We start from the raw sequence: 57,671 nt of genomic DNA on the forward strand, positions 1-57,671 counted from the left end.
CTTATAAAAGCTAAGAACTTAAGTAAAACATCAATAAAGTGAGTGTTCACACAAATTGCATGATAACTAATTGTTAAAGAAGAAGATAAGAGTCGCATTCGCTCATTATCATCGCTACTGGTAAGTATCGTGCTTGTTGCCGTAGCCCCGAAGCAGGATGCGTATCATACGCCTCCGAGTTTTGATGTCAACCTTTAATTTAAAATAATTTTAAAATCATTTAAAAGTAAACGTTAAGTGGCTTGTTTATTCGATAATACGAGTAGATAAGCTATCAAAACAGTTCTTTCAGGCTTCTTTTTGGCTGAAGCCCTTGGAACTGGAGCGCATTATAGAGAGCTAACTTGAATGCGCAAGGGTTATTTTCATTTTAATGACTGTTCGACTATAAATACGGCTACATGGTTAAAAGTCGAGCTCAAGCCACAGTAATATCAATCGTTACCAACAACTCACTTTTACTATTAACGTCTCCCTCTCACCTGTATCTCTGCAAGTGTTTCTGTCAACTTATTTTACACCAACAAATAAACAGTAAAAACATACTAAACCACACAAAAACCAACAAAAAAAAACAAAAAAAAACAAAATAACAAATAAAAACTAAAATAAACCATAATTACCAAACAAAAAACATAAATGGCACTTTGAGTTTTAACAGCAACCAATTACAACTGTAAATTTTATTTACAGTTTATTTACATAAAGTTACATTCAAGATATATAAAGGTGAGATATAACAACAGTTTTAACATTTTAATAACAAAGGCACTATTATTGCTTTAAATATTAATCGCTAATAGCTTCAGCCTTAAGTTTAACTTTTATTTAAACTTAAGGTGGCAATACTCAACTCAATATTTAGCGAATAAATAATAATAATTGGAGAGATAGATGCAACTAAAAAGATCCATTTTAGGTAGTGTAATAACCTTAACCTTAGCGACTTCAAGCTATGCAAATGAAGTGTCAGTAGATAGAAACCAGTTAAAGCTGGCCGGAGACAGCTTATCTCATACAGCGCAAGCAACTGAAACAGCTAGTTATATTGTTCAGTTGAAAGGACAATCATCCATTGAAAAAGCTAAAGATATAGGCGAATTATTACCGAGTAACCAACAAGTAGCAGTTGCGGGTAATAATTATAATGCTAACACCCCTGCAATGAGAGCATATCATTTAGCTTTAGAAACAAAGCAAAAATCTGTTGCTCAAGATATTGGTTCTATTGATATCAACTACTCTTTTAAACATACCTTTAATGGCTTTAGTGCTATTTTATCGCCATCTCAAAAAGCATCTTTAGAAAATCATCCAGATGTTATTGGTGTTTGGGAAGATAAAGTTCAACATGTTTCAACCGCTAACACCCCTAAGTTTCTAGGGTTAACTTCTGAAACTGGACAACATACGTTAGATATTAAAGGCGAAGATATTGTTATTGGTATTATTGATACTGGTATATGGCCTGAAAACCCTAGCTTTTCGGACGATGGAAGTTATAGTGATCCTTCGACGCTAGGCTGGTTAGGTGCTTGTGACAGTGGTTTAGATGAAGCTTTTAGCTGTAATAACAAGTTAATAGGTGCTAGATACTTTAAAGACTCTTTTGAGAATGCCTATGATATTCAATATGACTTAGGAGAAATTGATTCTCCAAGAGATGCTTCTGGTCATGGTAGCCATACTGCAGGCACTGCAGCAGGTAACGAAGGTGTAGCCAGTACTGTCAATATTAATGGCTATGCGGCTAATACAGGTCAAATATCAGGTATGGCTCCAAGAGCACGTATCGCAGCATATAAAGCTTGTTGGAATGACTCTTACAAAGATCCGATTACTGGTGACAGCCAAGCAGGCTGTATGTACGGTGATACTATGGCTGCTATTGATCAAGCCGTAGCTGACGGTGTTGATGTAATTAACTACTCAATTGGTGGCAGCCGCACTGATCTTACAACACCGCCAACAGCAGCTATGCTCCGTGCTTCAGACGCAGGGGTTTTTGTTGCTGTATCTGCGGGTAATAGTGGTAGAGATGGCCCAGAAACAATTGGCACTCCAGCACCTTGGATAACGACTGTTGGGGCATCAACTTATGACGGAACAGCATTAACTCAAGGTTTAACTTACTCTTCACGCTCACCACAAGAAACTATTGTAGCTGTAGAGGGAGCTATTACAAAACCATTAGGGCAATCCGGTACTATTATCGAAAATGTAGTGATTGCAGAGCCTTTAGTTGCCTGTTTTGATGGTGGAGTTGCAAGCGAACTTGATAATGCAGCAAGCATTGCAGGTAATATTGCTTTAATTAGCCGAGGCGGTTGTCCTTTTTCAGAAAAAGTTGAAAGAGCGCAATTAGCTGGTGCCAAAGCAGTTATTGTATACAGCACTGATGATACGCCTATTATTATGGGCGGTGATGGTGCTTTCGATATTCCAGGAGTTATGATAAGTAAAACTAATGGTGATGCACTCAATATAGCAATTACAGGTGGTGAGGTAGTGGAAGTGACATTATCCCCTGAAACCTTTGCTTCAACTCCCGTTATTGGCAACATCATGGGAGATTTTTCTTCTCTTGGGCCTAATACTGCAAGTTACGATATTATAAAGCCAGATATTACAGCCCCAGGTGTTAAAATTTTAGCTGCTTATAGTGAAAACCCAGTCAGTAGTGCTTCAGGTGATTCATTTAGGTACTTACAAGGGACTTCAATGGCTGCACCTCATATAGCAGGTATTGCCGCGTTATTTAAAGAATCAAATAGCACTTGGTCACCTGCACAAATCAAATCAGCAATGATGACTAATGCATATCAGGATGTAATGAAGCCTGATGGCGTAACACCTGCTGACCCATTCAACTTTGGTGCGGGTCATGTGGCGCCAGTTGCCTCATTAAACCCTGGTTTATTATACGATACCAATACTGCCGATTATCTTGCCTTCTTGTGTGGTATTGGCAATGAATCTTATGTAGAAAGTATGGGAGTTACTTGTACATCATTAGAAGAGTCTGGTTTCAGTCTAGATCCTAGCCAATTAAATTTACCTTCTATCGGTATTGCGGAATTACAAGCACCAGAAACAATTACAAGAACCGTTTCAAATGCTAGCGCTAGCGCATCAAGCTATACTGCTACTATAGAAGCACCATTAGGTATTGATGTTCAATTACAAACATTTGATGCAAATGGTGTTATTAATCCAAGCAATACATTAGATGTTGCGGTTGATGGCACAGCAAGCTATGCATTAACTTTTACTAAAACAGAAGCAACTGAAACAGATGTTTGGAAGTTTGGTGCTATTACTTGGACTGATAATTCTGGTCATAGTGTACGTAGCCCTATTGCAGTAAAAGCAATTGCTGACATTAAGATTGAAGTACCTGTTCAAGTTTCAGGTTTATTGGAACGTGGACGTTATAGGTTCCCAGTGAAATATAACTACACGGGTGCCACTTCAATAAATTATACCGGCTTAGTTGCTCCATTTGGCTCAAGTAGAACGGTTACTCAAGATGATAATGCTACATTTAGCTTCAATGAGCCAGGCTTAGGCTTCCATGGTTTTACCATCCCTGAAGGCACGCAAGTAGCCCGCTTTAGCCTACGTTCTGGTTTAGTCGATGTTGCGGACGCTAATTTAGATTTTTACCTATATCACTGTGTAAATTGGAGTTGTAGCTCGGTAGATAGTGCGACATCAGGTGACTCAAATGAAGATATTATACTCACTAATCCAGTTGCAGCTAACGATAGTGCTACTGGTAACTTATATATCGCTTTTGTTCATGGTAAAGACTTAAAAGGCGCAGAAAGTACAGATTATACGATGATGGGTTGGGTTGCAGATCAAGCCTTTTCATCAACGCGTATTATATCAAGTAGTAGAGCAATAAAAGGTCGTTATAACTACACAACGATTACAACTCGCGATTTAACACCTGGTATGATTTATATGGGCGCAGTTACTTATTATAACGCTGACGGTGATGTCGAAGGCACAACAGTGCTTGAGTTAGGTAATTAACTATAACGCTATTTTTATTTAACTCCTTTCTTAGTTGCTAAATAAAAGTCTGTATTAATAAAAGCCCCGTTAAAGTGATTTAACGGGGCTTTTTATATAAAGACAATTAAGTAATTAAAACATATCTAACAAATACATTTTTCCTGCATAGTATTATTAACCTTAATTCTGCTCAAGATATTAGCACGTAATAAAAAACTAAAATAAAGTTAACAACCCCGCTAGGTAAAATACTTAACTTGAACTCAGAGTAAGAAATTTAATAGCCACTAAGATTAAAAACAATAGTTCAGGTTTCATTCTCTAGCTAACAATTTTCAATGCTAGCAAAGCAGGTTTATGCGTCAATAGGAAGTCTATTGCGAAGGAATCCAACCCGGTTTGAGATGAATTTATTATCCCGACCTCAGGTCACTTATTAAAAATACAGGAAGTTAATTAGATAAAATTAACCTAACCAATAAACTTAATATATACTTTAGCAGTAATTTTTTAAAAGTAGGTTTATTACCCTAAGGCTAAATCGAAGTATAACTATGATTCACTAATGAGTTATGTAAATACTCTAGTCACTGAACTTACATTATGGGCTAGTAGATTAAATGAGAACTTGAATAATTAAATACGTAACCTATTGTTATATAAAAACCAAACACTTAAACGAAAAAAGCCTTACAAAAGTAAGGCTTTTCTATTTAAGTATTTGTTATATAAAGTATATTTATAATATATATTAGCTATTTATACGACGAGCAACTAAACCGAAAACCGCCGTTAAAAATAAGACTAACGTTGCAGGGGTAGGAACCACATTCACTTTACCAAAAGATACGTTTGGTGAATAAAAAGCAATATTCTCAGGACCTGCAAAGACACTGATATAATCAAAACTAGGATCATTCCATATCGAACCATCCCACGCATAATTAAAGCCAAAATCATTTAAATCGAAATCTAAAGTAATTAAACCTGCAAAAAGATTTTCTGGATTAAAATGCGCTTCAAAAAAGTAATTTTCAATACCGTAATCATTAAAATCTAATAAGTTAAATCCTAAAAGATCAAATGCTACAAAGTCTTCAACATAAGAGTCTTCGAAATCCCATTCCTGTGCATTATCAACATTAATGGTAATGCTACCGATAACATTTCCACCGTTTAGAATCTCTTGACTCAATAATGTCGCATTACTAGCGCTAATAAAACTTATCATTAAAGATATTGACAAAAAAGCGCGTAAAATTAATTTATTTAACATGTTACTTCCTATTAATAGAGTGACTATTTATTATAATTATTCACATTGGCTAATGATGCTTATGCAACCATTAAACCAACAGTAACGCGTTAACTGCAAAAAACAGACCTAATTATCACCTTTCTAAATATTAAAAAAAAACAATTTAAAACCAATAAGATAACACCATAAAAACAATTACTTTACGCTTAATTAACAACAACAACCAAATATGTAAAAAATACTGACACTTATATTGAGCAGGCTAATATCGAACACTGGGCTGCTGATAAAGTATCAGCATGAAAGTAACATCATTAGTTATATTTAAGATAATAAATAAACCGTCACTCGAGCGTTAGATATGACGAGGACAATAGCTAGCACTATTATTTACCCTTAAATAATAGTGCTATAAAGATAAGAGCTTACAAAATAGGCTTTTATAGGTTAATTAAAAACAAGTGTTGTACCGGTAGTACTCAATTTAATTTGCGCACCTTTAGCATACTCACCCGACAAGATTTTCTGTGCTAATGGGTTTTCAACTTGCTGCTGAATAGCCCTTTTCAATGGTCTAGCACCAAAAATAGGATCAAAGCCTGCTTCTGCAATTAAAGAGAGTGCTTCTTCGCTAACCGACAACGTTAGCTCTTGTGTAAGTAAACGCTCAGATAAGCCTTTGAGCTGAATACCTGCAATCTGTTTTATTTGTTCAGCAAGTAACGGATGAAATACAACCGACTCATCAACACGGTTGATAAATTCAGGTTTAAAATGCTGACTTAACTCGGCCATCACTTGAGCCTTCATTTCCTGATAACGGCTATCATCACCAAAAGCTTGAATAATATCTGAGCCTATATTAGAGGTCATAATAATAACGGTATTTTTAAAATCAACGGTGCGACCTTGCCCGTCAGTTAAACGTCCATCATCAAGTACTTGTAATAAAATATTGAAAACATCAGGGTGTGCCTTTTCTACTTCATCGAGTAATATCACCGAGTATGGTTTTCTACGTACTGCCTCAGTTAAGTAACCACCTTCTTCATACCCAACATAACCTGGAGGAGCTCCCACTAAACGAGCAACAGAGTGCTTCTCCATAAATTCTGACATATCGATTCTAATCAACGCATCTTCAGTATCGAAAAGAAAACTGGCTAATGCTTTAGTTAGCTCGGTTTTACCAACACCCGTAGGTCCTAAAAATAAAAAAGATCCTATCGGTTGGTTAGGATCACTTAATCCTGCACGCGAACGTCTAATAGCATTAGCCACGGAAGTTACCGCTTCATGTTGTCCAATAACGCTTTTATGTAATGTAGTTTCCATTTCAAGCAATTTATCACGCTCTTGCTCAAGCATTTTCGATACGGGAATACCGGTAGCACGGCTCAATACATCAGCAATTTCAACATCTGTCACTTTATTCGCCAACAAACTCATTTCTTGCATTTCAGCTTGGCTTGCTAAATCGAGCTGCTTTTCCAGCTCAGGTAATTTCCCGTATTGCAATTCAGACATACGATTTAAATCACCACTACGTCTTGCAGCTTCAAGCTCTATACGGGCATGCTCTAACTCTTCTTTTATTGCTTGTGTACCATGCAATGCCGCTTTTTCAGTCGTCCAAATTTCATCTAACTCATCATAACGCTGTTGATGAGCATTAATTTGTTCAGATATGGTGGCTAACCTTTTAATTGAGGCTTCGTCTTCATCTTTTTCTAACGCCTTTTGCTCAAGCTTTAACTGTATAAGTTTACGCTCTAGTCGGTCTAAATCTTCAGGCTTTGAGTCCATCTGTAAACGAATACTTGAAGCAGCTTCATCAATTAAATCAATCGCTTTGTCTGGTAATTGACGATCACTGATATAACGATGAGATAAGCTCGCCGCGGCAACAATAGCAGGGTCGGTAATATTCACCGAATGATGCAACTCGTAACGTTCTTTTAAGCCACGTAAAATGGCAATAGTATCTTCAACCGAGGGCTCTTCCACTAAGACTTTTTGAAAGCGTCGTTCTAAAGCCGCATCTTTTTCAATATATTGGCGATATTCATCAAGTGTGGTTGCGCCAACACAATGAAGATCACCCCGTGCTAATGCGGGCTTTAACATGTTGCCCGCATCCATAGCACCATCGCCTTTACCAGCGCCAACCATAGTGTGCAGTTCATCTATAAATAAAATAACCTGCCCTTCTTCTTGCGATAGCTCATTTAACACCGCTTTTAAGCGCTCTTCAAACTCACCTCGATATTTAGCCCCTGCAATCAACGCCCCCATATCTAATGATAAAACCCGTTTATTTTTTAGCCCTTCGGGCACTTCGTGATCAACAATGCGTTGTGCTAGGCCTTCAACAATGGCGGTTTTACCAACACCTGGTTGCCCAATAAGTACAGGGTTGTTTTTAGTGCGTCGCTGAAGCACTTGCAAGGTTCGACGTATTTCATCATCTCGACCAATAACAGGATCTAATTTCCCTTGCTCAGCGCGTTCCGTTAAATCTACCGTGTATTTTTGTAATGCCTGTCGTACATCTTCTGCATTTTGATTATCGACTTTTTGCCCGCCACGAACATGCTCAATAGCCGCTTTAATGCGTTGCTCATTTGCACCTAACTCGAGTAGTATTTTTCCTAGTGCGCCTTTATCTTCTAACGCTGCTAAAATAAAAATTTCAGAAGAAATAAACTTGTCTGACATTTTTTGCGCATATTTATCACATAAATTAAATAAGCGTCCTGAGGCTGCAGATAACTGAACATCACCACTGTTGCCTTCAACTTGCGCTAACGACTGGAGCGCTTCTTCAATTTTTATGCGTAGCGTACGAACATCAACGCCAGCACTTTTTAATAAAGGAATGATTGAATTGCCATTTTGATTAAGCAAGGACATCATTAAATGAATAGGCTCAATAAACTGATGATCTTTACCCAAAGCTAATGATTGTGCATCGGCAATAGATTCTTGAAACGATTGTGTGAAACGATCTAAACGCATAAATATTCTCCTACTCTGTATACCCAGAGCGATACCCAAAGGTAATCAAGCTTATTAAATCACTGAGGATTTATCTGATAACGATATTAATACTAAATATTAGGTCTGTTTGAAACGTTTTCAATAGCAGAAGTCGATTAGAGAAATATAATAAGAGAGGGAAATTTATGGCATGTGAGCAATAATAGATGCCATTCTGCCGGTAACTGAGCGACGGCGATAAGAATAATATTTTTGAGGTAAACTGTAGCTACACTCGGCTAGCGAATATATTGCAGTAACTCCTAAGTTCATCAGCTGAATCTTTGCCAGAGTATGTAAGCTAGCAAGATACTTATCATGATTTTTTATTTTAAAAGCTGATGAATATTGTGGGTTTATATTAACGAAAGCCGCTTTGACTTCACTACCGACCTCAAAAGCACTGTCACCAATACAAGGGCCTAACCACACCTGAATATCAGTAGTGTTTAATGCCATTTTTTTTATGGTTATTTCAATAATATTGGCAGCTAAAGAGCGCCAACCACCATGAATTGCTGCTATTTTTTCGCCATTATGGCTTGCCAATAAAATAGGTAAACAATCGGCGGTCATAATAGCTAAAGCAATATCTTTATTTTCGGTAATACAAGCATCTGCGGTTAATGGTTCGCTACTTACTTGCTCAATAAAGGCAACATCATTTCCGTGCACTTGATTGAGCCATTGAATTTTTTTTCCTTGAAGCAGGTATTGCTCAATATAGCAGCGGTTATGATTAACTTGCTGTTCATCATCATTAACGTGTAAACCTAAATTAAAGTTACCGTAAGAGCTTTGAATATCAAAAAGATTTTTATTAGTGATATTAGGATGATGACGCGTGGTTTGAAAGGCCTGCACATTACGTACAGACCAGTTAACCCGTTCAATTGCGGGGTTGCTATTATTGAGGCCGAGCTTAGTATTCTTCTTTTGCATTTAATTTTGTATCGTTTTGCAACAACTCAATTAGCTCAACAAAATCTTCAGGCAAGTCAGCATGCCATGTCATCAACTCACCCGTAATAGGGTGATATAAAGAGAGCATTGCCGCATGAAGTGCTTGACGTTTAAAGTTGCGTAACTTGTCAAGTAGCTCAGGTGTTGCATTTTTTGGTGGACGAGGGCGTCCGCCATAAACAGGGTCACCAATTAACGGGTGAGTGATATGTGCCATATGTACACGAATTTGATGCGTTCGACCTGTTTCTAAGCGTAACCTAAGTCGTGTATGTAAACGGTATTTTTCCATCACACGATAATGAGTTACTGAAGGTCGCCCTGTAAATGAAACCGCCATATGGGTACGTTTAGTTGAATGACGCCCTATGGGTTCATCTACTACGCCACCTGCGGTCATTATTCCATTACATACCGCCTCATATTCACGTGTAATTTCACGTAGTTGTAATGCTTCAACAAGATTAGTTTGTGCGGCAATAGTTTTTGCAACAACCATTAAACCTGTCGTGTCTTTATCTAAACGATGCACAATACCTGCACGTGGAACAACATCAAGTTCAGGACAATGATGTAATAGCGCATTAAGCACTGTACCGTCAGGATTACCTGCACCTGGATGAACAACTAAACCCGCAGGTTTATTAATCACCAAAATATCGTCATCTTCATAAACAATGTTTAAAGCGATATTTTGCGCTTCGAAACGTAACTCTGACTCGACTTCAGCATCAATAGTAATGACTTCACCGCCATACATTTTCTCGCGTGCACGTGTGAGTACATCACCATTTACGGTAACATTGCCAGCTAAAATCCAATCTTTTAAGCGTGAACGTGAATAATCAGGAAACATTTGCGCTAATGTTTGGTCAAACCGTTTACCTAAACATGAATCAGGAACAGTATCTGTGTGTTGAATAATTTCAGCCATTAAACTCTCTTTAAATCGTTTTGAGCCCTAGTAAATAATCAAATCACAATTTGCACAGTATTAGCACTGTGCAAGGTAAGATTGCTAGGGTAGAATGCATATTCTTAAATATAGAAACATTTTACCCGTTTACGAGAGGGTTTGATATTTATTTTAATTAAAACAAAGTAGCGATCATAAATTTCATGGATAAATTAACAATAAAAATTATTTTAGCGGTTCTCATTTTAACATTAACAGCTTGTTCATCTTCAGAGCCTGAACTAGAAAAAGTACCGGATAAATCAGCACAGGCGCTATTTGTTGATGCAAGAGCGGCACTCGATAGTGGCTTATATCAAAAGGCTATTCAAATTCTTGGAGCAATTGATTCACGCTTTCCATTTGGACCTATTTCTCATCAAGTACAGCTCGATTTAATTTATGCATACTATAAAAGTGGCGATGCTGCTCAAGGTATTGCATTAGCCGACCGTTTTTTACGCTTAAATCCAAATAACTCTAACGTTGATTATGTTTATTACATGCGCGCCTTAATTAATATCTCAACGGAAGAGAATTTATTCCAAGATATGGCTGGTATTGATAGATCTGATAGAGATCCTACGGCATCTAAAAGTGCTTTTGAAGACTTCAAACGCATCGTCACTGATTTCCCAGAAAGTAAATATGCAGCAGACTCTCGCAAGCGCATGATCTCTATTAAATCTAGACTTGCTCAGTATGAGTTAGCAGTAGCTGAGTTTTATTACAAACGTGAAGCTTATGCATCAGCAGCCAACCGTGGACGTTATATTGTTGAGTATTTCTCACCGAGCCCTGAAGTAGAACAAGCACTTGAAATGATGGTAAAGTGTTACGAAAAGTTAGAGCTTGATGACTTAAAGACTAATACGCTGCAAGTATTAGCTGCTAATTACCCTAATAATAAACTGATTAACTAAGTTCACTTACGCAACTAAAAAGCTGAACATATATGTTCAGCTTTTTAGTTCTTAATGACGACTCTGTCTATTTTCTTAATACTGTCTATTTTCTTAACATTAGTAATCACATCGACACTGCATTATTTACGCTGAGCTCTATGACGAAGTGTGAGTAAGATAAACGCAATAATCAATAACATTGTTGATTTAGGCTCAGGTATTTCCTTGGAAAATGCAGGATCTCTAGCCCAAACAGAGATATGCGATATTCCTTTACCACCAAAGGCTGTATCTAAATCAAATGCACCGCCTAAATTATAAGGCATTGATAAATCTAAACCACCACCGAGTAAAATGTTAAAATTGAAGTCGTAAATTGCAAAATTAGATCCCTTTTCACAATCAGGCTTGCCTTTTTCGCCCTCTTCTTTTTCACATACATTACCAGTTTTAAACACGAGTGCTAAATGATCAAAAACACCATCTCCAAATAAATCAAATAGTGTATTCGCAATATTATAATCAGGCATGACTGACCAAGCTCCTGACACACATTCCCCACCAATAGAGCCTACCGCACATGAAAAACTTATATCTACTACAGAGCCAACATTAGTTTCTCCGAGCAAGCCCTTACCTGCTGTTGCATAATCAAAACCTTCACCTTCCTCTTTACCTAAATAAACCCAACCTGGGTCAGTTTTATAGCTATTACCGTCATTAGCTCCATCTAAGTCCTGTAAATCTGAAGGCAAAATAAATGCTAAATCAGGGTTATAACCTTCAGAGCCATCGAGTTCAAAAGGATCTAATGGATCTGACTCATTATAGAACGGATCGAATAACTTATTAAATGGGGCAAGTGAGTCATCAGTGTTACCACCTGTTTGAACAGCTCCATTGAGTAGGCCATCGCCGTACTCACCAATATTATGACTACCTCCTCCAGATGGATAAGGCTTATCATTACCACTTAATAAACCAACACAGTCACTAGAATTGGTAGTAGGAATAGTCGTTGAGGGTGGATTTGGAAAAGGGTCTACTTGAACTTCTGGAACTAGTTGCACATCCGTTAACGTAACATCAGATGTTGAACACATGGTGGTAGCTTTACTTATATTACTAAGTAATATAAGCATAAAAAACAAGAGCGCTTGTGATACATATTTCATGATACCTCCTTAAGACATCATAAAAACTGGTAGCTTTAGATAGTCAGGTTAGATCATGCATATCTCGCTCCTAAAAATATTTTTCCTATAAATTCATAAACCTGTAACGATTAAACGTAACTCTTTTTTTAAGCTCATTCACTTTGTAAAAAAAGCTGACACTTTACCGTGCCAGCGCCTTAACCCTATTAGCTATTAGCAGGTAACAACATAACTTAAATTGCTTCGTGGTTCTCTTCGCCGGTACGAATACGAATAATACGCTCAACATCGGTGATAAATATTTTACCGTCGCCTATTTTACCTGTTTGCGCCGTTTCTAATATGGTATTAACGCAACGTTCAACATCTTCTTTAGCAATAACTATTTCTAGCTTTACTTTAGGTAAAAAGTCCACCATATATTCGGCACCGCGATATAACTCTGTATGCCCTTTTTGACGTCCAAAACCTTTTACTTCAGAGACTGTCATACCTGTAACACCTATTTCGCCTAAAGCCTCCCTTACATCATCCATTTTGAAGGGCTTAATAATAGCTTCAATTTTTTTCATACTTGTTCTCTACGTTAGCGTAATATTAATAATAATTGTATTACAGCTTGTTTATCGCCAGATATCAATATCCAATTCCGTTTTAATTTTGTTAAACTATCGACAATGACTCCTAAAAATAAGCACTAGGATACCCTATGGACCAGCAAACAATTATTAAACAGATGAAAGTATTACCCACTATCGACGTAAATTTTGAGATAAACCGTCGTGTTGACTTTATTAAAGCGCAGCTAAAGCAGTCAGGTCTAACTAATTTAGTGCTAGGGATTAGCGGTGGTGTAGACTCTTCAACCTGTGGTCGCCTTGCTCAACTTGCCGTAAACCAACTTAACGATGAATGTAGCGAAGAGACAGTATACCGGTTTATTGCGGTACGACTGCCTTATGGTGTTCAAGCTGATGAAGAAGATGCTCAACATGCACTGGCTTTTATACAGCCAAGCCATTGTATTACCACTAACATACTATCTGGCGTTAATGAACTACACCAGGACGTTTTACAATCAATGAACTCAGCTAGTTTATTATCCGCGTCAGATACAACAATAGACTTTTCTAAAGGTAACTTAAAAGCTAGAGCAAGAATGGCAACCCAATATCATATTGCTGGCATATTAGGCGCTTTAGTACTAGGAACAGATCATAGCGCAGAAAATATTACGGGTTTTTTCACCAAATGGGGCGACGGAGCTTGTGATTTAGCGCCATTGTTCGGGCTTTCAAAACGACAAGTAAGAGCCATAGCTGACGCATTAGGCGCAAGCAGCATTATATCCAATAAAGTGCCTACCGCTGATTTAGAGGACTTAGAACCAGGAAAAACAGATGAAGATGCTTTAGGGATTAGCTATCAAGACCTAGATGACTTTTTAGAAGGTAAAACAATTTCGACAAATGTCAGCCAACGTATCATTAATATTTATACTAAGACGCAACACAAAAGAAAAGCGATACCAACCATTTACGATTAATTTTAATTTCAAACTTATTATTTAATAGCAAAATCCATTTTTATTAACTATAACTGATTGTCAGGACAGTTTATAAAATGGATTTTATATGTTGAACTTTCAGTCATCCCTTTCTCATAGAAGCTCTCAGACCTCAATATCTAGATCTCGCGGATTAACTTTACTTGAGTTGATGTCATCCATTTCAATTACAGCAATTCTAGCCGTAACGGTATTACCGAACATGAATAACTTTATTGTTAAAATGCGTGTCGATGACGAGATATCGATGCTACAGCGTTTGCTATTAATAACTCGAAACTCAGCAATAAACCATAATAGTAATGCTGTATTATGTCCACTTAATCAAGCAGGTCAGTGCTCCACACAATGGCATAAAGATCTCACTGTATTTGTCGATAGTAATAACAACAATCAACTTGATTCGTCAGAAAATGAAGTCGTACTAAGAACTAAATCAGCAATCAAAGACGGTGATATCTTAATTTACGGTATTGGCCGTAAGAGCGTTATTTACCAACCTTCAGGGCACTTAAGTGGCTTAAGCAATGGTACATTTCGGTATTGCCCTTACCAACATGAGGATAAATCAAGAGGAGTTGTGGTAGCTCGTTCTGGCAGAACTTATACAACCTCTGATACTGATAACGACGCCAAAGATGAAACAAGAATGAACCAAGAAATCACTTGTGATTAACACTTATAAGTATTGACTATTCATACCACAAAAAAATTATTTAGATTAGTGTTAAGAACTGCTCTTATTGATAAACCCACCTCATACTAGGTGATTTACGTACTTAAAATAAATAATGCTCATTAGCCTTATTGGTAACTATAAGGTGAGCTATGATAGCTGAGAGCATCGAAATAGCTTGTTAAGTGATTTTACCCATCTCATGTTCAGGTTAACTATATATTTAGGTACTAGCGTCCAATAAACTAAGGTGTTATAACTACCTAATCAACTAATTACAATGATGTAGCTATGACTTCTTATAAAAAAAACAAACCGTTGAGCAATTTAGCCCCCCAAGAGAATACAACAAAGCATAAAGGCTTTAGCCTGATTGAAGTAATGGTCACTATAGCTATTGTTGCTATTCTTAGTGCAATAGCATTACCAAGTTTGAATGACTTTCTTGTAAAAATGCGCACTGATAATGAAGTAAGTGAAATACAGCGTTTAGTACTTACCGCTAGAAATACCGCGATTAACGAAGGACGAAATATATCACTTTGCCCTATAGCTGGTAATGGCTGCTCTGGCGCTAACGATTGGACCGTGAACATAGGTGTTGTATCTCCTGATGGAGTAGTAAAACAAAAAGATGCGATTAAAGACGGTGATAAATTACAATTCCCATTTAGCAGTATAACTTACAATGCCAGTGGTCAACTCGATAATAATAATGTGGGTACTTTTAGCTATTGCCCAAAAAACTATGCTGATTATTCAAGAGGTGTTGAAGTTGCACTTTCAGGAAGAAGTTATGTAAGCACAGATCAAAATGGAGATGGTAGAGATGAGACAAGAAATAGCAACAATATTGTTTGTAATTAGTTGCTACTTCTTAAAGGCTTTTATTTATACAGATAATTAATCAGGAGAGCTTTGCAGCTCTAGCGATACAAATTTTTATCTAGTTGTCGTGCTTGAGGACTAGTAAACTGCTCGTCTTCTGGCACGCACTGATACACCTTATCTATAGCAGCCTTATCTTTATTAGCACTTTGCTTGACATATATTTTAGCCCCAACAATAGTGTTTTCGAAACCTTTTAAGTCTTTAAAATCTTCGTAGGGTATCGTCCATAAACTGATGGCTTCAGTGCTATTTGCTAAAACGACATGGCACTTCACTGCATTTCTATTATTTTCCACTTTATCGTTAGCAAACACAGTATAGTGATTTAGTAACAGATAAAACCCTAAGATATATTTGATGTAATGATTCATCTTATTTGTCCCAACATATTGAAGGTGCTTTAGTACCAGTATCGGTAACTGTAATAGCCGTACATCCAGTATCATGAACTTGATTATACTGCGCTGTTGCGGTTAACGTAAAAGTATTATTCACCACCACAGAAGATATTAAATAATTTCCTGTAGGTGTTTCATAAGTAGCGCCTGCACCAAGCCCAAGCTGGCTTAGGCTAGCGGTATATTGTCGATTATCAATAAAGAATTGTTCTTGTAAGTTAGCTAACCGTAATAGCTCACTTAACCCTTCAGCTCTATCAGAGCGTATAACATAGGCGCTATATGAAGGGTAAGCAATCGCAGCTAAAATTCCAACAATTGCAACGACAATCATCAACTCTATTAGTGTAAAACCTAGAGCTTGCTTATTTGTATTAAGCAGGTTGTTAATTTTAAATTTTTTCATTACATCTGTTCCTTATTATTGCTCATCAATGTAAAGGTAATTACGTAATGTTCTAGGGAGTAAAGGAGCATCAATAGTTTTTCTCCCAACAATAATTTGGCCTGTAGAGTCATCAGTCGTTGGGTCACCATCATCAACATTGGTAACAATTAAGGTAGGTGTACCTAAGAATTGTTCATTAACAATGGCAATATGATCACCTCTATTTCTAGAGTCTTCCGCCGCCCAATTATATTTTTTAGTGCCTAAAGCTAAATCAATCGCGTATAGCCAACCTTGACCATTAGGCAAGTCACAACTCACAGAGTTAACTCCGAGTTCAGGTGGGGTATAAGAAGTAAAATAAGCAACATTATTAATAACTAGGCCTGATGCAGAGCTCTTTTCCCCCGTTTGTGTGAAGTCTACATACCAACCTGAGTGTAAGCTAACAGTTAACGATAATGCCTCTAAATCTTGAGAGCTCAATGTAGCCCCAAATGGGTTGTCTGTATAATTATATAAATCACCCAGTGTTATAGTAGCTGGCACTGGAATTACGGGAGTTGTCGTACTAGGAAATGTTTGGCTACGAATATTAGTATCTTTTATCATAAAGTATTTATCCTCAGTATCGGTACCTAAGGGGTTAACTCTATCACCGCTGCCGATCAAAATAGCATCATAAGGTGTTTCTTGTTGAACAATAATGTCATCGCCATTGGCATCGTTCTCACCTGTATCAATAGTCTCGGTTATAATGGCCCTAGCAATTGTAGGTTCATTAAAAAAGCGTCTATCAACCGTATTAGCGCTATCGCCCCCTAAGCTGGCTAACTTAAACACTGAGAACTTAGTTTTATCACTACCTGGCATGTCAATGCGCCAAACATTACCACCTGTATCGCCTGTATAGAGTCTATCGGTTAACCCATCCCCATCACTATCAAGTGTAGCAATACTTGACGGTATGCTATCGGTACCGGCAAAAACAGTATCAACTCCAGGACCTGCAGGTGCCATATTCCACAATAATGTTCCTTGTTCAGCATCAACCATATATATAGCTTTACCTACACTGTCATCACTACCAATACCATTATTATCTTTGCTAATAGCATAACCACCACCAAAAATTAACACCGGCTTCGCATTACTACCTGTTGTATTTAACTTTGAATAAGCGATCTTAGGCTGAGACCATGTTTGTCCCAACTCATCAAAGCCAGTATCACCCGCTTTAATATGCCACATTAACTCTGGTGATTCTGGGTTCGTCACATTAATAGCATAATATGAGTTCCCTCCTCGACGTAAGCCAAAGAATATCCACACTTCATCATTACCATTAACATTACCATCACCATCATGGTCAACGATATGTGACGTTATTTGGCCATCTACACCGTATATCTTACCTACCGAAGTATAGTTCTCACGAAGTGGTTTAATATTAGAAAATAGTTCTTTAGGCATAAATGCCCATGATTCACTCACTGAATTATTGGTACTATCATCTTTGAACATGTGCAAAGCACCTTGATTTGTGCCCACAACAACATAAATCTTATCATTGCCATAGTTTATAACAATAGGTTTAGAATGCAGTGGGTCACCAAATACGTCGGGTCGCATGAATGGAATGCTTTCATCTTCGGCTTTAACGTCATCGGTATTTACCCCTTTAGCCCAGGCTAAATAATCATCAATAACATCATCATCATCAGCTACATCTAATGCTGTAGCCAAAGCGGCTCTAGACCCAAATGCACTTGTTGCGATGGCATTAGTACGATTTAGTTCTTTTAATGCTCCTCCAGAGCCTAAATCACTATAGATATTACGGCTACTTACAAGCCCTCTCAACATTTCAGCAACTCCGCCCTTTGCAACACTGTCACCGTCTTTAGTTGGCGACCAATAACTTGTCACATCTTCAGAAAAGAAACCATTGCTATTTACTGCATTTTCGCCTGACTTGCCTTTTTGTACGCCATCAACAACCTTATACTTTTTTAAATTTCCTTGCCAACGAGGCCCTCGCTCAGGCTGAAACATGGCATAGTAAACATAATCAAGTGTCTCAGTTCGGTCAAAATTATTTGAAGCAACAGATGCAGACGTAAGTGTGTCGTTACTTGGTTCTAAGTTTGATAATACATTGGTTAAAGCCGCTGTTAAGGTTGCAGTATCTTGAGCGTAAAAATACTTACCTCCTCCTTGTGTAGCAGTTTCAATTAAAAGTGCTTCTGCTGTATTTTGTGCGTCTTGCCCAAAACCTATAGTATAAGTTTCAGCTGTTTGCTTTCCATCGAGGGAGGTATTTAAATCATTATTTTTCATCCAGCCAGCTAATGCCGGTAAGTAACTTGTGCCTCTATCTTGACTCTTTGGTGTACTGACAGTGTATATTGCCCCCATAGGATCCTGACCTGCTTCGGGCATGTTTTGAATTTCATCGTCAGCGTCTATGTCCCAAGTTGGCTCACCATCTGTGATCAAAATAACATAAACTTTATCGGAACAAGAATTAAAAGGTGAAATATAATTATTACCTGATTCAATACTCTTGTCTCTTTTTGGGTTTACATCATTATCATTACCATAATAGACCCCCTTTCCTGAGAAATATCGAGAAGCTTCAAATAAAGTTTCACATAACGGCGTCCATGTGCTGGCAGTTAGACTATCAACTTTATCTAATAACGTTGCCCTAGCGGCAAGAGTTGACTCTTGTAAACCAAAAATAATTCGGCCACCATTCTTGCTGTTACTGCCAGCATTACTATTAAAAATCTGTAGTCCAAAATCGACAAAGGGTGTTGATTTGATGAGATTAGTCACACTTTCTTTTGCAATATCTAATCTTGTTCGATTAACATTGTTAATAGTCGTACTTTGATACCATCGTAAATAGTTATCCGTATAAAGTGTAACCAAAGGACCCGTCCAAGATACGTTTGAATCAACCGCATTAGCGGTATGATATTGCGGTGCTTGCTGGGTACCTTCGCCATCAACTGGGTAACCATCAGATAAAGGGCTTACATTACCACCATTACCCTCAACTCCAGCATTATTATTATTTAAAGCAAGTACATCATCCTCACAATCAATGACATTAATATTACCACCATTATTATCCGGAATTTCTATCCAACGCCCCGAGTTTCCATTAAAACTATACTCTCTAATATGCCCTGTATAAAATCCATAAACATCAAGTATATCTCGAGCTGCTTGACAACTGTTAATGGCATCTAAAAAACGTCTAGATTCACTAGGGCTGTCAGGGACAGGTAAACTAACCCCATCTACGCCGCCTTTAGTAAAATAAATGAACTTACTTGAAAGAGAATTCAGTCCACCAACCGCTGGATAGGTTATGCTGGGGTCATATGAAGCTTTAACTGTTTCTGTAGTTCCCATACTACCGGAATTATCAAATATTAATAACACCTGCGGCCTTTTTTGACTCTGCGTAGCCGTATCACTAATATATAGCTCTATATCTTCAGCAAACACGCCAAATGACACAATAAACAAAAGAGCGATACTTAAAGTAGCATGCTTACTCTTATCTCTTATTGCCAACATCCTCATCAATCCACCCATTACTTTCTCCTTCAAAGCTAATATTAGTTAAAGTTTAAACCTATTAACTTTACTTTGATTAGTCATTTAACTCGTATAGTTTATTTTAATAGTTGCTGTGTTATGCCTGAGCTTGCACTCATATTACTGGTACCATTACGACCATAAATACGAGTGACATTTACTCTCAATGAGCTACAATTAAAGACCCCTGTTGATGATGCGCTCTTTGAATGCGCACAATCTACCTCTAGCTCTAGATCATTATTCACGACGTTAACTACTGCTGTTGCTTCAGTGTTAGTTCCGGGCAATAACGCATTCTGATCGTTAATCGGAAAATTTCCTTTAAGCGGCCTTGCAAATAAATTATCTTGCCCTGGAGCGACTTGATTAAAAATCACTTCATCGACCGCACTTATTGTAGCTTGTACCGCCTCTTCTTTAATCTCACTTGCACCAGCCATTTTCATATCTGTAGTACTATTTTGCATTAAAGCGGCGGCTACGGCAGTAAGCGCTACTAAAAAAATGAGCGCGACAATTAACACCACACCATGCTGCCTTGTCTGTAAATTAACGGTTAATTTAGTCATAACAACCTCATTATCTATTTTTTTATTTACCATGCATCAACCCCTGCATTAAACAAGGTAACGGTTGAGCTAAATAATAATCGTCTATAATTGTCATTTACAACAACGGCTAAATTGCCTAACTGATAGGTATTAGTATTAGTGTATTTTGCATCCGGCATTATATTTCTCGCCAAAACATAAACTTTAACCGCTAAAATACGTGTTCCTCCAGCGTTATTCCATAAAGCTTCAGTCATATTATCCGCAGAAATATAAGCATCAATACTGCCATAGCCCGGTAATGTTGGATCTGTTGTCGTATCAACACCATACATAAAACGGATCATTTCTATACCGTCAACCACAGGTGCAAAAGCCATTTGATTAGTTAGTTGCCCTTGCATTAATACAGGTACCGTATTACCTGAAGCGCCTTGTGCTTCATCTCGAACATAATAAACATGATGCTGATACTGCCAAACTCTGCCATTATTAATCGCAGGAACAACACCTGAAGTGAAAAGTACACCTTCTGACATATTACTGACTAGATGAAAGTTTCCTGCTGGCGCTATTGCTAGAGGGGTTGAGACAACGCGTTTGATCTGAATAACATCCGAGCCAATACGGGCATCATTAAAGCAGCCCATAGGTGAAGCATCAGCAACGACCTCTCCCCAAAGCGTACGAAATGGACCAACTCCCGTTGGAAAAGTCCCATTATTTAGTCCACCACCATTACATTCATTTCCAGGTGCCGCTAAGCCTGGTGCTAAGGCTATTGCTGGAGTATTAAAAACACCATCGAAGTCACCCCAAAAATTCTGCCTTAATAAATCTTCAGTCAATAAACTGATGGCAAAACGGCCATTTTCTTGTAATTCGCCATAACTTGAAGTTTCAGCAGAAGTAGTTCTCATACCAACAAAGATACTCATTACCCCAGCGAACAACACTAAGCCAATAACTAGTGCTACAAAAAGTTCAACTAAAGTAAAGCCTCGTTGTAATAAACTTCCTTTATTTCTTATTACCTTAACCATATAGTTTATTTACCTAGCATCTAAATAATGAAAGCTTGTACTACAACTTGGCGCCTTTTAGCACCGGCAGTACCGCAGCCAGCCACTTTTGCTGCATCTGAAATATCTTTTCTTGCCTGCCAACTTACCACCACAGTGATAGCGCTTCCAACTTGTGCGATACAACCTGTAGCGCCAAGTAAACCACCGGCGCTGCCAAGTGCTGATGTAACATCTCCACCCATTAGAGCTAATTCCCACTCATATCTATCGTTGGTAACAAGCTCTGCAGCAGTACACGCAGCAGTGCAACGATTACCGGGGACGGCATCTAGTGAATCACCATAATCGTCAGCAATATAGGCATTTATCGTGGTAGGGTTATTCGCTCTTATTCTTGCAATGATATCTTGTGCTAAGCTTGAAGCAAGAGAGCGTTGCATTGCATCAAAGCTTCCTTGTTTCGCTGTTGCTTGCAGTGCAACCGCTCCTAAAATGCCTGTTGAAAGAATAACTAAAGCGACTAACACTTCAATAAACGTCATACCTACAGAGCGTTTTATAGAACAAATGTACTTAAAATTATTTGATTTCATCATACTTAACTTCCTTGACTATGCTCTGATAATGACAGACTAATAAACGAAAAGCGATTGAATTTTTTAATTTTAAGGTGATAAAGTGTAAAAAAAAAGGAACATAAAAAGCTATATATGAAAAGGACTTAACAATACATAGCGTTCTAGCAGAAGGAAATGGGTAATAAGAAGGGGTCAAGCCAAAACAGAGTATAAACAGAGAAGTGAGTGGTGCTATCTCATTTTCTCTTCTCATATAGCACATACTAAACCTCTGAAATCATGATTGTACTAAAGCACAAATTACATCAGATAGTTTTTCAATTTAGCATAGTATTTTAGGGTATCGTTAATTTGATAAGATAGCTCAACCAGGTAACTTAACGAGTTTAGCGTTACTCAATACTACATTGCAAATAATGACTAGAACTAGCCCATCATTCACTTTTTCTGATTTACTCTATGCCAACTTCTTTTATTCGTGAAAAATCCAGCTAATCACTTAGCTGGTTAATTATTAAAACACTATATAATAAGACTAGCGTAGTTCTACTGGGACTGCAAATACGATGTTTTCTTTTCGACCAGGATATTCTATCACTTCATGGCCGCCATTATCTTTTAGCGCATCGACAACTTGCTGAATTAAAATCGCAGGGGCTGATGCGCCAGCAGTAACACCTACCTTGCCTATATTATTTAGCCAAGAAAGCTCTATATCGTCAGCAGAGTCAATCAGGTAAGAAGTCGTTCCCATTTTCTCAGAAACTTCTCTGAGTCGATTAGAGTTAGAGCTATTTTTAGCGCCAACAACAAGTAATAAGTCCACTTGATCAGCAATGGCTCTAACGGCATCTTGCCTATTTTGTGTTGCATAGCAAATATCATCTTTACGTGGCCCATTAATCAATGGATATTTAGCACGTAACGCATCAATAACATCAGAAGTATCATCAACAGATAATGTTGTTTGACTACAAAAGTATAACTTTTCTGGATTTTTTACTGTTAATTTAGCGACATCATCTGCCGACTCAACTAAATAAATTCCAGCAGTATCACTATCATACTGCCCCATCGTACCTTCTACTTCAGGGTGCCCTGCATGACCAATCAAAATACACTCAATATTTTTTCGACTGACGCGAGAAACTTCCATATGAACTTTAGTCACCAAAGGACAGGTTGCATCAAACACCTTGAGCGCTCTATTTTTAGCTTCTTGGCGCACTGCTTTCGATACGCCATGAGCACTAAAAATTACCGTGCTATCATCAGGCACTTCAACCAGCTCATCAACAAAAATAGCACCTCTATTTTTTAAACCGTCAACTACGAATTTGTTGTGAACCACTTCATGTCGAACATAAATTGGCGCACCAAAAATATCTAAAGCGCGATCAACAATACTAATGGCTCTATCTACACCAGCACAAAATCCGCGAGGGTTAGCTAAAATAATTTCCATGGAACTTCCAAATTTTTTCTAAAAGGTTTGGATTTATTAATAAACTAACAGTTTATAATATATCGACTAAATCAATCACAAAAGTGACTGCTTGCCCTGCTAATGGGTGATTAAAATCAATCGTTACTGAATTACCAGAAACCTCTTTAATCATACCTGGCAACTCTCCACCAGGCTGTGTAAAGGTAATAATATTCCCAACTACAGCTGGGGCATCAGCAGTAAACTTATCAATATCCATATAGTGAATATTGTCCGGGTTAGACTCACCAAAAGCATCACTTGCCGCTAAGGTAAACTCTTTTGACTCACCAACTTTCATACCAATAAGTTCGTGCTCAAATGCTGGAGAAATACTATTATCACCCATGATGATTTTAGCGGGTTTATTATTAACTTTAGTACTATCTGCTGCTGAGCCATCCTCTAGTTTCATGGTGATATGTACTAAAATACTTGAATCTGCAACTATTTGGGTTTTATTTAATGTGGTCATAATTTTTACTTCTCGACATCTTTGTTGATAGGTTCTTGTTTAAATGAGTCTAAGATCATTAATGCTGCGCCTATGAAAATCATTGAATCGGCAATATTAAACGCAGCAAAATGATAACCAGCCCAGTGAAAGTCAAGAAAATCTATAACATAACCAAATAACACACGATCAATTAAATTACCGATAGCGCCACTTAAAATACAAGCAAACGCAATACTTAATAATTTTTGTTGTTTAGGCGTTTTCGCCATCCAGACAATAAAAACGACACTAGCAATAGCAGCAATAGCGGTAAAAAACCAACGTTGCCAACCGCCTTGATCAGCTAAAAAACTAAATGCAGCTCCTGGGTTATGCACATAGGTTAAATTAAAAAAAGGTAATACTGGGAGTATTTCACGATAATCAAAGCTTGCTGCAACCCATTGTTTAGTGATTTGATCTATTGCTAATAAAATAATCGTCAACCACAGCCAACGTAGCCCTGTTTCCGTAAATAACTTATTCAAAGTAAATATTCTCTTAGTAATAATTTAGTGACTTAATAACAATAAAGCCACGACAATACTGTCGTGGCTTTTATTTAGCAGTAAATTAAGCGAATTGACGTACTTCGCCTTCGCCATCAACATTAGTGATACAACGACCACATAGCTCTGGGTGCTTTTCGTTAGCGCCAATATCAGCGGTAACGTGCCAACAACGATCACATTTATCGCCTTCAGCTGCTGAAACACTAACCCATAACCCTTCAACTTCAGTGGCAGTAGCACCTTCTGGTGCTTGTGACACTTCTTCAATAGTCGCACTAGAAGTAATAAGCACAAAACGAAGTTCATCACCTAACAAAGTTAATTTTTTAGCTAGTGCTGAAGTTGCAAATAAGGTCACTTGCGCTTCTAGTGCTTTACCTACAACTTTTTCTTTACGAGCTAGCTCTAGTGTTCGGTTTACTTCACTACGCACTTGCAACAATTCAGTCCAGTATTCATTACCTAACTCACTACCTTCAGGCATAGTCACTAAACCATCAAACCAAACACCCGTAAATACAAACTCATCTCGCTCACCTTCTGCTGGCGCTGGTAATGCTTGCCAAATTTCTTGCGCGGTAAATGACAAAATAGGAGCCATCCAAGCTGTCATAGCTTCCGCAATTAAGTACATAGCCGTTTGACATGAGCGACGCGCGTTTGAATCGCTTTTAGCGGTATATTGTCTGTCTTTAATAATATCTAAATAAAAACCACCAAGCTCGTTTGTACAGAAGTTCATAAGCTTATGTACCACAACATGGAACTCATACTCATCGTAAGCGCTAATGATTTCTTCTTGTAAACGTGCCGCTTTATCAACAACCCAACGGTCAAGTGCTACCATGTCATCAAAAGCTACGGTGTGATTAGCTGGCTCAAAACCATTTAAGTTAGATAGTAAGAAACGTGAGGTATTACGGATACGACGGTACGCATCAGCTTGACGTTTAAATATTTCATCTGACACAGTAATTTCTTGTGTATAGTTAACCGATGCAGTCCAAAGGCGTAAAATATCAGCACCTAAGGTTTTAGTAATACTTGATGGCTCTACCACATTGCCTAATGACTTAGACATTTTGTGACCTTTAACATCAACAGTAAAACCGTGAGTAAGTACTTGCTTATACGGAGCCTTACCATTCATAGCGACTGATGAAATCATAGATGACATGAACCAACCACGATGTTGATCTGAGCCTTCAAGGTATAAATCAGCAATACCGTCAAACTCTTCACGTGCATTAATAACAGACTCATGGGTAGTGCCCGAATCAAACCATACATCTAAGGTGTCAGGTACTTTTATATATTCTTTAGCGTCATCACCGATAAGTTCACTCGGCTCTAAATCGAACCATGCTTGAATGCCTTCTTTTTCTACGCGCTGAGCAACTTCTTCAATCAGTTCAATACTACGTGGGTGTAATGCGCCTGTATCTTGATGAATGAATAATGCCATAGGCACGCCCCAGGTACGTTGACGTGAAATACACCAATCGGGACGACCTTCAACCATAGACTCTATTCGGCGTTGCCCCCAATCAGGAATCCACTGTGTTTTTTCAATTTCATTTAACGAGTCTTGACGTAAGCCTTTATTATCCATGCTGATAAACCACTGCGGTGTAGCACGGAAAATCAATGGTGTTTTATGACGCCAGCAATGTGGATAAGAATGCTCTAAAGCGTGATGATGTACTAAAGCACCTTTTTCTTTCAATAACTCAACAATACTAGCATTAGCTTTGAAAACATGTTGCCCGGCAACTAATGGAGTATCTTCAAGATATACACCGTTTGCGCCTACAGGGTTCGCCACTTCAAGGTTATATAATTTACCAACCACGAAATCTTCTACACCATGTCCAGGTGCCGTATGTACACAACCAGTACCTGAATCAGTAGTTACATGATCACCTAAAATAACAGGCACTGTGAAGTCATAAAGTGGATGCTGGCATTGTACTAGTTCAAGTTCATTACCTTTACATAAGCCCAGTGTTTGAAAGTTCTCAAAACCAAAACGTTCCATACAAGAGCTAACTAAATCTGTAGCAAAAATTAAACGTTGTTTTTGGCCATCAATTTCACACTGAACTAAGCTATATTCAACATCTGGGTGTACTGAAATCGCACGGTTAGCAGGCAATGTCCAAGGCGTAGTTGTCCAAATAACAATGCCAATATCACCTTCACCCGCTTGAGTATCAAGTAAAGAGAACTTATCAGCAACCGCTGGGTCATTAATGGTAAATTTGACATCGATCGCAGGAGATTGCTTATCTTTGTATTCAACCTCAGCTTCCGCCAAAGACGAACCACAATCTGTACACCAATGCACGGGTTTAAAGCCCTGATGCAAGTGACCATTTTCAGCAATTTTACCTAATGAACGAATAATATTAGCTTCAGTATCAAAATCCATCGTTAAGTAAGGTTTTTCCCAGTCAGCAAAAATACCTAAACGCTTAAAATCTTCACGTTGACCATTAACTTGCTTAGCGGCATATTCACGACACTTTTTACGAAAATCGCTAGCACTAATTTTATGGCCTGGCTTACCAACTTTTTTCTCGACCATAAGTTCAATAGGTAAACCATGACAATCCCAACCAGGTACAAAAGGTGAGTTAAAGTCAGACAAGGTTTTTGACTTAACAATAATATCTTTTAAAATTTTATTTACAGCATGACCTAAATGAATATTACCATTTGCATACGGAGGACCATCATGCAAAATAAAAGATTTTTTACCTTTTTTAGCAGCACGAATTTTTGCATAAAGATCTTTTGACGCCCAGTCTTTAAGCATATTGGGTTCACGGTTTGCCATGTTTCCTTTCATCGCGAAAGAAGTATCTGGCAAGTTAAGAGTATGTTTGTAATCGCTCATCTAAATCATTATCCGTTTAATATTGGTTGATAGTTATAATGTATAGTTATAAATACCAACCGAGTTTATAACTGTTTAATTTATGAATTTTGTCATGCTACGCTATTAACGTAGGCTTAAGTAAAATAATAACGTGTTAACTTAAGGCTTTTTTTGCTTGCTCACTGTCTTGGCTAATTTGCGCCGTTAATGCCTCAAGCGTATCAAACTTCATTACTGAACGAAGTTTCTTTTTAATAATTACTTCAATACATTGTCCGTATAAATCATCACTAAAATCAAACAAATGCACTTCAAGCTGTTGTCTAATACCATTAACGGTTGGTCTAGCACCAATATTGGCAACGCCGCCAAATAATCCTTTTTCGGTATTTACATTAACCGCATAAACACCATTTAAAGGCGATACTCGTCTTTTGAGTAAAACATTTGCCGTTGGAAAGCCTAATTGACGCCCACGCTTATCGCCATGAAAAACACGTCCAATAATCGCATACTCTCGACCAAGCATGTAACGGACATCGTCCAGTTTATTTTGCTCTAAGGCACTGCGAATAGCGGTAGAGCTGATACGGCAATCAGCCATTTTATAGCTTTGGGTGTCACTTACATCAAAACCAAACTGCTTCCCAGCCTGTCGCAACATATCAAAATTGCCAACGCGATTTTTACCAAAGTGAAAGTCATCACCAACAATTAAATGTCTAATACCTAACTTATTTACTAATAACTGCTCAATAAAGTGCTCTGCAGTTTGGCTTGCAAAAGCTCTAGTAAAATTAACACATATCAGACGCTCTACGCCCAACTTAGCAAGCAAAGTATATTTATCTCTTAATCGACACAACCTAGCAGGCGCATTTTTAGGTGAAAATAGCTCTTGTGGTTGTGGCTCAAAAACTAACACAGCGGCCACACAGTTCAATGCACGCGCTTTTTCAACTAATGCTTTAATAACCTGCTGATGCCCTAAATGCACACCATCAAAGTTACCAATAGTTAACACACAGCCGTGATGCTCTGCTTGAATATTATGTATACCGCGAACTAGCTGCATCGAGTAATCAAACCTGACTTCAATAGAAGATAAATTAATACTTAAAAATAAATCGACGAATTATATACCAGCGAGTTTGAATAATCAGTACCTTGAGTGTTTTATTTCAACATAATTTTACTGGTTACTCACCTTGAAATCATTCATCCGCACTCCAAGTAATGTAATAGCAGCAAGATAACTTAACGCTCCTGCAACAATACATAAGGTAACCTGTTGAAGTCGTTCAGCAAATGTCATAGCAACCCACACATTAAAATCACCAGAAAGCTGAGCAACCACTAACGCCATAACTCCAGCACTGAGTACTAATTTACCAATAAATACTAATGTTTTATTTGATAGCTGATAAACCCCTTGCGCTTTTAACCCGCGATACAGCAAATAAGCATTTAAAGTTGCCGATAACGTAGTCGCTAGCGCTAAACCAACAAAACCTAAAAATGGCGCTAACATCAAATTAAAAAACATATTAGCGACCATAGCGATAATCCCTATTTTAACGGGTGTTTTTGTATCTTGTCTTGCGTAAAACCCCGGTGCTAAAATTTTAATAAACATAAAACTAAGCAAGCCTGAAAGGTAAGCGAAAAGTGCCATAGTGACTTGTAAAACATCAGTTTGCGTGAATTCTCCGCGCATAAACAGTAGCATAATAATAGGCTGAGCCAATATCATAAGCCCTGCAAAGGCTGGCCAGCCAAATAGGCAAATAATTTTAATTCCCCAATCGAGCGTGGCGGTAAATTCTTTCGGGCTATTATTACTATGTAATTTAGCTAAACTCGGCAAAATTACCGTTGCAATACCAATTCCAAAAAGCCCTAAAGGAAACTCCAACATCCGATCAGCATAATAAAGCCAACTAATAGAGCCAAAGGCTAAAAAACTGGCAATCAATGTATCAAACAACAAATTAATCTGTGTTACCGAGACACCAAACAAGGCAGGAATAATTAGCTTACGAATTTTTTGTACGCCTTCACTTTGCCAAGCCCATTTAGGTTTAACCAACATCCCCGCTTTATAGAGAAATGGCAGTTGAAATAAAAACTGTATCAAACCACCTAAAAAAACGCCCCACGCTAAAGCATGTGCAGGGCTTTGTGTATATGGCGAACCATAAATGGCCATAAGAATAATGGCTATATTGAGCAATACTGGCGTAAAAGCGGCAACCGCAAACTTGCCCATTGTATTTAGTACCGCGCCGGCAAGTGCGGTAAAACTAATAAACCAAAGATAAGGGAAAGTAATTTTTAATAAGCTTGCCGCAAGGTCAAATCGCTCGCCACCGGGGGCATCATTAAACCACTCGATAAACCAGCCAAAGCCAAATAACATCACAATAAGTGGCGATGCCAACATACCAAATAAAGTCACCCAAGTAACAATAACGCCTAAAGTGCCTGATACTTGCGCAATCAATAAACGGGTTTTTTCATGCTGATTTTCCGTTCCAGTGAGCTTAGCATTTTCTTCATCTTTTACTTGATATTCACTTAATACCGGGACAAATGCTTGGGCAAAAGCTCCTTCGGCAAAAAGTCGGCGTAAAAAGTTTGGGATTTTATTGGCGAATAAAAAAACATCAGATACCGCACCTGCCCCCATAAAATTTGCAATAACAACATCACGAACAAGACCAAGTACACGCGATATCAATGTCATCAGACTTACAATTAGCCCTGATCTGATCAGCTTTTTACTCAAAAAACACCCCGAGAAATGAAACAACGTAAAGTATGTGGCCTAACATCGCCAAGCGCTGCCAAGCACAATTAAAAATAATCACTATTATGTGATGATTTTACCTATTTAAACAATGTATACTTACGACTGTTCACAACAATGTATCCTGAATAAATTTCAGGCATAATTTATATTCTTTTTTTAATTGCCCATTTTTTTACAAGAGCGTAATTAAAAATTTGACAATCGGCTCAAAAACAGGCATATTCTCTCGCCTTAAATTTAAGCTTATAATCATTCTTTAGGAGTTCACCTTGGCTAACTCAAAGCAAGCTAAGAAGCGCGCAACACAATCTGAAAAGCGCCGTCAACATAATGCAAGTCGTCGTTCAATGATGCGTACTTTAGTTAAAAAAGTAATCGCTGCAATTGAAGCTGGTGACAAAGAAGTAGCAACAAAAGAACTTGCTGCTGCAACACCAATTTTAGATCGTTACGCATCTAAAGGTCTTATCCATAAAAACAAAGCTGCTCGTAGTAAGAGCCGTTTAAACGCAGCAATTAAAGCACTTTAATTACTGTTGTTTTTAGGAAACCTTTAAAAAGCCGGCTTATGCCGGTTTTTTTATATCTCAAAATTAGTTCTCCGACTTTTATTACGCTTACAATAAGTTTACAGCCTACTTTCTCTTATTAGGTAGTTGCACTTAAATACATTTTTTCTTAACCTCACTACAAACGTTTATTACTGGACTTTGCTATGAAAACCAACTCTTTCTCTAAAATTGCTACGGCTATATTTATAAGCTGTATTGCATTAACTGCTTGTAACTCTGATGATTCAGCAGCTGAAAACTCATTAACACAACAAAATACAGCTTCAGTTACCTTATTAGCTGGCTTTGAAAATCGTCTCGATATTTATAAAGAAGTTACTTTAACTGCTGACTTAGAACATTTATCAAGCAACCAAAAGAGAATGCTGTCGTTATTAATAGATGCTTCTAAAATAATGGATGATTTATTTTGGCAACAAGCCTTTGCGCAAGATAAAGCCACATTTCTTGCTAGTATCAATGATGAAAAAGTCAGACGTTTTGCCGAAATAAATTACGGCCCTTGGGATAGACTTGATGGTGATAAAGTATTTCTTAGCCAATACACTCCCAAAAATCCTGGTGCAGAGTTTTATCCTGCCGACATCACTAAGGCTGAGTTTGAACAAGCCGCAATAGAAGATAAAAAAGGACTCTATTCTATTATCCATAGAGACGAACAAGGAGCATTAAGTACTATCGCCTACTCTGAGGTTTATCATGAACAGCTAACCCGTGCTGCAGTGATACTAAAGGAAGCAGCAAAGTATGCTGACGATAAAGAGTTTGCTAATTACTTAACATTACGCGCACAAGCCCTACTTAGTGATGAGTACCAAGTATCAGACTTTGCTTGGATGGATATGAAAAATAACTTAATTGATGTAGTTATTGGCCCAATAGAAAGTTATGAAGATCAACTTTATGGCTATCGTGCAGCTTTTGAGTCATATGTATTAATCAAAGATACGGTTTGGAGTAAAAAGCTCGAGAAATATGCGGAGTATTTACCTGAATTACAAAAAGGTTTACCTGTAGCTCAAAAATACAAAGCCGAAGTACCAGGCTCAGATGCTGACCTTAATGCTTACGATGTTGTTTATTATGCTGGCCACTCAAACGCTGGTGGTAAAACCATTGCAATTAACTTACCTAATGATGAGGAAGTACAGTTAAAGAAAGGTACACGACGTCTACAGTTAAAAAACGCTATGCAAGCAAAGTTTGATGCTATTATGCTGCCTATAGCACAAACACTTATTGTGCCCGAGCAGCGCAACAACGTTACTTTTACGGGCTTTTTCGCCAATACCATGTTTCACGAAGTTGCCCATGGTTTAGGCATTAAAAACACCATTAATGATAAAGGCCCTGTAAGGCAAGCACTGCAAGAGCACGCTTCGGCACTTGAAGAAGGCAAAGCTGATATTCTTGGCTTATATATGATTAAACAGCTGTTAGAGAAAGGCGTAATTACTGAAGGTAAGTTAGAAGAATATTACACGACCTTTATGGCGGGGATCTTCCGTTCAATTCGTTTTGGCGCAACCTCCGCTCACGGTAAAGCAAACATGGTACGCTTTAATTATTTTCAAGAGCAAGGCGCATTTAGCCGAAATGAGCAAGGTTTATATAGTGTCAATATGGACAAAATGACAAGCGCGATCAACTCGTTATCTGAGCTTATTTTGACGTTACAAGGTAATGGCGATTATCAAGGTGTTGACGCATTAGTTAAAAAAAGTGGCAATATTGGTGAAGTGTTAGCTGCTGATTTAGCGCGTTTAGAAACGGCTAACATACCTGTAGACATTACCTTCAAACAAGGCAAAGACGTTTTAGGGTTATAATTACGCTGTTTATTCTATCAAAGCACTTACTCTGTAAAAAAATCATAGATAAGTGCTTTATTCTTATTTTAATAGCCCGCCTTACACTAACTTCTCTGATTTATATTTCTCCTTTATTGTGTTTTTTTAAACTATTGGCTTTTTAAGTGAATAATTTGGAGATATACCTAAAGCGATTTTCCTTTAAAAACGTGGAGGTAATTAAATAAATATTTTGCCTAAATTAGCAGCACACTAAATTTCCATACAAACAGAGCCTACCCTAATACATTGAAAAAAAAGGCTATTTAAATATATTTTTCATCTGGCGTTTCCCGTAAACCTTTAGGTGTAAATATTATGTTGCATAAATGAGAATCAGAGGTAAGCGTTGTGTTGTCAGGTATTTACATTTCCGTTATATTCAAATCAAACCAAATAAAAATAATAGGAAAAACATGAAGAATAATCTGAAATTATCAATATTATCGACTGCTATTTTAGTTACATTAGCCGGTTGTGGTAGTGACTCAAAAAACTCTACCTCTGAAAATAAACAACCAATAGCGAATAACGTAACGGTTAATGATGTGAAACAATGGATCCCTGTTACAGGAACCATTAATGCCGGTAATGTGAATGTAAATACGCTAGCGATTTCTATTATGGAAAACGGACAAAGTATTACCGGTGATAATGGTGTTTACAAACTTAATCACGGCGTCTTAGTGTTAAAAGGGTTAAATTTCACCTATACGCCTCTAACAGGCGAAGATACTAAAATAGATTACACTATTTCAGAGAAAGGAAAGTCATCTTCAGCTGTTATTGAAATTACAGGGGTTACTGGTGACCCTTTAGTTAACCAACAATGGCACTTAAGAAATACGGGTCAAAAGGCTTACGCATTAAGTGATGAGATGAAAGCTGGCTTAGTTGACCTTTATGTGGGTCGTGGACAATCAGAAGAGGAGGCAACTGAAAGAGTTAATGGCTGGTTCGAAGATGAAGAAGCTAAGTTAATTCCTAACGAAGATATCAATGTATTAGGTGCCTATGCTCAAGGCGTCACCGGTGAAGGTGTTATAGCGGTTGTAGTAGATTCAGGTCTTGAAATTCGACATGAAGATTTAGAACCTAATGTTCTGCCTAATCGCTCTCTTAATTTAAATATTGATTCACTAGATAAAACAGATCCAACACCTACATCAATTACCGGCGATCATGGTACTAGTGTTGCAGGACTAATTGCTGCAAAAGGTTGGAATGGTTTAGGTGGACAAGGTGTTTCACCTGATACTAGCCTTATTGGCATGAACTATTTAGGCACAGATAAGGTTCCTCAAAAAGACTATTTAATTCATGGCTTCCCTGGTAGCGGAATCTCAAAACACGACAATGTTGGTGTATTTAACCGTAGTTACGGCCTAGGGTGGCCTACACATTTTAGCTACTCTGAACTAGATGAAGAAATAGAGTCTTACCCTAACCTTATGCTTCGTAATGGTAAAGGCGCTGTAACAATGAAATCAAGCGGTAACTCTTTTGCTGATGATGGTAATGAAGGTACATTATGTGAAGACAATGGTGCTAATAATTTAGGGCTAACTTGTTACAATGCGGCGTTTGAGTCAAGTCAAGTTCACCCATACTATTTAAGTGTTGCCGCAGTAAATACCGATGGTAAACACACCAGTTACTCCGCAGCAGGTGCCAATGTATTTGTTTCTGCGCCATCGGGGGAATATGGCCGATATGCACCCGCAATGGTTACCACTGACCAAATGACTTGTTTAAGTGGTTACTCTGGCTTTACCGGCCGTTCTATTGCTGCATGGACAGCAGCTTACGGAGAAGATTTCACTAAATCTCAATACCCATTTAACTTCCCTGGTCACGACGACAATGTGTCTTGTAACTATACTTCAACATTTAATGGTACCTCTTCTGCAGCACCGAATGCTTCAGGAGTTGTATCACTCATTTTATCAGCTAATCCAGAGCTAACATGGCGTGATGTTCGTCACATTCTTGCTTCAACAAGCACTAAAAACGATCCTGAAAATGAAGCAGTTACTTTCAAAGTTGGCGATACAGACTTCGTTGCTCACCAAGGTTGGATAGAAAACGCAGCGGGATTCAATTTCAACAACTTATATGGTTTCGGTCGTGTTAACGCAGGTGAAGCAGTAGCAATGGCTAAAGCTTACTCTCAAGATTTAGGTGAACAAGTGATTACTGACTGGATAGGCTCAGGCTCTGCTGTAACCAATGCAGACGGTGCTCAAGAAACAGCCATGACAATGGCAATTCCTGATAATGATGCTGAAGGCTTAGTTTATAAAATAGACGTAACAGAAGAATTAAACCTAGAAGCAATGCAGTTTAAGTTTGATATCAGTAACGTTGATATGATGTACGGTTTAATTGATGGCACGCAAACAACAGCAGGTATGGATTTAGCGATTGAAGTAACATCACCTTCTGGTACAAAGAGTGTAATACTTTCTTCTAAACAGGCAATTACTTACCCTGCATACTCTTCAGATAATGGAGAGCAACCAGGTTACATATTTAAAGATGGTGTATTTCTTTCAAATGCTTTCTATGGTGAGTCAAGTAAAGGTGAGTGGAGTATTCGCATACTCGATACAAGCGCCGAAAGCTTTCAAACATCAGACGGCGGTCAAAGTGACTGGGGCTTTACTGGCTACACTAATAACGCATCAGCAAGTATTTTAGAAGGTATTGCAATTAGAGCTTATGGCAATACTTCTCAAGAAGTAGGAGAATAATTATGAAATTTAACAAAATAGCTTTATTAACAGCAAGTGTACTTCTATCAACATCAGTAATAGCACAAGTCAATGCTGACAGAGATTTACTAACTCCGACAAGCAGCACCACTAAACATACAGTGCAAAAAGCTGACTTTGGCTCATACAAGGTAGAAAGAAACTTAGCTTATATTCCAACCTCTGTTGCAAGCTCGGATATAGTGATTGCAACTAAAGGCTCAATGGCATTAGTTAACGCTAGCTCTCCGGTAACAAATGTTACAAAAGGCACCCTAGTGAGAAATACGCTAACCAATGAAGTATCACCACTATCTGGTAATATTTCTGTATTATTAAAGCCAGGTGTTTCTGCAGGTGATGTTAGCTCAGAGACAGGGTTAACCCTCGTATCTGCTTATGCTGGAACTAAAATAGCGGTATTTAAAGTGACTGGCTCTCAAGACTTAATTGAAGAGAGTAAGAAACTAAAAGCGAGTGGCTTAGTAAAAGTAGCCCGAATTGAAGTATTAGAGGTAATGCATAAAGAAGAGTAATTATTCTTAAGACTCTGTAACAGGTTTGATTACAGGGTTCTTGCTAACAATAAAATGGCGCATTAATATGCGCCATTTTTATATCTACTGAACCGTTCATTAAGTAAAGCAGTTCATTCAAAAGCTCAATCAAGCACCAAAGAATATCTTATAAATTAAAGCGACTCTAAATAAGAAAAAACCGTTTCAAATGCTTGTTCTTGATATTGCTTTAAACCTGTATCACGAAAATCAATATCAATTTGGCTCTTCGTTAACTCTTTTTTAATAAATGATGCCGACAAAATGTTTACTTGTAACTCACTAATCAGTTGGATTGCCGCTTCAAGTTTAAAACCAACAGGCCCACCTGAAAATTTTCCTTTTAATGCACGCCCTTTAATAAGTACATCAGTTACCTGGTAGTCTTCCATCAACTTTGCAAACGTGAATTGAAACTTCTGCATTTGCTCAGCATCACCAGCATCATCAAGGTGAATTTTTTGTACGCGCGTATGAGGAATATCATACAAATTATTTTCTTTTGTCATAATACAAATAATTGCATCATTACCCTTTAATTCAACACCACATGCTCTCATGAAAAAACCTCTTTAAACTAATTACCACTATTATACACGCAAACCTAGAAAAGAAGACAATGGAAGTTAATTAGTCTTGCGCGTATCATAGGCAATGATAAAAATTGATAAAATAATTAAGTGAAGAATAATGACCAAAGTATGTGTAATTACAGGCGGTAGCTCAGGTATTGGCTTGAGCATAGTAAAATTATTTATTGAAAATAATTACCGCGTATTTAACTTAGACCTGACCCCTTCGTCAACTGGCGACTTTTGCCAATGCGATGTCACTGATGTCACACAAGTACGCAACATAATTGATCATATTGCCAGTGAGCATACCATTGATGTATTAGTTTCTAATGCTGGTATTCACTTTTCAGCTAATATAGAAAATACCTCAGAAGAAGCATTAGAAAAAGTATTTAACATAAATGTTAAGGGCGCTTATGCCGCAATAAAGTCTGTATTACCTCATATGAAAACACAGCACAGTGGCAGTATTATTTTAATGGCCTCAGATCAAGCACTTATTGCTAAACACAACTCTTTTGCTTATAACCTATCAAAAGCAGCGCTAGCTTCAATAGCTAAAACAACAGCCCTTGATTACGCAAGCTTTAACATTCGCGCCAATGCTGTATGCCCAGGCACCATTGAAACCCCTTTATATCATAATGCCATTAATAACTATTGCGATAAATCTGGAGCAGACAAAACCCAAGTACATGCCGAAGAAGCGGCACTACAACCACTGAACCGTTTAGGGCAACCTGAAGAAGTAGCAGAGCTCGTATTATTTTTAGCCTCTGATAACGCTAAATTTATTACCGGTAGTTTGCAGGTAATTGACGGTGGTTATACCGCTCAGTAACCCCGAACTAATATGAAGTGCGTTATAAATAACTTAATACGTGAGAAGCTAGGTAATTTCCTCTAACAATGAAAATATTCGACCCACATATACATTTATTTGACTTAACTCAAGGTGATTACCATTGGCTGAAAAGCCAAAACCCTCCATTTTGGTCCGACAAAGCGCTTATCAACAATAGCTTTTCAGAACAAAGTTTAGTGCTGCAGCCGCCCTTAACGTTAGCTGGCTTTGTGCATATTGAAGCTGGCTTTAATAATGATGAGCCTTGGCAAGAAATCAATTACTTAGAGCAAAGCTGTAATAAACCGTTCGCCAGTGTCGCTAACATTGATTTACTAGCAACATCAGAGCGCTTCATCGAAACATTAAATAAGCTTATCTCTTATCAATCGCTCGTTGGAGTTCGACATATTTTAGACGAGCAAGCTCATGCTATTTTGACCAATGAACAGGCGTTAATAAATTTTAAAAACTTAAATAAATACGCACTGATTTTTGAAGTGCAGTTACCGCTCGCCGATACAAACAAGGCAACACGCGAAGCACTAGTAAAGGTTATTCACGATAATCCAAATACCCAGTTCGTTATTAATCATAGTGGCTTTCCGCCCATGGATATATCATCAAAGCATTGGCAACAGTGGCTTGAAAATCTAGCCTCGCTAGCTGAATTGACGAACACAGTAATAAAATGTTCAGGTTGGGAGATGTGTAGTAGAAATTACAATGAGCAATGGCTTAGTCAATGTTTAGAAGGTGTAGTTGATATATTTGGCATTAAGCGCGTAATGTTAGCCAGTAATTTTCCGCTATGTTTATTTAGTCAGCAAAGTTATCACGATTATTGGCATACTATAGCCAACAGTACTTTTCTCAGTCTTTGCAGCCCACAACAAAAAAACGCATTGCTTTGTGGCAATGCGCTTAAATGGTATCAAGTAAAAAAATAATGAATGCTGTTAACGTATTAGCTTACTTAATAGTAACGTGCGGCGAACGCTTAACTACGTCATCATTTAATTCAATACCAATTCCAGGTACTTCAGTAACTTGGAAAAATCCATCAACCGGTTGTGGGTCTTGTATACATAGCTCTCGGTTCCAGTCTTTAATTGCATAAGTATGATGTTCATGAATTAAGAAATTAGGGATCGCAGTCTCTAAATGAAGCGAGGCTGCGGTTGCTACAGGCCCACCACAGACATGGGCTTGAATACGAATATCATATACATCAGCATAATCGCATACTTTTTTGGCTTCGGTAAAACCGCCACATAAACCAACATCAGGTTGTAATACATCAATACTTTGATCTTCAAAATAAGGACGTACATCCCAGCGGTGATATAATCGTTCACCGCCAGCAATAGGTACATTAACGTTATCTGATACTTTCTTATGTACTGCTGGGTTTAAGTAATTAACTGGCTCTTCATACATCATACAGTCAACTTCTTCGACTATTTTGCCCATTTGTATTGCTGAGGCTGCGCCCATTAATGAATGTGATTCAAAAATAATATCAACGTCACTTCCAACAGCATCGCGAATAGCACGTAGTCGGTCACCAAATAAACGTAATTGTGGACGGGTAAATAACTTAGTTCTATCGAACGATGAACTACCGTCTAGGTTATAAACAATAGGGTCTACTTTCACCGCATCATAGCCTTGAGCAACGGCTTTTAATGCTGCCTCGGCATATTCTGCAGGCTCAATAAGTTTTTTAATGTCGCTGTCCCAGTCAAACTGTAACTGACTTGCATAAGTGCGTAATTTATCATTCACTTTACCGCCAAGTAATTGGTAAACAGGTACGCCTAACGCTTTACCTTTAATATCCCAAAGGGCGGTATCAATAGCGCTCATGGCTGAGTACAGTACAGGACCGCCACCTAGACCCCAAAAGCTCTCACGTAACATACGTGACCATAACAGTTCGGTATTAAAAGGGTTAAAACCAATAAGTACCGCTTCAGCGATTTCTTTAATCATTGCCGCAGCGGCACTGTGACCCCAGTCGTACGCTAGCCCAGCCTCACCCACACCGCTAATACCTTCATCGGTATGAATACGAATAAAAACAGGGTTCCAAGCGGTACGCTTAGGGCAATGAATATCAAATACTTCAACATGGGTAATTTTCATTTTATTCTCGGTCGTTATGTACATTATTAAGTTATCAGGCAGAGACTAACCAACGCTCTGCATAACCATTAATGTCGGTGTAAAAGTGAATATAAAAACATAGTAGTACTAATTAAAAATTATGATTTACTGTGCTTTACGTGGCAAAGTTAGGATCATTTCGATAAACGCGACGCACCATGGCTGGCCATGCCTTTTGTCCGCCAGTTTCACCGCTATGAACAATATTGGCTTGCGCTTTAATCCCATCAATAATGCTTTGTGGCGCGTAAATAGGTTTCATACCCGTAGCCATAACTTGTAACTGAACTTGGCAAGCACGGGTTAAGTCGTACATATGCATAAATGCATCACCAATAGTTTTCCCCATGGTAAGTGCGCCATGGTTACGCAGTAACATAAAGTTTTTATCGCCCAGGTCTTGTTGCAAGCGTAATCTTTCGTCATCGTTTACTGCTAAACCTTCGTAATCGTGATAACTCATTGAGGCCAGCGCAAACATTGAATATTGGCTTAAAGGTAATAAACCTTCAGCTAAACTGGCAACAGCAATGGTTTCATTGGTATGTACGTGTAAAGCACAAATATCATCATGACGCACTTCATGCACGGCACTATGAATAGTGAAGCCCGCAGGGTTGATGGTAAACGGCGAGTCTTTATCGATCACATTACCTGCCATATCAATTTTGACTAAATTGGAGGCGGTGATTTCCTCAAATGCCATACCAAAAGCATTAATCAATACATGCTCAGTATTAGGTATACGCACAGAAATATGGGTATGAATAAGGTCGTCCCACCCATGCATTTGCAATAAACGATAGCATGCTGCTAAATCAACACGTAACTGCCATTCTTGTTCTGATACATTATTTTTTAAGTTTACTATTGGCAAATCATGCACGGTATCAAGCCTTTAAATTATATAAGCGTCGTTATTTTCTAATTTTACCTGATTGCTATAAATCAATAAAGTTGACTTTAGAACATCGCCTTAATTAACCCAGCAGTTAATGAAATAAAGACTAAAATCACTAAAATTTTTCCGTATTTACTTTGTTGCTTTTCATCAATAGGACTACCGAAACGCTCACCTAAAATCACCATTAGCGCCACAGCCCCAAAGACACAAGCTAGTATTATTAATAACGTCATTTATATTTCCTTTTCATCATAAAATAAGTTTTTTATATCGTGATTTTGTAAAATCGATTACCATAGCACACAGTACCAGCAATTGCTCTTTACTCCTATGTCACAAATAGATGATTTCCACCAAAAACGCCGTTTTATCATTCGCTTAGGGAAAGCGTTACATAAGCTAGGCTCCACCGCCTACCGTTTAGAAGATAACCTATTATCGATAGCACACTTTCTTGATATTCGTGCGTCGTTTATTATCACCCCGACGGCATTAACCTTTATTTTATCTGATGAGGAAGATGTTCAGCAATATAATCACTTAATACGCGTTAAACCTGGCGATGTTGATTTAGGTTCATTAGCACGTATTGATGAACTCGTTGATGAACTCGTCAATGGTGAACGAACTTTAGATGAAGCGATTGAACGATTAGATGAAATAAAAGATAAACCTGCTCCTTATGGTACGTTATTAACCTTTGTTGCTTTTGGCGCTTCTAGTGGCGCTTTTGCTATGCTAATGCATACCAGCTGGCACGATGTTTTTTGGGCTACGTTACTCGGTTGGCTTATTTTTGGGTTTGTATTGTGGGCCGAACGTTCGCGTAGAATGACCGAATTACTTGAGCCACTATCAGCATTAGTCGCGGCACTGTTAGCCTCGCTCATTTCTATTTATGATCCTACGATAAATATCCCTATGGTTATTCTATCAACCATTATTGTTTTTATCCCTGGGCTATCACTTACTGTTGGACTCTCTGAATTAGCAGCTCGGCACTTAATGTCGGGTACTGCACGTATAATGGATGGCGCGATGATGCTATTCAAACTTTATTTTGGCGCAGTCTTAGGTATGGCATTAGGTAAAGTACTATGGGGAGAAGCTGTTTTTGTTCAGCCAGAAACACTACCCGTATGGACTTCGTGGTTAGCGGTAACAACATTATGTAGCTGCTTAGTTATTTTATTTAGAGTGCGAATAAAAGATGCGCCTTGGGGGATTATCTCAGGTTATATTGCCTTTGGTGGGAGCATATGGGCCAGTGAATATTTAGGTGTCGCTTTAGGGGCTTTTGTTGGTGCCTTTGCTTTAGGTTTATACAGTAATTTGTTTTCACGTATTATGAACTTACCATCAAGTATAGTACGCCTACTTGGCTTGGTTGTACTGGTACCGGGCTCTAAAGTTTACATTGGTTTAAATAGCGCTGTTTCTGGTCAACACATGCTTAATGTGCCAGATTTAGGCTCGCAAACATTTTTAATCTTTATGTCATTAGTTGCTGGAATTATTTTTTCTAACGCGGTTATTCCCCACAGAAAAACTTTATAACCGTTCAAAACGTCAGCAATTACTTAGTGTTTGTTATTAATATTATAAATAACAAACACTAACAAATACTCCTCTATTACCCCTTCTGCTCAGTAAGATGTCCCCCTTTTTCTTTCTAAATACAATTCGAGTTAAACTAAAAATATTTAACCTTTAGGCTATACTTGATACAGAGTCCTCTGAAAGATAGCCGTATGTCTACTAAAATGTTGTTACTGCTAGTCTCATTTAACTTCTATGCTTATGCTACTAGCCCTCCCATTATTAATATCACCATTGAAGCTGATATATACGACTATACACAGGAAATATTAGCGGGTAAGTCCCCTTTAGAAATAGATGACTTTTCTGGCGAGCATGCACAACGTGATGTAATTGAAGTTATTTTAGTGCAACAAGCTTTGGCGTTAGGTGGAATTGAGCTTAACTTCCAGTTTACCACTGGCCATTATGATTCAAGAAACATAAGACTATTACAACAAGGGTTGCTATTAATTAACTTTGATTCTATGTGGCTTTCTTCTGTTGAAAGGCTTCAAGAAGATATATATATCTCCGATCCCTTAATACGTAAAGGGGAGTACTGGGCAGGGTTATATACGTCAGTAGAAAAAGTAAACACCTTAAAAATAAACTCATTAGCTGACTTACAACAGTTAACTATAACGTCAAATAAACATTGGCCCGTAGATTGGGAAACGCTATCAAAAATAAAACCTAAAAAGCTTATTCACCAAGAAGAGTGGGTCTCTATGGCAAAACTGGTAAGTTTAGGCTGGATTGATATCATGCTAGCCCCTTTTACTCATAGCAAACCTTTTAGCTATCAGGGGGAGCAGTACAAAATAATGGCAATAGAAGGAGTGAAAATCGCTTTAAATGACAGTAGACATATTATTGTTTCTAAAAAGCACCCTTATGGAGAAAGAACGTTTAATGCCCTACAGAAAGGTTTAAAAATCTTACGAAAACGCGGCACAATAACCAAAGCTTATCAACAATCAGGCTTTTTTAATGAGCAGGTTAAAAATTGGCATATCATTAATGCTGAGATGCTAAATGACTGAATAAAGATCTAACGAGTAAAATTAACTTATGTGTAATCCATAAAATATAACGTTCAGCCAATGCCTCCTGTTAAGACTTCCTGTTAATTCTTGGTTATTACTCACTCATTAATTAATTAAATTTTTTAATTGAATCTAAAAACTAGATTTTAATAAAAAACGATTTAATACAACAATTTGAAATAAAAACATTCCCAGTACAGCAAAGACGCAATACCTCAACATAGTAACACCAACAAAAACCTTATTGATAACAATTACCATTAAGGTTATTATGTAGTTCTATTAATTACACAATTGTAAGCAATCAACGACCTATAAATTATGTATATCTGTATTTGTCATGGTGTTACTGATACACAAATAGAAGCAGCCATTGAGAATGGCTCTACAACCTTACAACAGCTCAATAAAGAGCTAAAGGTTGGATCTCAATGCGGAAAATGCTGTCAGTGCACAAAACGCGTATTGAATAAAAAGTTAAACCAAATAGCAGTGCAAGAATTGCAAGTGGCGTAAGTCAGCTAATGTTTAATCAGCCTTCATCATTGACTGTAAATAGTTTTCTATACCCGCATTATCAATAATATATTGCTGTGCCTCAATCCAGTCGATTTGCTCTTCAACGTTTTCTAATAAGTCCTCCCCTAAATCACGACTAATATAGTCTTGGGCTTTTTCACTTTCGCTAATAAGCAGTTGCAATGATTCCCTAGAAACATATTCTAAATCCATATTAGCTTGCAACATTTCACTGGTGTGCTCACCAATACGTAAGCGACCTAAATCTTGTAAATTAGGTAACCCTTCTAGAAATAATATTCTTTCAATCAAATCATCTGCTTGTTTCATTTTTTCAATAGAGATTTTATAGTCTGCTTTATTAAGCCCGTTAAGCCCCCAATTTTTATACATTCTAGCGTGTAAAAAATATTGATTAATGGCTATTAATTCAATGCCTAACGCCTTATTGAGTAAGGCTATAATACGAGTATTACCTTTCATATTTTAACTCCTTTAACCTGGTAAGTGACTACCCATATAAGATTGAATATAATTTTGTAAGCCAATTTTATCGATTAAGCCAAGTTGCTTCTCTAACCAGTAGACATGGTCTTCTTCGGTATCTACCAGTAACTTTTCTAGCATTTCCCGACTTTGATAATCTCCTTCACTTTCACATAAACTAATACAATCTTTTAGCGCTGAAACCACTTCCATTTCTAAGATTAAATCGTTCTTCAGCATTGAGGGTACGTCATTACCAATAATTAAATCGCGTCTGTCTTTTAGATTAGGCGTGCCTTCTAAAAATAATATGCGTTTTATTAGCGCATCCGCATGGGTAATTTCTTCTTGCATTTCATGATCTAACTGATCAAATAGCTTATCTAAGCCCCAGTCTTGATACATACGTGAATGAATAAAATATTGATCTATTGCTGCTAACTCATTATGTAACAGCGCATTCAAGCTCGAAATCACTTTGCTATTGCCTTTCATGTCCCTCTCCAAAAATTTAAAAGTAAACACTTTAAGGCTAGTTGATAAACAATTATTTTTCGAATAAAAAAACAACAAAAACTTAATTAACCCTCTATTTTACAAGTGAAAATTATTACTATTAAGATTATTAATATACTCGGACTGTTGATCTTTCACGGTTTAATTTTGTTCGTTCTAAAAGGACTTTAATCGCGGCGAGTAGCGTGTAGCGTGTAGCCTAGTCATTCTAAGCAAATACTGCTCAACAAAGCGTAAAACGCTTTTAGCCGAACCCTTCGGCAGCGTTTGTTAGTCATTTTTACAGCGTTATCGCCTTTTTAGTTAACGCTACATGACAAAGGCTCTGCCTTGTATAAATACTTAACAATTCGCTGCAAAAATAATCTCGAAAGATCAACAGCCCCTAATAAAATAAAACTATTTCACTTCAATCGACATAAGCCTGTAAGTCGCTACTTACCAGTCAAAGATTGTCAGTATCTAACATTAAAGATACAATTGACGTCAATATACCCTTGCTCTTAGCGAAGATGGGCGAAGCCATCACTGTACCCGCAACTGTGAATGATTTTTGAGCGAAGAAGCTTCATGATCAAAGTCAGATAGCTAAGCAAACAACATTATCATTATTACCGTGCGGGAAAACACGAGCGCCTATGTCAGCACTACTCAATGTCAGCCAATTAAGCTGGCGCACTAGCCATACTTGTATTTTGCAAGATATTTCCTTAACGATTACCAAAGGCGAAGTCATTGGTATTATTGGTCCAAATGGTGCTGGCAAAACAAGTTTATTACGCTGTTTAATCAACCAGAATAATATACTCACAAAAAGTGGCTTGTCAGGCTCCGTACACTTAAAGAATAAAAATATTATTAACTACTCCACTAAAGAGTTAGCGCAACACTTTGCTTTGGTGATGCAAAAACCTGACCCTATCTTTGCCTTATCTGTACAAGATGTATTGAAAATGGGTTTGTTACCTCATAAATCGATTTTTTCATTAGAGAGCGATCACGACCGCGGAAAAATTAATAACGCGTTAAGCAAAGTTGGTTTACTCCATATGCTAAACAACAATTTTGCAACGCTATCAGGGGGGGAGCAACAAAGAGTATTAATAGCCCGCGCCTTAGTGCAATCGCCACAAATTCTGATATTAGATGAGCCAACTAACCATTTAGATGCATTCTATCAACATCAGTTATTACATCTGATCAGCAAACTTAATATCACCGTCATTATGACAGTACACGACCTTAATTTGGCCAGTAGCTATTGTCAGCGATTATTACTCCTTAACAAAGGGAAACTCATTAGTGATGGCACACCCGAGCAAGTTTTAACCGAGACACAATTGCACAATGTCTTTGGCTTACCATGCCAGCAAAAAGTCAATGAAATTACCGGCTCTACTCAGGTTTCTTTTTACTTACCTGAAACTCAACGTGCCAACAATACCAGTACGGTGAATACTCATCATGAATAAAGTTATTTTATTAGTCACACTATTTGTTTTGATGTTAATTTCTGGTTTTATCGCGCTTTCTTTTGGGCCTGCAAATATTACGTCAGCACAGCTGATGAGTTGCTTTATTGATACATGCCACAACAAGGTTACTGATGTTGTTGTTTGGCAGGTACGTACGCCTAGAATATTAGTGGCTATGGCCGCTGGTATGGGATTAGCTATTGCGGGGGCTATTTTACAAAACACCACCCGAAACCCGCTCGCCGACCCATACCTTTTTGGTATTGTTTCAGGAGCTGGACTTGGTGCAACCATCGCTAATATCACTTTGGCTGACAACCTAACAGTTGCCCTGCCCTTAGCAGCATTTTTAGGCGCCCTGTTCTCCGTCGTGATTGTGTTATTTATTGCTAAGTTACTACAGCGTATGGAGCAACTTTTACTTGCTGGCGTGGCAGTTTCATTTATGCTTGCCTCTATTACACAATTCATTCTTTACTTTGGTGAGCCTTACGCCACCAATCGCGTTATATTCTGGATGATGGGCAGTTTATCGCGTGTTGAGATGAGTAATTTTTACGTGATTTCCAGCATATTACTCATCGCCTTATTTACGATTTTAATATTACATAGACAAATAGATGCACTATTACTTGGCGATGAAAGTGCGGCAAGCTTAGGGGTTAATGTTGATAAATTACGACTATTAATGCTTGGCATTTGCGCTGCTCTTACCGCTACTATTGTCGCTTATTGTGGCGGTATTGGCTTTGTTGGCCTGATGATTCCTCACATTGTGCGGCAAATAGTTGGCGTCACCACCCTTAAACTCATTTTAGGCAGTGCATTAATTGGCGCTATATTTTTAATATGGGTTGATGTTGTCGCGCGCTCAGCATTAGCCAACGCAGAAATTCCTATTGGTATTATTACCTCAGCCTTAGGTAGTATATTTTTCTTATTTATTATGTACCGCACCCGTATCGCTACTTAATATAGGAATTAGGTAACACTAACGATAAACATAACTTATTAAAGAGATGAAAAATGACAGATAACCATAAACAACGCATGCAAAAATTAAAAGATAAAGTTGATGAGCGCATAGAAAGTGCCACAGAAGAACGCGGCTTACTAATTGTTATAACTGGCAACGGTAAAGGAAAAAGCACCTCCGGGTTTGGCACAGTAGCGCGCGCTGTTGGGCACGGATTAAATGCTGCAGTAGTACAATTTATTAAAGGAACTTGGGCCTGCGGCGAACGACAGTTACTCGAAAATGCGGGCGTTAAATTTGAAGTAATGGGAACGGGCTTTACATGGAATACGCAAGATAAAGAAAAAGACACTATAGCTGCACAAAAATCATGGAGTAAAACCAAAGACTTATTACAAGATAAGAGTATTGACGTAGTACTACTTGACGAGCTGACTTATATGGTTGCTTATAAATATATTGAATTAGCTGATGTACTCAGTGCACTGAAGAACAGACCTATAAATCAACATGTTATTATTACAGGTCGTGGTTGTCATCGAGAATTGATTGAATTAGCCGATACCGTAAGTGAAGTGCAATCAGTTAAACATGCCTTTGATAATGGTGTCAAAGCGCAAAAAGGGATTGATTGGTAATGCAAGTATCTCTGCAATACATTCTTATTGAGAAAATAATATGAACATAAAACCTATCCGATTGCTTACCGCTTTATTACTGAGTGTTTTATTATCCTTAAACAGCTACGCGAACGATAACACTAAAAAACCTAGCATCATTGCCCTTTCACCACACATTGTTGAAATGCTCTATGATGTTGGTGCTGGCGAGCAAATTATAGGTACCACCGCACATGCAGACTACCCCGAACAAGCAAAAAACATTCCTCGTATTGGTAATTACATTCGTTTGCAAATAGAGCGAGTAATTGAGCTACAACCCGACTTAATCATTGCTTGGAAAAGTGGTAACCCGAGTGATGATTTAGCTCGATTAGAGCAACTTGGCTTTACTATTGTTTACTCTCAACCTCACTCTTTTCAAGATATAGCGACAGAAATGCGCTATTTTGCCGAAATTGCTGGCCATAAAGCGCAAGGTGAACGCATTACTGCTGCATTTGAAGATAAATTGACGAACATCATTAGTAGCTATAAAAATAAAACACCAATTATTGGCTTTTATGAGCTCTGGTCAAGACCTCTAACAACCGTTGCCCAAAATAGCTGGCCACAACAGTTTATGGATATTTGTAAAGTAGAAAATCCCTTTAAGCAGGTTACAACACCTTACCCACAAGTAAATATTGAACAAGTTATTCCAATGTCTGTACAACTCATTATTCAACCACGCTCGGCTAGTCAAAGTGACTTAGAAGGCTTTAATTGGCCCAATTGGCAGGTAATACCTGCGGTAGCCAATAATAAAATAATTAAACCGGATGCCGACGGTTTACATAGAATGACTTTAAGAAGCTTAACTGCACTACAGAGCTTATGTGCTGAAGTCGATTTAATAAGGCAGTAATGCCGTTGCTTGAAATACGCTTTACTACCGGTACATCAGTCTTATCTAATAAGTCCTGATTTTTTTAATTGTTTAATTAATCACTCAACATTATCTACGATACCCGAGAGATAACTTTTACTGATCATTTTAAGTTGTCTCTCTAATGTTTTTAAGTTGAATGGTTTCATCATAAAACCTGTCACCTTCAGTGCAATAAGCTTCATAATAACCTCTTTGTCATCTTCACAAGAAACCATTAAAACCGGCAAGCTTTTCAAGGAGTCATCCCCTCTTATTTTCTTAAGAAGCTGCTGACCATTAGGATTGGGCATATGTAAATCTGTAATTAATAAGTCATAATTTTTCTCTCGAAGCATTTTGAGTGCTAATGCCCCCCCGCCAGCTTCGTCATTATCATGATACCCTAAGCTTTTGAGCATATGTATTAATACCATACGCATAGATGGCGTATCATCAACAATTAAAATTTTCATCGGTAAAGTCCTTTACATACTTGAACTAATTAATTGTAGTGTAAAACGATTATTTAACCCAAAAACTTATGCTAAAGCATCAGTTAAAATTCTGCATCAACTTGAAACGTTAGCCTTACACCCGTTTTAGGGTGATTAAGTATTAAAGTATCTGCATGTAAATGAAGACGGCTTGCCTTATGACCATATAAATCATCACCAAGAATTGGCATATTCAATCCTAATTTATGCGCACAATGTACTCTAAGCTGATGAGTTCGTCCTGTTTTAGGGTGTAAATATACACGCGTATACTCAGCTTGCTCTACTGCCAAATGCCAAGTGGTTTCAGCATTTTTTCCGCTATCGAAACAAACAATTTGTTTTGGGCGATCATCAAAATCCCCAGCTAACGGCAAAGTAATTATACCGCCTACTTTCGCTTGCTTGAGCTCTAATTCAGCAAATTTCCCTTCCAACAAGGCGACGTAACGCTTTTCTACTGTTCGCTTAATAAACTGTTGTTGCAAGTTTTTATGAGCGTCTTTTGTTAACGCTATTACCATTAAGCCCGAGGTAGACATATCTAAACGATGAACAATTAACGGGCCTGTTGCGCTAGGAAACAGCGCCTGCATACGATGAAAAACACTGTCTTGTATTGTTTTACCTGGCACTGATAAAAACTCACTCGGTTTGTTGATAATAGCCATAGTTTCATCTTGATAAACAATATCAACCACCTTATCTTCGCCTACATTGTTTAGTAAGGGATTTTCATCAACATCCATACCACTTAACATGTGCGTTAAAATAGGTTGGCATTTACCAATACACGCTGTGTAAAAGTTTTTATGCTGTTTCATTTCAGACTTTGGTGACTCACCCCACCAAAACTCAGCCATTGCCAACGGTTTCATCCCTTGCTTAAATGCATATTGCAATAACTTAGGTGCGGCACAATCGCCAGAGCCTGCTGGAGGCACACCATATTTATCGTGAAATGCCGTATTTTCAAAAATATCAATTAAGTTTTTTTCAATACCTGCAATATTTAAAAAACGATACTGCTGAAAAAGCTGCTGCTGCAATGCAGCCGAGAGCATTTTTCGTTTACTTTTACGTGATGAAATTGCATTAAGCAGTGCGTTAAGTTCGTTTTGTAAAGTACTATTTTTTTGCTGCCAAGCCAGCTTCAAGTACTTTAACTGGTTTTTATAATCAACACTTTCCTTAGCTAACTTATCTTGCAGCCCAGCTAATTCTGCCATAGTTATTTCATTATTTACTAAAGCCACCTGCGCTGATTTTCGCTGTGTTTTACGTATTTTACGCTGTTGTGTCATTAACTGTTGTAATGCACCAACTTCTTGCTCTTCTGCCTGATAATTTTCAGCTAACGTACTCTGATATTTTGCAATATTAGGGTTAGCCGCCAAGGTAGTTATTTCATCATTAAGCCTATTGATAACCTCTTGTTCTCGTAAAAAATGACTTTCGCCTTCAGGTACTGAGAATTCTAGCTCTGCGTCCCAAGTTGCCGCACTATCAAACACTGGTGGCACAAAGCCAGGTAACACACTACTATCAGCTAACTTGCCAGAGAAAGCCGATAAATAACCTAACTCGCCTTGTGGGCTTTTAACTAATAACACGCCAAACATTTTCCCGCTTTGTTTAAAGTTGTGCTGCCAGTCCATCTGGTTTTGAATATGTTGTTGCAGCTGTTCACAGGCAACTAAACATAAAGGGTGCGGCTGATAATAAAAAGGAAATGTAAAGCGCTCAGGGAGCGTATATTCATCAACTGACTGAGTAAAAGGTGTAAAGCAATGATCTTGAGGCTGCATAAGGTAATCTATTTCAACTATAAACCGCGTTTGATGTTAATTTTACCTTTTCAATACAAAGATAGCACTAGCTAAAGGTGACATTGATAATTCCCCTTTAACCTTGTGCTATTGCTACGTACAATAGCAACATAAGCTCACCATAGTTCACTTACCTCAAATATTATATGCAGTTACTCAAATCTACCGTTCATACCGACGTTACTGACTTTTCAGCGCCCACATTTATCCGTAAAGCAACACGGGCTATTGTATTAAAAGGAGATGATATTTTACTACTTTATACTAAGCGCTATCACGACTATAGCCTTCCTGGCGGTGGTATTGACGAAGGTGAAAGTAATATTGATGGGCTTGTTCGTGAACTAAGAGAAGAAACAGGTGCACAACGAATCGAAAACATTAGCGACTTTGGTTTATATGAAGAGTTTCGGCCATGGCACAAAGCCGATTTTGATATTGTACATATGAAATCCTATTGTTACGTTTGCACTATTGATGATGAGCTACTTGAGCCTGCCTTAGAAGAGCACGAAATTAACAATGGTATGCATCCAGTGTGGATGAACATTCACCAAGCGATTGCTCATAATGAAGAAACTATCGCAAAAAGCGCTAAAAAAGGCTTATCAATTGAGCGTGAAACATTTTTACTTAAATTAATTGTTAGTGAATTACTAAACGAATAGTAAGCGAATAGCTAAGAAAATAGCTCAACCAAAACATAAGCTATTTAGCCAGCAAGCTAACTTACTTTTCAATTAAAGCAACTTATTCTCAATTAAAATAACTTAACCAAGACTATTACGATAAAAAAACAGATAATAGCTATATTAAAAGTCACACTATTATTCGTCGTTAAACTGAAGATGTAACGCACGTTACTTTTAGCCCTAACTCACGGCTTATAACTTAAACAATTTTGGAAACTATGTAATGGAAATTAAAGTTAACTTTCTCGACAATCTCAAACTTGAAGCTAAGTTTGATGACTTTACCGTCATTGCTGACCAACCTATTCGCTACAAAGGTGACGGTTCAGCCCCTGGGCCTTTCGACTACTTTTTAGCGTCATCGGCACTTTGTGCGGCATACTTTGTAAAAGTGTATTGTGCTTCAAGAGATATTCCAACAGACGACATTAGACTTTCACAAAATAATATTGTTGATCCTGAAGATCGTTACAATCAAATATTTCAAATTCAAGTAGAGCTGCCAGAAAGTATTTCAGAAAAACACCGCGAAGGTATTTTACGCTCTATTGACCGTTGTACGGTAAAAAAGGTAGTACAAACAGGCCCAACATTTAAGGTTGAAACGGTAGCTAGTCTCGAACAAGATGCACAGGCAATGCTTATTGCTAAGCCTAATGAAAGTAGCAACACCTTCATCTTAGGTAAAGACTTACCTCTTGAACAAACTATCGCTAATATGACAAATATATTAGCCGACTTAGGCATGAAAATTGAAATTTCGTCTTGGCGCAATATTGTGCCAAACGTGTGGTCTTTACACATTCGTGATGCAGCCTCACCTATGTGTTTCACTAACGGCAAAGGTTCTACTAAAGAAAGTGCGCTTTGCTCAGCATTAGGCGAATTTATTGAACGCTTAAACTGTAACTTTTTTTACAATGATCAATTTTTTGGTCAAGACATTGCCAACAGTGAGTTTGTTCATTATCCCAATGAAAAGTGGTTTCCATTAGAAGACGACGACGCACTTCCTGTTGGTATTTTAGATGAGTACTGTCTTGATATTTATAACCCTGATGAAGAATTACAAGGTTCGCACTTAATTGACACTAACTCGGGCAATATTGAACGCGGTATTTGTTCAATCCCTTACGTGCGCCACTCAGATGGAAAAACCGTTTATTTCCCGTCAAACCTTATTGAAAACCTATTCTTAAGTAACGGAATGAGCGCGGGCAATAACTTCGAAGAAGCCAAAGTACAATGTTTGTCTGAAATCTTTGAGCGTGCAGTAAAACGACAAATAATTGAGCAAGAAATTGTGTTACCCGATGTGCCGCAAGCGGTACTTGAAAAGTATCCAAATATTTTAGCTGGTATTCAAGGTTTAGAAAAACAAGGTTTTCCTGTTGTTGTTAAAGACGCCTCTTTAGGTGGTCAATTTCCAGTAATGTGTGTCACGCTAATGAACCCGAAAACTGGCGGTGTATTTGCCTCATTTGGCGCTCACCCAAGCTTTGAAGTAGCACTTGAGCGCAGCTTAACTGAGTTACTACAAGGTAGAAGTTTTGAAGGCCTAAACGATGTACCTAAGCCAACATTTAACAGTATGGCGGTTTCTGAGCCAGAAAACTTTGTTGAACACTTTGTTGATTCAACCGGCATCATTTCGTGGAAATTTTTCAGTGCGAAACATGACTATGACTTTGTTGAATGGGATTTTTCTGGCACAAACGAAGAAGAATGCAGCGCATTATTTGGCATCCTAGAAGATTTAGGCAAAGAAGCTTATATCGCTGAGTTTTCAGACTTAGGTATAGCCTGCAGAATACTTGTACCTGATTATTCCGAAGTTTATCCTGTGGAAGATTTGATCTGGGACAATACCAATAAAGCCCTACATTACCGAGAAGACATTCTAAATATACACTCATTAAATGAAGAGCAACTTGCATGTTTAGTAGAGCGCTTAGAAGAAAGTCAGCTTGATAACTATAGCGATATTATTAGCTTAATTGGTATTGAATTTGACGAAAACACCGTTTGGGGTCAACTCACTATTCTTGAGTTAAAAATATTAATTTACTTGGCTTTGGGCGCGCTAGAAGAAGCCGCTGAGTTAGTTGAAACTTTCTTGCAATATAATGACAATACGCCTGCACGTGTGTTGTTTTACCAAGCGATGAGTACTGTATTAGAGATAGCGTTAAATGAAGATCTTGAAATAGAAGATTACCTTGACAACTTAACGCGTATGTTTGGTACTGAAGTAATGGATAACGTGGTTGGCTCAATCAATGGCGATGTCACCTTTTATGGACTAACTAAGACCAGTATGAACCTTGAAGGCTTAGATAAACATTTACGTTTAATCGAAAGTTATAAAAAACTACATCAAGCACGTAAATTAAAAGCAGAAAAATAATTTTATTCGCAATAAATAGCTAATTAAATTACTTCATAATAGAAGTTTTAATCATAGAAAACTTAATAATAAAAAAGGTAATACCCCTGCGGTTATTACCTTTTTTTATATGAATATTTTAGCTCTTAAAAAGTCTAATGATTTTCAGAAACCATATTTACAGTATATTTTGGAATATCTACCACTAAGTCTTCATCGCCAACAATAGATTGGCAACTAAGGCGTGATTCTGGCTCTAAGCCCCACGCTTTATCAAGCATGTCTTCTTCAAGCTCATCGCCCTCTTCAATAGAGTCAAAACCTTCACGAATAATGACATGACAAGTCGTACAAGCACATACTTTTTCACAAGCATGCTCAATACCTATATCGTTTTTTAGCGCAACGTTTAGTACACTTTCGCCTTTTTCAGCGTCAACAACTGCGCCATCTGGACACAATTCATCATGAGGTAAAAATATAATTTTTGGCATTTCAATAATTCTCTTTTAAGCTAGCCTGGCCTATTGGTTATAGTTTACAGGCTAAAATTATTAACTAATATGTTTTTATACAGTTGGTAGTAAATAAGTGACTCGAGATATTTCAGCCACTTAAACACATTTAAATTTTATCGACTGACTGTCCTGATAACGCTTTATTAATTGAGCTATCCATACGACGTTCGGCAAAAACTGCGGTACTATCATCAAGTACTTTAATTGCCGCCTCAATCGCTGCATTATCACTGGTTTGACTAACCGTAACTAATGCTTGTATCGCTTCTTCAATAATAGCTAATTCACTAGCATTAACTAAGTGGTTATCGGCTTTTAGTGCTGCTTGTACTGACTCGATTACACGCGCCGCTTCAACTTGTTGCTCTTTAACCATACGCGCCTGCATATCATCTTTAGCATTACTCATTGAGTCAGTGATCATTTGACTGATTTGATTATCATCTAAGCCAAACGATGGTTTAACTTCAATGCTTGACTCAACACCCGTTGATTTTTCCATAGCTGATACTGATAACAAGCCATCGGCATCAACTTTAAAAGTTACTCGAATATGAGCAGCACCTGCGGTCATCGCAGGAATACCACGTAATTCAAAACGCGCTAATGAACGACAATCGGCCACTAACTCACGCTCACCTTGTAATACGTGCACGGCCATTGCAGTTTGGCCATCTTTAAAAGTGGTAAACTCTTGCGCTTTAGCAACAGGAATAGTGGTATTTCTTGGGATAACTTTTTCAACTAAGCCTCCCATAGTTTCTAAACCTAGCGATAATGGAATAACGTCTAACAATAACATGTCACTGTCAGGTTTATTACCCGCCAATATATCTGCTTGAATAGCAGCGCCTATTGCAACGACTTTATCAGGGTCGATAGAAGTGAGCGGTGTTTTTTGAAAGTACTTCTCCACTTCAGCACGAACCAATGGCACGCGGGTAGAGCCACCAACCATCACTACCTCAATAATATCACTCACGCCAATTTCGGCATCTTTTAAGCTACGACGACATGCACGTAAGGTTTTATTCACTAAAGAGCCAATGAGCTGTTCAAAGGTTGCTTTTGTCAGCGTTGAAGTCCATGTTTCGTTATTGTCTAAACTTAGTGTAATTTCAACACTATCGCGAGTTGTTAACTGCTCTTTTGCATGACACGCAACTTGCATTAATTGACGTTCAAGTGATGCTGATAACGGTCTTACTAAATCGGCTTGTTCAATAATATGATTAACCAAAGTTACATCGAAGTCATCGCCACCCAAAGCAGAGTCACCACCTGTAGCGAGTACTTCAAAAACGCCGTTATTTAAACGTAAAATTGAAATATCAAAGGTACCACCACCTAAATCATAAACGGCAATAACCCCTTCTTGACCTGAGTCTAAACCATAAGCAACGGCTGCAGCGGTTGGTTCGTTAAGTAAACGTAATACATTAACACCAGCAAGTTTTGCGGCATCTTTAGTGCTTTGACGCTGTGCATCATCAAAATGTGCTGGCACTGTAATAACAACGCCGGTTAAATCACCGCCTAATGCTAACTCTGCGCGTTGCTTTAACGCTTTTAAAATTTCAGCAGAAACTTGAACAGGGTTAACCGCTCCTTTACGCGTGGTTATTTCAGGATGGTTTTCATCACCACAAAATTGATACGGCAATGAAGGGTATTTACTTTGAATATCAGCTAGTGAACGCCCTATTAAGCGTTTAGCAGAGGTAATGCTATTGCTCGGATCACTCACATTAAATGCTTGCGCTTGGTAGCCAACACAAGTTTCGTTTTCTTGATAGCTCACCACCGAAGGTAGTATATCACGACCTTCATCATCAGGAAGTGTCGTTGCGGTGCCACTTTTAACACTGGCAATTAATGAATTAGTTGTACCTAAGTCGATACCTGCGGCGAGTCTATGTTCGTGTGGAACGGTGCTTTGACCGGGTTCTGCAATTTGTAATAAGGCCATGTTAATACTTTGTGTTACGTTAAATTCATTAAAAGATGTGTGGCTGGTGAGCTACTCCAAATGAGTACTACCATTTAATCGTCGAATAAACTTTCTTCGAGACGTTCCACCTCTATAGTCAGTTTTTGATAAAACTTTAATTTGCGTAAATTATCGCATGCTAAACGGTTACTTTCAGGAGTATTTTCAGATAGCTGTGTTTGCAGTAATGCAAAAAGGCTTTGATGCTCACTTTCCAGTTCATTTTGTACTGCACTCAGTGCTGCTTCTGGATTATCTGAAAATTTGACTTCCGCTAACATTTCCCGCAATTCCATTTGACGCATTAAAAACCCCGTGTCGCTAAATGAGTGCTGCTCATTAGGCATTTCAATGCCACGGTCTACCAGCAAATATTCTGCGCGTTGCAATGGTTTTTTAAGCGTTTGGTAAGCATCATTAATTTCAGCTGATTTTTGCACGGCAATACGTTGCTCTTGCTCTGAAGCATGGGCAAACTTATCAGGGTGAACTGCTTTTTGAAGGGTTTGGTAGCGTGATGAAAGTTGATTTAAATCAACTGTAAAATCTGTGGGTAAATCGAATAATTGGAAGTAATTCACTTTATTACCTAAGGCGTTTTAACGCGGAAGTTATGTTAATGATGGTTAAAGTTACTGTTGTTTGGCTCTATTGCAAATAGCGAGTATAAGTATGACGTTGTTATACTCGTTACCTGCAGTTGAACCAAAAAAAGCGCTTAACCGTTACACGTTAAAGCTTTCTCCACAACCACATTCGCCTTTGGCATTCGGGTTAGTAAATTTAAAGCCTTCGTTAAGCCCTTCTTTGGTAAAATCTAACTCAATGCCATCAAGATAAACTAAGCTTTTAGTATCAATAATGATTTTCACATCGTCGATAGTAAAAACATTATCATCTTCATTTAAGTCATCAACAAACTCAAGTACATAAGCTAAACCTGAACAACCGGTCGTTTTAATGCCTAAGCGTAAACCGACACCTTTACCGCGATTGCTCATGAATGATTTAACCCGCTCAGCTGCTGCGGGCGTCATGGTAACTGACATACTTTACTCCGAGTTATTTGCTGTGTTTACTTTGGTAATCTTCAATGGCTGCTTTGATAGCGTCTTCTGCTAAAATAGAGCAATGAATTTTTACTGGTGGTAATGCTAACTCTTCAGCAATAGCGGTATTTTTAATTTGTCCAGCTTCATCAATAGATTTACCTTTAACCCACTCAGTAAC

General features: G+C 37.9%; 51 protein-coding genes and 1 pseudogene (1 of these 52 running past the window's edge). 21 read left to right on the forward strand and 31 right to left on the reverse strand.

Annotation, left to right across the window (positions count from 1 at the left end; all coding sequences use genetic code 11):
* Positions 1 to 894 precede the first annotated feature (894 nt).
* On the forward strand, positions 895 to 4,041 hold the full coding sequence (locus tag ABD005_RS00005; protein ID WP_343813409.1) for a S8 family serine peptidase: 3,147 nt from the start codon (positions 895 to 897) through the stop codon (positions 4,039 to 4,041).
* A gap of 733 nt (positions 4,042 to 4,774) precedes the next feature.
* Here ABD005_RS00005 and ABD005_RS00010 read toward each other — a convergent pair.
* The 4 genes from ABD005_RS00010 to rluD all read right to left on the reverse strand — a co-directional run bounded on the left by ABD005_RS00010 (position 4,775) and on the right by rluD (position 10,217).
* Complete coding sequence (locus ABD005_RS00010) at positions 4,775 to 5,299, reverse strand: hypothetical protein (RefSeq protein ID WP_343813411.1); 525 nt, start codon at positions 5,297 to 5,299, stop codon at positions 4,775 to 4,777.
* 429 nt (positions 5,300 to 5,728) lie between these two features.
* Entirely contained in the window at positions 5,729 to 8,299 is a 2,571-nt protein-coding gene (gene clpB, locus ABD005_RS00015) for an ATP-dependent chaperone ClpB (protein WP_215979502.1), read from the reverse strand.
* Between the two features lie 165 nt (positions 8,300 to 8,464).
* Positions 8,465 to 9,262, reverse strand: a complete 798-nt coding sequence (gene pgeF / locus ABD005_RS00020) for a peptidoglycan editing factor PgeF (protein ID WP_343813414.1) — start codon at positions 9,260 to 9,262, stop codon at positions 8,465 to 8,467.
* Positions 9,243 to 10,217 (reverse strand): 23S rRNA pseudouridine(1911/1915/1917) synthase RluD, encoded by a 975-nt coding sequence (gene rluD / locus ABD005_RS00025; protein ID WP_215979504.1) that lies wholly within the window; start codon positions 10,215 to 10,217, stop codon positions 9,243 to 9,245. The genes pgeF and rluD overlap by 20 nt, the downstream gene beginning before the upstream one ends.
* A gap of 185 nt (positions 10,218 to 10,402) precedes the next feature.
* Here rluD and ABD005_RS00030 point away from each other — a divergent pair, with 185 nt between their 5' ends.
* Positions 10,403 to 11,161 (forward strand): outer membrane protein assembly factor BamD, encoded by a 759-nt coding sequence (locus ABD005_RS00030; protein ID WP_343813416.1) that lies wholly within the window; start codon positions 10,403 to 10,405, stop codon positions 11,159 to 11,161.
* 122 nt (positions 11,162 to 11,283) lie between these two features.
* On the opposite strand, the gene ABD005_RS00035 is transcribed toward ABD005_RS00030, so the two are convergent.
* Both ABD005_RS00035 and glnB read right to left on the reverse strand, forming a co-directional pair.
* Positions 11,284 to 12,318: a hypothetical protein gene (locus tag ABD005_RS00035; protein ID WP_343813418.1), complete on the reverse strand. Its 1,035-nt coding sequence runs from the start codon at positions 12,316 to 12,318 to the stop codon at positions 11,284 to 11,286.
* 215 nt (positions 12,319 to 12,533) lie between these two features.
* A complete protein-coding gene (glnB, locus tag ABD005_RS00040) occupies positions 12,534 to 12,872 on the reverse strand; it encodes a nitrogen regulatory protein P-II (protein ID WP_343813421.1) in 339 nt (112 codons plus the stop codon).
* A 137-nt stretch (positions 12,873 to 13,009) separates the two neighbouring features.
* Here glnB and nadE point away from each other — a divergent pair, with 137 nt between their 5' ends.
* The 3 genes from nadE to ABD005_RS00055 all read left to right on the forward strand — a co-directional run bounded on the left by nadE (position 13,010) and on the right by ABD005_RS00055 (position 15,410).
* Entirely contained in the window at positions 13,010 to 13,846 is an 837-nt protein-coding gene (nadE, locus tag ABD005_RS00045; RefSeq protein ID WP_343813424.1) for an ammonia-dependent NAD(+) synthetase, read from the forward strand.
* An 88-nt stretch (positions 13,847 to 13,934) separates the two neighbouring features.
* Entirely contained in the window at positions 13,935 to 14,543 is a 609-nt protein-coding gene (locus tag ABD005_RS00050; protein WP_343813427.1) for a GspH/FimT family pseudopilin, read from the forward strand.
* A 291-nt stretch (positions 14,544 to 14,834) separates the two neighbouring features.
* Positions 14,835 to 15,410: a GspH/FimT family pseudopilin gene (locus ABD005_RS00055; protein WP_215979509.1), complete on the forward strand. Its 576-nt coding sequence runs from the start codon at positions 14,835 to 14,837 to the stop codon at positions 15,408 to 15,410.
* Between the two features lie 59 nt (positions 15,411 to 15,469).
* Here the strand turns inward: ABD005_RS00055 and ABD005_RS00060 are convergent, their stop codons facing one another.
* From ABD005_RS00060 to murJ, 12 genes are all read right to left on the reverse strand, one after another.
* Positions 15,470 to 15,805, reverse strand: a complete 336-nt coding sequence (locus tag ABD005_RS00060) for a TapY2 family type IVa secretion system protein (RefSeq protein WP_343813432.1) — start codon at positions 15,803 to 15,805, stop codon at positions 15,470 to 15,472.
* Between the two features lies 1 nt (position 15,806).
* Positions 15,807 to 16,238 carry a type IV pilin protein gene (locus tag ABD005_RS00065; RefSeq protein ID WP_343813435.1) on the reverse strand — a complete coding sequence of 144 codons (432 nt, stop codon included), beginning with the start codon at positions 16,236 to 16,238 and terminating at the stop codon, positions 15,807 to 15,809.
* 15 nt (positions 16,239 to 16,253) lie between these two features.
* Positions 16,254 to 19,832: a pilus assembly protein gene (locus ABD005_RS00070; RefSeq protein WP_343813438.1), complete on the reverse strand. Its 3,579-nt coding sequence runs from the start codon at positions 19,830 to 19,832 to the stop codon at positions 16,254 to 16,256.
* A gap of 80 nt (positions 19,833 to 19,912) precedes the next feature.
* Positions 19,913 to 20,440 (reverse strand): PilX N-terminal domain-containing pilus assembly protein, encoded by a 528-nt coding sequence (locus ABD005_RS00075; protein WP_343813441.1) that lies wholly within the window; start codon positions 20,438 to 20,440, stop codon positions 19,913 to 19,915.
* A complete protein-coding gene (locus ABD005_RS00080) occupies positions 20,434 to 21,432 on the reverse strand; it encodes a PilW family protein (RefSeq protein ID WP_343813444.1) in 999 nt (332 codons plus the stop codon). The genes ABD005_RS00075 and ABD005_RS00080 overlap by 7 nt, the downstream gene beginning before the upstream one ends.
* Before the next feature lie 20 nt (positions 21,433 to 21,452).
* Positions 21,453 to 22,010, reverse strand: coding sequence for a type IV pilus modification protein PilV (pilV, locus tag ABD005_RS00085; RefSeq protein ID WP_343813446.1), 558 nt, complete (start codon positions 22,008 to 22,010; stop codon positions 21,453 to 21,455).
* Between the two features lie 517 nt (positions 22,011 to 22,527).
* Complete coding sequence (gene ispH, locus ABD005_RS00090; RefSeq protein WP_215979515.1) at positions 22,528 to 23,457, reverse strand: 4-hydroxy-3-methylbut-2-enyl diphosphate reductase; 930 nt, start codon at positions 23,455 to 23,457, stop codon at positions 22,528 to 22,530.
* Positions 23,458 to 23,509: 52 nt separating this feature from the next.
* Positions 23,510 to 23,953, reverse strand: a complete 444-nt coding sequence (gene fkpB / locus ABD005_RS00095; protein WP_343813449.1) for an FKBP-type peptidyl-prolyl cis-trans isomerase — start codon at positions 23,951 to 23,953, stop codon at positions 23,510 to 23,512.
* Between the two features lie 5 nt (positions 23,954 to 23,958).
* Entirely contained in the window at positions 23,959 to 24,462 is a 504-nt protein-coding gene (gene lspA, locus ABD005_RS00100) for a signal peptidase II (protein WP_343813452.1), read from the reverse strand.
* An 85-nt stretch (positions 24,463 to 24,547) separates the two neighbouring features.
* Positions 24,548 to 27,385, reverse strand: a complete 2,838-nt coding sequence (ileS, locus tag ABD005_RS00105) for an isoleucine--tRNA ligase (RefSeq protein ID WP_343813455.1) — start codon at positions 27,383 to 27,385, stop codon at positions 24,548 to 24,550.
* Positions 27,386 to 27,521: 136 nt separating this feature from the next.
* Positions 27,522 to 28,442, reverse strand: a complete 921-nt coding sequence (ribF, locus tag ABD005_RS00110) for a bifunctional riboflavin kinase/FAD synthetase (RefSeq protein WP_215979519.1) — start codon at positions 28,440 to 28,442, stop codon at positions 27,522 to 27,524.
* A gap of 117 nt (positions 28,443 to 28,559) precedes the next feature.
* On the reverse strand, positions 28,560 to 30,155 hold the full coding sequence (murJ, locus tag ABD005_RS00115; protein ID WP_343813460.1) for a murein biosynthesis integral membrane protein MurJ: 1,596 nt from the start codon (positions 30,153 to 30,155) through the stop codon (positions 28,560 to 28,562).
* A 293-nt stretch (positions 30,156 to 30,448) separates the two neighbouring features.
* Between murJ and rpsT the strand changes: the two genes are divergently transcribed.
* The 4 genes from rpsT (at position 30,449) to ABD005_RS00135 (ending at position 35,890) form a co-directional block, all read left to right on the forward strand.
* Positions 30,449 to 30,709 (forward strand): 30S ribosomal protein S20, encoded by a 261-nt coding sequence (gene rpsT, locus ABD005_RS00120; protein ID WP_215979521.1) that lies wholly within the window; start codon positions 30,449 to 30,451, stop codon positions 30,707 to 30,709.
* 185 nt (positions 30,710 to 30,894) lie between these two features.
* Complete coding sequence (locus tag ABD005_RS00125) at positions 30,895 to 32,580, forward strand: dipeptidyl-peptidase 3 family protein (protein WP_343813464.1); 1,686 nt, start codon at positions 30,895 to 30,897, stop codon at positions 32,578 to 32,580.
* 437 nt (positions 32,581 to 33,017) lie between these two features.
* The gene (locus ABD005_RS00130; RefSeq protein WP_343813467.1) at positions 33,018 to 35,354 is read left to right on the forward strand and encodes a S8 family serine peptidase; all 2,337 of its coding nucleotides are present in this window, start codon (positions 33,018 to 33,020) and stop codon (positions 35,352 to 35,354) included.
* 2 nt (positions 35,355 to 35,356) lie between these two features.
* Positions 35,357 to 35,890, forward strand: a complete 534-nt coding sequence (locus ABD005_RS00135) for a hypothetical protein (protein ID WP_343813470.1) — start codon at positions 35,357 to 35,359, stop codon at positions 35,888 to 35,890.
* Positions 35,891 to 36,045: 155 nt separating this feature from the next.
* On the opposite strand, the gene ABD005_RS00140 is transcribed toward ABD005_RS00135, so the two are convergent.
* Complete coding sequence (locus ABD005_RS00140) at positions 36,046 to 36,471, reverse strand: DUF3010 family protein (RefSeq protein ID WP_343813473.1); 426 nt, start codon at positions 36,469 to 36,471, stop codon at positions 36,046 to 36,048.
* A gap of 130 nt (positions 36,472 to 36,601) precedes the next feature.
* On the opposite strand from ABD005_RS00140, the gene ABD005_RS00145 reads away from it, so the two are divergent.
* Complete coding sequence (locus ABD005_RS00145) at positions 36,602 to 37,327, forward strand: SDR family NAD(P)-dependent oxidoreductase (protein ID WP_343813476.1); 726 nt, start codon at positions 36,602 to 36,604, stop codon at positions 37,325 to 37,327.
* 68 nt (positions 37,328 to 37,395) lie between these two features.
* Entirely contained in the window at positions 37,396 to 38,280 is an 885-nt protein-coding gene (locus ABD005_RS00150; RefSeq protein ID WP_343813479.1) for an amidohydrolase family protein, read from the forward strand.
* A 22-nt stretch (positions 38,281 to 38,302) separates the two neighbouring features.
* On the opposite strand, the gene ABD005_RS00155 is transcribed toward ABD005_RS00150, so the two are convergent.
* The 3 genes from ABD005_RS00155 to ABD005_RS00165 all read right to left on the reverse strand — a co-directional run bounded on the left by ABD005_RS00155 (position 38,303) and on the right by ABD005_RS00165 (position 40,636).
* Positions 38,303 to 39,478 carry a mandelate racemase/muconate lactonizing enzyme family protein gene (locus ABD005_RS00155; protein WP_215979529.1) on the reverse strand — a complete coding sequence of 392 codons (1,176 nt, stop codon included), beginning with the start codon at positions 39,476 to 39,478 and terminating at the stop codon, positions 38,303 to 38,305.
* A gap of 136 nt (positions 39,479 to 39,614) precedes the next feature.
* A complete protein-coding gene (locus ABD005_RS00160; RefSeq protein ID WP_343813484.1) occupies positions 39,615 to 40,385 on the reverse strand; it encodes a class II aldolase/adducin family protein in 771 nt (256 codons plus the stop codon).
* Positions 40,386 to 40,462: 77 nt separating this feature from the next.
* The gene (locus ABD005_RS00165; RefSeq protein ID WP_215979531.1) at positions 40,463 to 40,636 is read right to left on the reverse strand and encodes a hypothetical protein; all 174 of its coding nucleotides are present in this window, start codon (positions 40,634 to 40,636) and stop codon (positions 40,463 to 40,465) included.
* Between the two features lie 97 nt (positions 40,637 to 40,733).
* Here ABD005_RS00165 and ABD005_RS00170 point away from each other — a divergent pair, with 97 nt between their 5' ends.
* The 3 genes from ABD005_RS00170 (at position 40,734) to ABD005_RS00180 (ending at position 43,546) form a co-directional block, all read left to right on the forward strand.
* The gene (locus ABD005_RS00170; protein WP_215979532.1) at positions 40,734 to 41,960 is read left to right on the forward strand and encodes a threonine/serine exporter family protein; all 1,227 of its coding nucleotides are present in this window, start codon (positions 40,734 to 40,736) and stop codon (positions 41,958 to 41,960) included.
* Positions 41,961 to 42,154: 194 nt separating this feature from the next.
* A complete protein-coding gene (locus ABD005_RS00175) occupies positions 42,155 to 43,027 on the forward strand; it encodes a hypothetical protein (protein ID WP_252738832.1) in 873 nt (290 codons plus the stop codon).
* A gap of 324 nt (positions 43,028 to 43,351) precedes the next feature.
* Entirely contained in the window at positions 43,352 to 43,546 is a 195-nt protein-coding gene (locus ABD005_RS00180) for a (2Fe-2S)-binding protein (RefSeq protein WP_215979533.1), read from the forward strand.
* Positions 43,547 to 43,558: 12 nt separating this feature from the next.
* On the opposite strand, the gene bfr (ABD005_RS00185) is transcribed toward ABD005_RS00180, so the two are convergent.
* Positions 43,559 to 44,032 (reverse strand): bacterioferritin, encoded by a 474-nt coding sequence (gene bfr, locus ABD005_RS00185; RefSeq protein ID WP_343813495.1) that lies wholly within the window; start codon positions 44,030 to 44,032, stop codon positions 43,559 to 43,561.
* 12 nt (positions 44,033 to 44,044) lie between these two features.
* The gene (bfr, locus tag ABD005_RS00190) at positions 44,045 to 44,530 is read right to left on the reverse strand and encodes a bacterioferritin (protein WP_215979535.1); all 486 of its coding nucleotides are present in this window, start codon (positions 44,528 to 44,530) and stop codon (positions 44,045 to 44,047) included.
* A gap of 226 nt (positions 44,531 to 44,756) precedes the next feature.
* On the opposite strand from bfr (ABD005_RS00190), the pseudogene ABD005_RS00195 reads away from it, so the two are divergent.
* The 5 genes and pseudogenes from ABD005_RS00195 to ABD005_RS00215 all read left to right on the forward strand — a co-directional run.
* Positions 44,757 to 44,941 (forward strand): annotated as a pseudogene (locus ABD005_RS00195) (hypothetical protein); the annotation flags it as partial.
* Between the two features lie 248 nt (positions 44,942 to 45,189).
* Positions 45,190 to 46,023: an ABC transporter ATP-binding protein gene (locus ABD005_RS00200; RefSeq protein ID WP_343813500.1), complete on the forward strand. Its 834-nt coding sequence runs from the start codon at positions 45,190 to 45,192 to the stop codon at positions 46,021 to 46,023.
* Positions 46,016 to 46,999, forward strand: a complete 984-nt coding sequence (locus tag ABD005_RS00205; RefSeq protein ID WP_343813503.1) for a FecCD family ABC transporter permease — start codon at positions 46,016 to 46,018, stop codon at positions 46,997 to 46,999. Before ABD005_RS00200 ends, ABD005_RS00205 begins: the two co-directional genes overlap by 8 nt.
* A gap of 53 nt (positions 47,000 to 47,052) precedes the next feature.
* Positions 47,053 to 47,640, forward strand: a complete 588-nt coding sequence (gene cobO / locus ABD005_RS00210) for a cob(I)yrinic acid a,c-diamide adenosyltransferase (RefSeq protein WP_343813505.1) — start codon at positions 47,053 to 47,055, stop codon at positions 47,638 to 47,640.
* A 40-nt stretch (positions 47,641 to 47,680) separates the two neighbouring features.
* Positions 47,681 to 48,529, forward strand: coding sequence for a cobalamin-binding protein (locus ABD005_RS00215; protein ID WP_343813507.1), 849 nt, complete (start codon positions 47,681 to 47,683; stop codon positions 48,527 to 48,529).
* Positions 48,530 to 48,609: 80 nt separating this feature from the next.
* On the opposite strand, the gene ABD005_RS00220 is transcribed toward ABD005_RS00215, so the two are convergent.
* Positions 48,610 to 49,005, reverse strand: coding sequence for a response regulator (locus tag ABD005_RS00220; protein ID WP_343813509.1), 396 nt, complete (start codon positions 49,003 to 49,005; stop codon positions 48,610 to 48,612).
* 83 nt (positions 49,006 to 49,088) lie between these two features.
* Positions 49,089 to 50,834: a pseudouridine synthase gene (locus tag ABD005_RS00225; RefSeq protein ID WP_343813511.1), complete on the reverse strand. Its 1,746-nt coding sequence runs from the start codon at positions 50,832 to 50,834 to the stop codon at positions 49,089 to 49,091.
* A gap of 167 nt (positions 50,835 to 51,001) precedes the next feature.
* Between ABD005_RS00225 and ABD005_RS00230 the strand changes: the two genes are divergently transcribed.
* A complete protein-coding gene (locus tag ABD005_RS00230; RefSeq protein WP_343813513.1) occupies positions 51,002 to 51,523 on the forward strand; it encodes an NUDIX hydrolase in 522 nt (173 codons plus the stop codon).
* Between the two features lie 247 nt (positions 51,524 to 51,770).
* Complete coding sequence (locus tag ABD005_RS00235) at positions 51,771 to 53,954, forward strand: OsmC domain/YcaO domain-containing protein (RefSeq protein ID WP_343813515.1); 2,184 nt, start codon at positions 51,771 to 51,773, stop codon at positions 53,952 to 53,954.
* A gap of 134 nt (positions 53,955 to 54,088) precedes the next feature.
* Here the strand turns inward: ABD005_RS00235 and fdx are convergent, their stop codons facing one another.
* From fdx to iscU, 5 genes are all read right to left on the reverse strand, one after another.
* Complete coding sequence (gene fdx / locus ABD005_RS00240) at positions 54,089 to 54,427, reverse strand: ISC system 2Fe-2S type ferredoxin (RefSeq protein WP_215981660.1); 339 nt, start codon at positions 54,425 to 54,427, stop codon at positions 54,089 to 54,091.
* A gap of 130 nt (positions 54,428 to 54,557) precedes the next feature.
* Entirely contained in the window at positions 54,558 to 56,420 is a 1,863-nt protein-coding gene (gene hscA / locus ABD005_RS00245; RefSeq protein WP_343813520.1) for a Fe-S protein assembly chaperone HscA, read from the reverse strand.
* A gap of 74 nt (positions 56,421 to 56,494) precedes the next feature.
* On the reverse strand, positions 56,495 to 57,022 hold the full coding sequence (gene hscB, locus ABD005_RS00250; protein WP_215981662.1) for a co-chaperone HscB: 528 nt from the start codon (positions 57,020 to 57,022) through the stop codon (positions 56,495 to 56,497).
* Positions 57,023 to 57,166: 144 nt separating this feature from the next.
* The gene (iscA, locus tag ABD005_RS00255; RefSeq protein ID WP_215981663.1) at positions 57,167 to 57,490 is read right to left on the reverse strand and encodes an iron-sulfur cluster assembly protein IscA; all 324 of its coding nucleotides are present in this window, start codon (positions 57,488 to 57,490) and stop codon (positions 57,167 to 57,169) included.
* A 13-nt stretch (positions 57,491 to 57,503) separates the two neighbouring features.
* On the reverse strand, positions 57,504 to 57,671 hold the 3' end of the coding sequence (iscU, locus tag ABD005_RS00260) for a Fe-S cluster assembly scaffold IscU (RefSeq protein WP_215981664.1). The gene runs 216 nt beyond the window's last position; 168 of the gene's 384 nt are visible here — the last part of the coding sequence; its start codon lies beyond the right edge, outside the window — the gene reads right to left on this strand; its stop codon occupies positions 57,504 to 57,506.

Origin of the sequence: Colwellia asteriadis, from assembly GCF_039523295.1 — a bacterium.
Taxonomy (GTDB): domain Bacteria; phylum Pseudomonadota; class Gammaproteobacteria; order Enterobacterales; family Alteromonadaceae; genus Colwellia; species Colwellia asteriadis.

Bases quoted from the DNA above. Each gene is read 5' to 3' on its own strand.
- ABD005_RS00215 (WP_343813507.1), top strand. From the start codon at position 47,681: ATGAACATAAAACCTATCCGATTGCTTACCGCTTTATTACTGAGTGTT.
- ABD005_RS00200 (WP_343813500.1), top strand. From the start codon at position 45,190: ATGTCAGCACTACTCAATGTCAGCCAATTAAGCTGGCGCACTAGCCAT.
- ABD005_RS00130 (WP_343813467.1), top strand. From the start codon at position 33,018: ATGAAGAATAATCTGAAATTATCAATATTATCGACTGCTATTTTAGTT.
- ABD005_RS00065 (WP_343813435.1), bottom strand. From the start codon at position 16,238: ATGAAAAAATTTAAAATTAACAACCTGCTTAATACAAATAAGCAAGCT.
- ABD005_RS00165 (WP_215979531.1), bottom strand. From the start codon at position 40,636: ATGACGTTATTAATAATACTAGCTTGTGTCTTTGGGGCTGTGGCGCTA.
- ABD005_RS00145 (WP_343813476.1), top strand. From the start codon at position 36,602: ATGACCAAAGTATGTGTAATTACAGGCGGTAGCTCAGGTATTGGCTTG.
- ABD005_RS00230 (WP_343813513.1), top strand. From the start codon at position 51,002: ATGCAGTTACTCAAATCTACCGTTCATACCGACGTTACTGACTTTTCA.
- iscA (WP_215981663.1), bottom strand. From the start codon at position 57,490: ATGTCAGTTACCATGACGCCCGCAGCAGCTGAGCGGGTTAAATCATTC.
- ABD005_RS00235 (WP_343813515.1), top strand. From the start codon at position 51,771: ATGGAAATTAAAGTTAACTTTCTCGACAATCTCAAACTTGAAGCTAAG.
- clpB (WP_215979502.1), bottom strand. From the start codon at position 8,299: ATGCGTTTAGATCGTTTCACACAATCGTTTCAAGAATCTATTGCCGAT.
- ABD005_RS00060 (WP_343813432.1), bottom strand. From the start codon at position 15,805: ATGAATCATTACATCAAATATATCTTAGGGTTTTATCTGTTACTAAAT.
- ribF (WP_215979519.1), bottom strand. From the start codon at position 28,442: ATGCAGCTAGTTCGCGGTATACATAATATTCAAGCAGAGCATCACGGC.
- ABD005_RS00055 (WP_215979509.1), top strand. From the start codon at position 14,835: ATGACTTCTTATAAAAAAAACAAACCGTTGAGCAATTTAGCCCCCCAA.
- ABD005_RS00225 (WP_343813511.1), bottom strand. From the start codon at position 50,834: ATGCAGCCTCAAGATCATTGCTTTACACCTTTTACTCAGTCAGTTGAT.
- glnB (WP_343813421.1), bottom strand. From the start codon at position 12,872: ATGAAAAAAATTGAAGCTATTATTAAGCCCTTCAAAATGGATGATGTA.
- ABD005_RS00220 (WP_343813509.1), bottom strand. From the start codon at position 49,005: ATGAAAATTTTAATTGTTGATGATACGCCATCTATGCGTATGGTATTA.
- fkpB (WP_343813449.1), bottom strand. From the start codon at position 23,953: ATGACCACATTAAATAAAACCCAAATAGTTGCAGATTCAAGTATTTTA.
- bfr (WP_343813495.1), bottom strand. From the start codon at position 44,032: ATGAAAGGTAATACTCGTATTATAGCCTTACTCAATAAGGCGTTAGGC.
- ABD005_RS00050 (WP_343813427.1), top strand. From the start codon at position 13,935: ATGTTGAACTTTCAGTCATCCCTTTCTCATAGAAGCTCTCAGACCTCA.
- ABD005_RS00035 (WP_343813418.1), bottom strand. From the start codon at position 12,318: ATGAAATATGTATCACAAGCGCTCTTGTTTTTTATGCTTATATTACTT.
- hscA (WP_343813520.1), bottom strand. From the start codon at position 56,420: ATGGCCTTATTACAAATTGCAGAACCCGGTCAAAGCACCGTTCCACAC.
- pgeF (WP_343813414.1), bottom strand. From the start codon at position 9,262: ATGCAAAAGAAGAATACTAAGCTCGGCCTCAATAATAGCAACCCCGCA.
- nadE (WP_343813424.1), top strand. From the start codon at position 13,010: ATGGACCAGCAAACAATTATTAAACAGATGAAAGTATTACCCACTATC.
- pilV (WP_343813446.1), bottom strand. From the start codon at position 22,010: ATGATGAAATCAAATAATTTTAAGTACATTTGTTCTATAAAACGCTCT.
- ABD005_RS00205 (WP_343813503.1), top strand. From the start codon at position 46,016: ATGAATAAAGTTATTTTATTAGTCACACTATTTGTTTTGATGTTAATT.
- ileS (WP_343813455.1), bottom strand. From the start codon at position 27,385: ATGAGCGATTACAAACATACTCTTAACTTGCCAGATACTTCTTTCGCG.
- ABD005_RS00170 (WP_215979532.1), top strand. From the start codon at position 40,734: ATGTCACAAATAGATGATTTCCACCAAAAACGCCGTTTTATCATTCGC.
- ispH (WP_215979515.1), bottom strand. From the start codon at position 23,457: ATGGAAATTATTTTAGCTAACCCTCGCGGATTTTGTGCTGGTGTAGAT.
- ABD005_RS00135 (WP_343813470.1), top strand. From the start codon at position 35,357: ATGAAATTTAACAAAATAGCTTTATTAACAGCAAGTGTACTTCTATCA.
- ABD005_RS00080 (WP_343813444.1), bottom strand. From the start codon at position 21,432: ATGGTTAAGGTAATAAGAAATAAAGGAAGTTTATTACAACGAGGCTTT.
- ABD005_RS00140 (WP_343813473.1), bottom strand. From the start codon at position 36,471: ATGAGAGCATGTGGTGTTGAATTAAAGGGTAATGATGCAATTATTTGT.
- ABD005_RS00075 (WP_343813441.1), bottom strand. From the start codon at position 20,440: ATGGTAAATAAAAAAATAGATAATGAGGTTGTTATGACTAAATTAACC.
- ABD005_RS00030 (WP_343813416.1), top strand. From the start codon at position 10,403: ATGGATAAATTAACAATAAAAATTATTTTAGCGGTTCTCATTTTAACA.
- bfr (WP_215979535.1), bottom strand. From the start codon at position 44,530: ATGAAAGGCAATAGCAAAGTGATTTCGAGCTTGAATGCGCTGTTACAT.
- ABD005_RS00155 (WP_215979529.1), bottom strand. From the start codon at position 39,478: ATGAAAATTACCCATGTTGAAGTATTTGATATTCATTGCCCTAAGCGT.
- ABD005_RS00125 (WP_343813464.1), top strand. From the start codon at position 30,895: ATGAAAACCAACTCTTTCTCTAAAATTGCTACGGCTATATTTATAAGC.
- ABD005_RS00070 (WP_343813438.1), bottom strand. From the start codon at position 19,832: ATGGGTGGATTGATGAGGATGTTGGCAATAAGAGATAAGAGTAAGCAT.
- ABD005_RS00180 (WP_215979533.1), top strand. From the start codon at position 43,352: ATGTATATCTGTATTTGTCATGGTGTTACTGATACACAAATAGAAGCA.
- ABD005_RS00005 (WP_343813409.1), top strand. From the start codon at position 895: ATGCAACTAAAAAGATCCATTTTAGGTAGTGTAATAACCTTAACCTTA.
- ABD005_RS00150 (WP_343813479.1), top strand. From the start codon at position 37,396: ATGAAAATATTCGACCCACATATACATTTATTTGACTTAACTCAAGGT.
- fdx (WP_215981660.1), bottom strand. From the start codon at position 54,427: ATGCCAAAAATTATATTTTTACCTCATGATGAATTGTGTCCAGATGGC.
- cobO (WP_343813505.1), top strand. From the start codon at position 47,053: ATGACAGATAACCATAAACAACGCATGCAAAAATTAAAAGATAAAGTT.
- rluD (WP_215979504.1), bottom strand. From the start codon at position 10,217: ATGGCTGAAATTATTCAACACACAGATACTGTTCCTGATTCATGTTTA.
- ABD005_RS00010 (WP_343813411.1), bottom strand. From the start codon at position 5,299: ATGTTAAATAAATTAATTTTACGCGCTTTTTTGTCAATATCTTTAATG.
- ABD005_RS00175 (WP_252738832.1), top strand. From the start codon at position 42,155: ATGTCTACTAAAATGTTGTTACTGCTAGTCTCATTTAACTTCTATGCT.